The organism is Alteraurantiacibacter lauratis (assembly GCF_037154155.1).
Classification (GTDB): domain Bacteria; phylum Pseudomonadota; class Alphaproteobacteria; order Sphingomonadales; family Sphingomonadaceae; genus Alteraurantiacibacter; species Alteraurantiacibacter lauratis.
The window spans coordinates 1-56,617 of record NZ_JBANRN010000010.1; the positions used below are offsets into that span (position 1 = coordinate 1).

Here is a 56,617-nt window from a genome sequence, read left to right on the forward strand (position 1 = left end):
CTTCGTCACTACGACGAAGCCCCAACCCTCCTTAAATCACAACCTCAAATCTGTGCCATTGGTGCTGACGGGGGACACTGAGCAGGTGGTCGCTCTGTCGCTTATTGACGGTTTGAACCGTACCGGGCGGGCGATAGGCCCAGTAGTGATGGACACGCCCTTTGGGCGCCTCGACCCGAAGCATCGCGATAACGTCCTGCGGTACCTACCGACAGTCACGAGCCAGTTTGTTCTGCTCGTTCATGGGGGGGAAATCCGGCCCGACACGGATCTTGCGTCCATCAAATCGAGGATCGGGGCGGCTTACACGATCGAGGAGGTGTCAGAGACCCAGTCCCGGATCGAGAGGGCTACGCTATGAGCACAAGCGACCTCATCAACGTGGGTCTGTCGGAAGCCGCAGACGACAAACTCGAGGAGCTGAAGGAGCTTGGGGTCTTCGCCGACAAGATCGATGGCTATCGCTTCGGCGTTAGTCTCGCCATTGCTCAGGGGGTTGTTCCGGGAGAGTTGGTAAAGCGTAAGAACCTGTTCAATGTGGGGTCGCTTGACCCTGATCAATCGCTGCGCAAATCGGTGGAAGCGCTGATGCCCGAGGCGCTCGAAGAGACAACGGTTTACCGTTTGATCGAGCGCCTGGCTGATTGGGGCGTGTCCGAGCTCCATGCACAGGCCCAGGCGGGAGAGATCGATTTTCTCGCGCTCCTTGACCAGGCAAGCACTAAGGCAAACTAGCTCGTGTTGGCATCGCTTCGTGCCTTCTTGATGCTTCGCACAGTTTCCTCCCACTGGGAGATCGAAGTTCATCACGACTTGAAAGACGTGGTGCGGAGCTGGGCTGGCCGAAGCGAGGAAGTAACGAGCGCAGTCCTTCATGTGGGCTTTGAAAGGCGAGTGGCCAAGTCTTTCAACCTGATAGCTGCGGAACATGTCGGCCGGGTGCTACTTACCCCAGGTGCGAAAGGAGCGTTACCGCGCTCGTTCAAAGCGTCCGCGTTGCCGGTCGCAACCGTTGACGACGAACCAGTCTTCCTCGCGCTCGAGGGGTGGGGATATTCGGCACCGGAACCAGTAAGCGAAGACCGCGAACCGGAGGTCGCCGCATTTCTGGGCTGGCTCGGATCGTTTGCGAGCGAGAACGCCGACGACAGAGCGGCCCTGCTCGACGTCGGCATACTAGACGAAACCACTTACGCTCAATTCGAAGCAAAGCTCGACGCGGTTCTCAGGACTCGTTTAGCCCGTCACCGGTTCAAAGAGGTAGTCGGCGCGGACGCCGATGATCCGTGTGCGATTGCTCGAGCCGCGCCACCTTGGCTCGCCGAAGTTCCGCTCGAAAGCCTGGATCTTACTGTCAGGATCGCAAATGTTTTCCGCAACAGGGGCATCTTGAAAGTTGCCGACCTGGGCTCGCTGACGACCGCCGAACTTCTAAACTTTCAAAACTTTGGGCGCACTTCGATTCATCAACTCTCGACAATTCTACGCAGCGCATACCTTGCTGGTCCCCAGCAGAGTGGGACCGCATTGTTGGAGCCAATGGATGGCACGCTGCTTCAAGCGGTCCGCGTGTCCCTGGCAAACTGCTCCGAACGAGAGCGCGATATTCTCGAACGCCGAATGGGTTTGGACCGTGACCCGGAAACGCTCCAGGAGATTGGTGAAAGCTACGCGGTCACCCGCGAGCGGATCAGGCAGATTGAGGATAAAGTCGTTGCCCGCCTCGTCCGCAAGGAGGTTTGGGATGACATCCTCGCGGCCAAGCTTCGAAAAATACTGGCTGACCGAGAGTTCCCACTCCCGCTCCTTGGAGCAGAAGCTATCGAACCCTGGTTCACTGGCTTAGGTGAGCAGCGATCTGTTGCCCGTTATCTCATTACGAATATGTGCTCGACTGGGGCCGCGATAGTCGAGATCGCCGGCACGGAATACCTTGGTTTTCTGTCCCAGGATGCGTGGCAAACTGCTTTGGCATCGGCCAGACAACTCCTCGCCGGAGGTGTCGGCGCTAGATGGTCGCGGGCTGATTGCGAACATCATGTTAGGTGCCTCCTGCCTGATCAGGCCGGAGAGTTTGGGGGCCTGTTGTGGGAAACGGCATCGGCTTGGTGCCATTTCGCAGATGACGGCGGCGGAGAAATCTTGACCTCATACGGGCGAGGCGCCGAGCAGCTGGTCGAAGCTGTTTTGCAGGAGAGCGACAGGCCGCTCCATTATAGCGAGATCGCCCTAAGCGCAGCCCGGCGAGCTGGGCGCCAGATCGACGAACGCCGCGCCCACAATGCCGCCGCCGACGTTGGCTTTCTCTTCGCTCCGGGTACTTACGGTCTTCTGAAGCACCTATCGGTGACCCGGGCTGAGCGCGAAGCCCTCGCGGATGAAGCGGTGGAGATTGTGTCGGAGGGCCCAGAGGATCGCCAGTGGCACGCCAGTGAGCTTCTCGAACACTTGCACCTCCGGGGTATCGACTTGCCCGGACGGTTCGACAAGTATGAGCTGGATATCGCCCTGAAACAACATGGAGGCCTAACATCATTCGGAAGAATGGTTTGGGCCAGGTCCGATGGAACTGCCGAGACAGCTCGCGTCGAAATTCGGCAGGCAGTAACCGCCATCTTAATGCAAGCGGGTCGACCTCTCAGTTCAAGCGAGCTTCGGGAACGGCTTATTGCTGTGAGAGGGATCAATCAGGGAATGCAGTTCGCGGTGGAGGATCCAGTAATCAAGCTCGACTGGAACACATGGGCCCTCAATGATCGCGACATATCGATTAAGCGTGCTGACCAACCTGCGTTTCTGGATGAGGTTGCCGACGTTCTCCGAGAGACAGACTCGGGCCTTCATGCGGGTGAATGCTCGGCTCTGTTGGGAAACCGACTACCGCCCCGCGCTCTTCTTTGCCTGGCGGCACGCGATCGTCGTTTTCAGTCGGCGTCCGGTGGGCGCTTGTCCCTGAGGGCAACAGCAGGCTGACTCTTGGCGCCCCAGGATCCCCATTCACCCTTGGTTTCTAGAGTCCAAGTACGCGCACACACGCTCCTGCGTCCTACCCCTGAGGCGGCGTCCCGAACGCAGATCCTTTACAAAACGGGGGTCTCCCACGGCCAGCCTGCCGAACGTGCTCGGCGGCACCTTGGTGCGCGCCAGATAGCTCTCGACCTGCTCCAGAAGCTCCATTTACCCGACTCGCATCACTCTTGCGTTCCTGTTATGTTCCTACTAGGAAGACATCCTAGAGTCTAGGATCGGATTTCCTAGATGCACTCACATGGGACGTCGGCGATGGACGAAGCACGCAAAGCCCTGGACGAGCTGATTCAGCAACGGGGGTACAATTACTCCTCGGTTTCCCGCCTCCTCGGACGCAATGCAGCCTATATCCAGCAGTACATTCGGCGCGGGAGCCCCAGGAGTCTGGACGAGCAGGATCGCGCGGTGCTCGCCCGGTTCTTCGGTGTCGACGAGAAGATCCTTGGGGCTCCCGAGCGCCGCTCGGGACCGGTTGTCGAGCTGGTCCACGTGCCCGTGCTCAGCGTCGAGGCTTCCGCCGGTCATGGGGCGCTGGCCGAGATGGAATCCAAATGCTCCCAGTTCGGCTTCGATGAGAAATGGCTCCGCCGGCTGACCGCCAGCAAGGCGTCGAGCCTTTCCATCATCGGCGTGCACGGTGACTCGATGGAGCCGACCCTGCACGACGGGGACGAAGTCATGGTCGACCTCGCCGACGGACAGTCGCGGTTGCGCGACGGCATCTACGTCCTGCGCATGGATGACGCGCTCAACGTGAAGCGGATCGCGATTGAGCCGCAGGGCCGACGGATTTCCGTGCTGAGCGACAACCCGGCCTATCCGAGCTGGCGGGGCCTCGAACGCCGCAGCATCAACATTGTCGGGCGGGTGCTTTGGTTTGGGCGTGCGCTGCAGTAAGCCCGCCGTTCCATGCTGACCTTCCTTGCCGTCTCGATCGTTGCCGCCGGACAAACCTTCACATGCACGCCGACGCATGTGTGGGACGGGGATGGACCCATCTGGTGCGCGGAGGGGCCGCACGTCCGGCTCTCCGGTATCGCGGCACGCGAGATGGACGGAACCTGCCGAGCCAACCAGCCTTGTCCCGACGCCTCGCCCACCGAAGCCCGGGACGCGCTCGTTCGCCTGCTCGGCGGCGCCCGCGGACGCAATTCGACGGGTCACGTTGCCGTCGCCGGCCCGAGGATGACCTGCCGCTCCGAAGGTTCGGCCGGCGGAAACAGGACAGCGGCCTGGTGCCGGCTGCCAACAGGCACGGACCTGTCGTGCGCCATGATCCGCACGCGCACGGTCCTGCGTTGGGATCGCTACTGGAAAGGCCCGGACTGCCGATGAACGCCGACCTGCACCTGCGCGGCCGTCTCGAACGGGGAAGAGTGGGCCTGGTCCTTAGGGCCGACGGCGGCGGCACATGGGAGCTTGACGCCGGAGGGCGAGCGCACCGGCTAGTCGGCCAGGAGGTCGAGGTCGTGGGACAGCGCGCCGGGTTCAACGGGGTTGCCTGCGAGCAGGTCTGGCCCGCCGGCATACCGCGGCCGCGACAAAGCAGGGTTAGGATCGAGTATCTCCTGGCCGGGGGCCTCGTCGCCTACGGCGTCATTGCCTTCCTCGTGGGGCTGGTCGGCTATTTCCGCTGATGCTGAGCGAATGGGAGCTGTGGGCCTGCGCCAATCGGGTGCTGCAGACCCACGGCGAAGAGGCTGCGCTCCATGCCGCCGAGCAGATCGGCGCGCTCGTCCTGGAAGGCGATGCAGCGGGCGTCCGTACCTGGCAGGCGATCGCCGAGCGCATCGCGCAGCTTGCCGCAACTGGCGGGCAAGCGCCGCCCATTGAGCGAATGAACTGATCGGCCGGCAGGAAGAACCTAGGCGCGGCTAGATTCCGATTTCGAACGGCTTGGTGAGCGAGCGTTCGCGCTCGGGCGGCTCGCGTTCGGGGAGCAGCCCCCTCCCCTTTGCCTGTCCTTTCGCGGCGGCGTCGCGGAGGAGATCGACGGTTTCCAGGGCCGATCGCTTCATGCCCGGATTGCGCTCGACGGCGGCCTCGAGCTTGCCCGCATTATCGACGAAGAGCGTCAGGCCGTCCCGCAACCGCGTGATTGTCACCAGGAAGGTCTGCTGGTTCGACAGGTTGCGTTCGCGGCTGTCCATGACCGCAATTCCGCGATCCGAGGTCAATCCCTGGGCCATGTGCGCGTTGAGCGCGTAGGCGAGGTCGAGCCGTTCGAGCATCGGGTCGCCGCGCGAGAGCTGGTGCTCGGCCCCGAGCGAGGTCTTCACCGTCACGCGCCGGTCGTCGATCGCGACCACGCGGGCCTGGTCGGCATTGAGCAGCCCGCGCTTGTGGTCGGTTTCGGTCCAGCGGATGCGGTCGCCCGCGTGAATCTCCAGCGGGCGGAGCTCGAACAGCCGCAGCGGATCCTGCTCACCCTGCGGGCGGAGCTGACCGGGGCGGAACTCGAAGCGGCGGCCGCGTTCGTTCTCGAGCGTCACCCGCTCGCGGACGAGATCGGTTTCCATGACCCGGTACTGGCCCCTGAGTAATCTCTGCCCGCGCTGGCGCCGGTCAACCTCGACCACCATCCCCGGCGCGTAGGTGCGGGCATAGCGCAGCTCCTCGCGGGTGACATTGACGCGGGAGAGCGTGTCCACCCTCATGCCCATGGTCCCGAGTTCCCCGTTCGCGCGCAGGCCAGCCTGCACTGCGTCATTGACCTGGCTCCGCAATGCCCGGCCGGAGGCATAGATCGACGTACGCTCGCGATCCTGCGGCGACAGCGATAGCCAGACGGCAGCGGCCTCGACGGCGGCTCCCTGAGCCACCTCCACGACATGCTTGCCCAAGTGCCGCAGCGCCTCGTCAATCTGCCCGCCCTGGGCCGCGTACTGCGCCCGGCGAAGCGCCTGCTCCCGAGCGCGGACATTGATGTTCATGACCGCGGTCTCGACACCGGCCTGCTGCATCACGTCGAACGGTTTGCCCGCATCGACCGCGCCCAGCTGCTTGCGATCGCCGATGCTGGCGAACCGATCGAGCTCGAGCAGATTGGCGAGCCGGACGAGCTTTTCCTTGTCGGCATTGCCGACCATCGATGCCTCGTCGAGGAGCACGACGGTGCCGCGCATGGAAGACCGGGCTTCGGCAAGCCGCGCCGGATCACCGCCTTCGAGGAGGTCGCGGTGGCGCCGAAGGAAGCGCGTGACGGTCATCGACGGGATGCCGGTCTCGCGCTCGAGCATCTGCACGAGCGTGTTCTGCACGGCCAGGCCCAGCACCGCCCGACCCTCCTCGCGCAGGATGTCGGCGACGGGCTTGAGGACTGTGCTCTTGCCGGCGCCGGCGATGCCCTGGATCGCCACGATGCGGTTGTGGGAGCCGAGCAGCAGGCGCCCTGCATTCTCCTGCCCGGGATTGAGTGTCATCCCGTATTTGAGCTGGGAGAGCGCCTGCAGCCGCTCGCCGGCAACCTCGGACGGCACGATGGCGGGAGCAGTTCCCCGGCCGCTTTCGACGCTCGCGATGATGCGCTGCTCAAGGCCGATCGCATCGCGCGTCGTCACCAGCTCGCGGTCAGCCCCTTTGCCCCTGAGCAGGTGGCCCTGGCGCAGCAGTTGGTCCACGCGTTGCTCGATCTCGGGCATCGAGGTCGGCAAGGCGAATCCAATCGCCGTTCGATAGATCTCGGCGCGCGGAAATGCCGCCTCGCGCTCGCCCAGGTGTCGAACGGCCGAGGCAACGGCGTGCACTGCGGCAATCTGCTCTGGTGTCCGCTTGCCCATGTGCGAAGGGACGAGCGGGTCGCCCTCCCGCAGCCCGAGACGCTCGGCAAAGGAGGCGGCGAGGGAGCGCCCGCGCTCCACAAGCGAGCGGACCGTCTCGCCCAAGCCGGGCACGTTCCCGAGGTCCTGGACCGCCCGCGCGTTGGCCTTGGCAATCACCGCCGCAGGGTCGAATCCGAGCTTGGCCGCAGCCTCCTTCCACTGGCGCGCGAGCGCATCGCGGTCCTCGATCCTCGCCTTTTCCGCTCGCGTCATCAGTGTCGCGGCATCGAGCACGCCGGGTCCCCGATGGTCCATCTTCGCAACAGCTTCGAGTATCTCGGCACGGCGGGTGCTGAAGGCGTCTCGGATGGATTTAGGAACGCCCACGGCTTCGAAATTGCCGTGCTTGCCGAACTCCCCGACCTCGTAGCCGAGCTTTTCGACCGTCAGACGAAAGCGCGCCATGGTCATCGCATTGAGCAGCGTGTTGTGCTCCCAGAGCCTGTCGTTCCTGAGCGCCCGCCATTTGCCGTCCGGCCCTTGCGTCACGTTGGCGACGACGGCGTGGATGTGCGCGTTGGGCTCCTGGTTCCGGTTGGTGTCGTGCTGGAACAGGCCGATCACGAGGTTGCCGGTCGCGACCACCCGCTCCTTCCCGCGCACCTCCATCCGGGTCTCGGCGAGGTTCTTTTCGGCCCAGGCCAGCGTCTCCTTCACCGCGGCAGAATAGGCGTCGAGGATGCGCCGATCCCCGCCCACAAGCGCGAGCAGCGACCAGCTCTTGGGCATCGAGAAAGTGAGGTCCGTGCCGGCGCGGTGTGCCCGGTTGTCGCTCCCGACGCGGCTTCCGTCCGGCAGCAGACCCTTGAGCACGGCCTCGAACTGCCGGGCCTCGATGCGGCCCTCGAGGCCGAGGGTCTGGGCGCCCTTTCCAAGCCATTCGCCCGAGCGATCGGCATCGGCCCGCGTGTAGTAATTATCGGCGGCGAAGTAGTTCGCGGCGCCGCCGGCCGTGCGGACATTGGCTACCGAGAGCATGGTCCCGACCCCGACCGGGCAGCGCCTCCTACCATGGTCAAAGCTCCAGGTCGCCGAGATCGGGTTCCTCGCGCGGCGGGGTGTCGCGCTCGGGCATGCCGTCCTCGAGCATCAGCTTCCGGGCAGCGGCATCGGTCGGCCGCCCAACCGGCCCATCGGCATTGTGGGGCCGACTTGCGGGATCCTTCACGACAGGAGCATCGGGCCGGCCGGGCTCCCCCCGTGGGGGATCGTTCTCGGCAGACGATGTGCCCGCGCGAAGCACGGCGTCCGTAGGAAGCGTGAAGCGAGGTGGAGCGGGGTTCGCCTGGGCGGGAACATCGGCCGCATGTCTGCCGTGCGCCCCCGTCGTCGGGGGCGCCCCGGCGTCGACCCTCAGGTCCGAGGGGCGGTCCTGCCCGGGCGGCATTTCGCTCCTCGAATTCTCGGTCACGTCGCGCGGCTCGAGTGCCAGTACGCCTTGCTTGGGGACCACCGGCTTGCCCGCGCCGTCGTCGTTGGACGACGGATGTTCGGTGGTCCCCGAGACTGGAAGAGCAGCCGGCCCGAGGGGCGGCGCCTCCCGCGGGAGCGCTCCTGCCGACGGCCGATCGCTGGCCCGGCCGATGAAGGTCTCGGCGACCCGTGGGCGGCTCACCGGCTTCAGCTTGACGGGTGCGGCGGGGAAGCCGTCGGGGAACTTGAGGTACCCTGACAGCCTCGGCAGGTTCATCAGCTGGTCGGGCAGCAGCAGCGGCTCGATGTGCTTGCGCGGGGTCAGGCTGACCGCATCGCGGGCATTGTTGTAGCCGTAGGTATAGGCCTCCTCCATGTCCCGCACCTGCCGGTGACCGATGAAGTCCGAGCACCAGGTCGCCGTCTCCCTATCGGCCGTGCCGAGGATCAGCTTGGTCCGCGCGAGCGACGAGAGGGTCATCGCCATGTTCTCGCCGTAGACCTCCTTGAGCTTGGCGTAGGCATGCAGTCCGAGCACGATCGCTCCGCCAAAATTGCGCGCGGTCTGGAGCCCTTTCTCGAGCGCCGGAAGGCGATGCAGCGCGCCGAGCTCGTCGATGAAGAACCAGCATTTGAGGTCCTGCGTGCGCGCGGTCGTCATCAGCGCGTTCATCGCCGTGTCGAGCCACAACGTGAGGAGCTGCGCGCAGACGCTCATGTCGACGTAGCGCGCCGAAATGAACACCACCGAGCCTCTGTCGTCGTCTTCCTCGACCCATTGGCGCAGCGAGAAGCGGGGGCCCGAGTTGGGCAGGAGCTTGAGCGCCTTGGCGTTGACGTTGAACACGGCCCGGATCGATTCCGCCATCCGGGCGGCTTCCGGTGCGGTCAGCGGATCGGCGATCGTGCCGCGCATCATGGCATGAACCCGAGAGAGGTCGGCGGTCATGAGCTCGCGCGCGAGCGCGTCGTTCGTGGCGCGGCCCTCGGCAACGAGCTTGAGGCAGAATTCGACGAATAATGCCCTCGCGGCAATCACCCAGAACTGCGCTTCGCCGCCGCCATCGTGCGGCACCAGGGCCTCGGCGGCAGCCCATAATTCACCCTCGCTGCGGCATTCGTCGAACAGGCTCCACGCGGGGCAGCGAGCGTCGAGCGGGTTGAGGATGGTGTCGCGGCGACCGTCGTGGAAGTGCTCGATGAACGCGCCGGTGAGATCGAAGATGACGCAGCGCTGGCCCTTTGCCCGGGCCTCGGCGATCATGTCCGACATGGCCACCGTTTTGCCCATGCCGGTGGTGCCGATGAGCATCGCATGGCTCTGCTCGAGCCGCCAGGGATAGACGACGGTCGCCAGGTGCGATGGCTGGTAGGGAAAGGCGGACGCGAGCTCGCGCGGGCTGCACAGACGCCACTTCCAGCCGAGGGCTTCGGTCAGCTCCCGGGTACGCTCGCGCCGGTTGTGTATCCGCAGTTCGTCGACCAGCTCGGGAAGCGTGACGAGCAGGGCGCCGCGCTCATGTTTGCGTTCCTTCGAGCGGCTGCCGAAGCGCGCCGCGAACCAGTAGAAGAGCGCGAACGCGGGCACCAGCAGCAGCGCCGACCGGACCAGCGCGTCGCCCAGAAGGGCAAGCATATGGTCCCATGCCCGCACCACCGGCGGGAAGCTGTCGAGCATGGCGATCGGCAGCTGGATGGTCCCGCCGAACGCGGTCTCGAGCGCGATCCGCTTCTCGGGATCGAACTCCATGAAGCCGTAGATCGCGGCATAGATTCGCATGCCGACAAGGTACATCTCATGATCGGACAGCTGCCCCGAGAGGGTCCACCATGAGGTCCACGCAATCACGATGGCGGCGACGATCAGCGGGCCCCTGAGGCCGGCAGCGAACATGAAGCTGAAGTGGCCGAGGAGCTGGCTGCCGCGGGTGAAGTTGACGAGGTTGCGTTTCATGCCTCGCCTCCCTCGTCGGTGCCGGCGACAAGGCCGAGCTCACGACATTTGCGGGCGTAGGCCTGGTGCGCGCGCTCGCGCAGCGCGTGGTCCGGGTGCCCAGCCAGGAGGGCATCGACGCCGACCATCATGAAGACCGAGTGACGGGCTATGCGCTCGACCGAATGCTCGAGCCGCGAGACGTAATCGTCGTCGTCGCAGGCTTGGGCAAGCAGCGAGCGGATCCACTCGCTGACGCTGATTTCCCGTCGCCGCGCAGCGGCACGCACGCGCACGGCAAGGTCGTTCGACACATGGACTTGGAGAGAAATCGGCCGTGGCATTCACGGACTCCTCGAATGCGGAGCCCGGTGTCGCGCGGCGAAAGGCCCTTCCTCGCTAGGTCAAATCCGAGAACATGTCAAGAACACCTAAGATGCCGGATTTCCGCGACGTGGAGCGACCCTTCATTCGAATCCGATTTGAAAATTGGCCCAAATCAGATCTGATTGAGAAGCTGCCACCTGCCAGATCGGCGCATAACATGTTGACATTAAGCCATTTTTCTCTGCGACCCGTCGCGTAGGGTGTGCCCCCTGTCCCGAACTTCGAACGGCGATTCCGGGAAACGCGCCTGGCCCGAATGGAACGGATTTGAAGCTCTTACCGGCGGGCTGCCGAGTGCGCCGGCCCCGGGCGCGGATCTGGCGGTTTGAGGCTGGGCAATCCAGCCGCGAGGACATAATCTGCGTGCAAGAAACCGGACCACCGGGAGCACGCGAATGTCCAGCGTAACCTTGTCGGCAACGCCCAAGGGCAATGGCTTCCAGGCGACGATCACCTATTCAGACGGGATCGCTGTCAGCTCCGCCGAAGCCTTCCCGAGCGAGTCCGAGGCAATCTCGGCCGCGGCTCTGAAGCTGCTCGAAACCCCCGACCGGCTGGGACGCTCAAGCAACCCGACTTCCGACGACCGAACGGGGGAAAGCTCCCTTCGACCGAGCGGCCTCCAACAGCCCGGATTAGGGAACCGAGCAAAAAGAAAGGAGGAAGCCCGGGCGGGCTTCCTCCGTGCGTGACAGGATCAGAATTCGTCGCTCAGCTTGCTGGGCACGGCCTCGATGACGCGGTCCAGCAGCGCCTTGGGCAAGGCGTTGTAATCGCCTTCGTCGACCGCGACGTAGCCGGCATCCTCGTCGACCAGAACGTACTGCGTGAAGTAGCTGTGAAAGGACCGGGCATGGGCCTGATCCAGCGCGGCCAAGAGGGCCGCGCGGTCGGCGTTCAAACCTCCACGATCGCTGTTCAATGAAGCATGCATGGCTATCCTCCTGATGTTCGATGCGTCGCATCAGGAGCTCACGCGGAGGCGGACGGCGGGCCGGGTCAGGGACCGCGTGGAACACGCGGCCGCGCAGCGGCGACGGGGGCAACGATTTTGTCGGAGCAGGGATTCATCCCTGCTGCGGCAAAATGGTGGGGCCCCGTCGTCCTTGACGCGGCTTGTCGGCCGCATCACCCTCGGACTACTCGCGAGAGAGACCTCTCCAACCTCTCCGGTTCCGCGCGACGCCGCCCGCAAAAACCATTTTCCTACACGCCTTCGTGATGGCAGATTCCGGCTCGGAGGGGACCAACGGCCAGCGAAAGGAACATGCGAATGGCCAGGTCCAAACCGAGCGCTCGGGATGCGCTCAGGAAGCTGCGCGAGCAGCGCGAGGAGCTCGATGCGAGAGAAGCGAGGCTCCGCGAAGAAGCGGCAACCGAGCTCGGCAGGCTCCTCATCGAGTGCGGCGCCGAGACGCTCGAGCCGGGCGCACTCAGGCAGCTGATCCGCCAGTCGATGACCCTCGGGATCGACGAGACGCTGAAGCGTCTCGCCCCCGCCTGAACCCTGCCGCGGCGGCGCGCAGGCTCGATGCCCCGCGCCGCCGCATTTGACCCAAGCACAAAAGAAAAGGCCCCGACGGCGTGCCGCCGGGGCCTTGTCGTGGAGGGGCTGGCCTCAGTCCTCGTCGATGTCGGGCGCGCCCTCGTTGCTGCCCGAACGGGCCTTCGAGAGGAAGTCGACCTTGTCGGCGATGATCTCGCAGCCGTAGCGCTTGACCCCGTCCTTGTCCTCCCACGAGGTGTAGTGAATGCGGCCTTCGACCGTCACCAACTGGCCCTTGGTGCAGTACTTGGCGACGTTCTGGCCGAGCCCGTTGAAGCAGGTCACGCGGTGGAACTCGCTGTCCTTGGCGGTGTAGCCGTTCTCGTCCTTGTAGGTCTTGCCGTCCTTGCGGGCCGGCCGGTCGGTCACGACCGAGATCGAGGTGACGGTGGTTCCGCCCTGGGTGGTGCGGGATTCGGGATCGCGGGCGATGCGGCCGACGAGGATAACGAGATTGGTCATGGTTCTTCTCCTGATCCGCAGGTCCGGGTCCATCCCGGCTGCGAACCAAGGGAAGAAGCGGCCACCGGGCTGTCGCACCGGGAGGCGCCCATGCGCCGGACGGGGAACCTGAAACCGGTTCGGGTGGTGCGGGCAGCCGGGCACAAGCCCGGCAACACGGCCGGACCTGTTTCGGGTTGCGGCGGCCAAGAGCCGATTCAAGGGAAGGTTCGCGAAGAGCCGGAATGGTGCCCGGACGATCGGGAGGAGCCAGACCCAACCCGCTGCCATCGGGCTCGCCTTCGCCGTTCCCCTCCCCAGCGGCGGAGCCGGTTCAGATTGCGATGCGGACCGGCTGTTCGTCCCCAGCGCGGGACCGGACGAGAACTTCATCTCCAGCAGCAGCCGGGTTCCCCGCCGCGCCCCTTGCGTGCTCGTCGAGGGGGTTGCCTCGCAGCATCCAGGCCTCTGGCGCGATGAGCCGCGCCCAGTCCGCAAACGAGGGAATGAAGCCGAGGTCCTCGCGAACGTGCTGCTCGCCGACCAGACGGACTGGAACAGTACGGGCGTCGGCATTCACGATGGTCGGGCCGAACAGGGATTCGAGCATGAAAATGCCCTCGGCGTGATGCCGCAGCGCGCGGTGCCGGGGATCGGCGAGGATGGCCTTCGACTGGTCGAACCACTGGTGGAGCGGCAGGTAGTCGTCGACGGCGCCGCCCCATTTCCGAACCGAGGACAAGGCGTGATAATAGCAATGCGCCATTTGCCTTCTCCTAGAGCTCGGTCGAGTGGTCTTCGTAGCCGGTGTACCGCAGGCTGCATTCGAGCATGAAGGTTGCGGTCCCGACATCGATCATCAACGCTCCGCTGGCGCCGTCGTTGATTTCCCAGCCCGGATGGTGACGCTCGAGCGCGAGATAGCCGAGCGATTCAAGCGCGCCGTTGAGGGTTTCCTGTTTGGCCTCACCCGCCGCCGCGGCATCGCCGTCAGGAACTATGGCGACGAACATTTCGGGACACGCGAGCACCTGTCCCGCAGCGTCGCGGCACTCGATCTCCTCGATCGCACCGGTGTCCCCGTAGCCGTCGAAGCGTATCTCGACGGAGGCAATCCCCGCCTGCTGGAGCTGCGGAATGAGCGCCTGCTTGAGGTGCTGCAATCGGGTGTCCGCCTGCGCTGCGCGCTCGGCCTGGCGAGCGGCGAAGTCGACCATTGCCGCTTGGATATCGGTCATGACAATTCTCCCTGTGCTGGAAGGGGCGCCGGGGTCGGTTCCCGCGCCCGCTGCCGCAGGCGCGGTCTCCCCTCTCGGGATAGGGGCGCGGTCGCGGCTTTCGGCATGGGCTGAAGACGGTGGGGATTCCGGGCGGCGATCGTCCGACACGACGCACCTCTTTTGCCAATTTCCTGTGAGCGGTCGTCGCCCCCTCCGGAGGGGGTGATGAGGGCCAGTCAGCTAGGCATCTCGGCGGGGCGCCGGTCGGGGCCTGATCGCGGCGGATAGTGGGGTACGCCTGCATATCCCATTGGACGCACCCTGCGGCCGCTTGTGACTAGGTCCGGTCGACCGTCCCCAGCCCATGACGAGTGGCCGGACGGTGTCTCCGCCCGGCCCGCCGCACAAGGGCCATCTCCCCTCTGAGGAACGAAACGCCAGCGCCGGAAGGGCGCTGGCGCGAACGCGTGCAGCGATCATTCGCTGCCGTTTGCCGGGGCCTTGGGGCTGGTGCCAAGGGGGCCGCGCCGGTCGACGACAGTGATCCGGCGCGCCTTGGCCTCGATCACCAGGCGCTCAAGGACGCCGTTGCCGGGAAAGGCGACGACGTAGCGCGGATCGAGCGAGAGCATGCGCTCATTGCGCTTGAAACCCGCGCGAGCGCCAAGCCGCATGTCGAGCGAGAAAGTGACCTGCGGCACCTCCCGGCGCTCGGCCCAGGACGACGCCAGGCGGTCGGCGCCCTTGGTGTCGCCGCCGTGGACCAGCACCATGTCGGGCACCCGGTCGTGGACCTTGTCGAGCGTTGCCCAGATATTGTTGGCGAAGGTGAGCGCCTCCTCGTCGGTCGCATGACGTGTACGCCCGCCGGCGAAGATGACCGGAGTGCCTTCGGGCATCGCGGCGCGGCGTTTCGCCTCGGCGCGGGCGCGCAGAAAGTCGCGCCCTTCGACGAGCGCGGAGGTGAGCATCGCGCCATGGTTGAAGCGCGAACTGGAGACGGGCTTCCATGAGCTGCCGAACTCGTTGAGGTAGAGCGCCGCTGCGACCTCGCGCATCTCCTCGAGCGCCAGCATCGCGCTTTCGGCGCACTGCGCGCGTTCGATTTGGGTCTCGAGTTCGTGGGTGTGCACCTCGGACCCGTCGGCCGTGGCGAGGAGCGCGCGCACCTCGTCGGTCGCCCGGTCGAGCGCCGTCGCCTTGCGGGCTGCGGAGCGGTGGAAGAGGTTCACGAAGGCCCAGCCGAGATCCTCGGCGTCGGCTTCCAGGGCGGTGCCGGCGAACAGCGCAAAGAGGTCCGACCAGATCGCGTCGAGCGTCTGGACCACGGCCTCGCGTTCGGGAAAGTCGGTGCTCGATACGGGAGCTGGACCGATCGAGAAGCCGGCGAGATCGAGGCCGGCGAGCTGGTCGGCGAATGACGTGTGCATGAGCGTTTCCTCCTGACTGGCGTGACGCCGGCGCCGCCATCGCAGGCTGCGCCAGCGAGAGCCCGTCAGGGCCAGCGCGAAGGTGGCTCCCCGCACCGCAAGGGAAACCCGCTTCGGCGGGCTGGCGCGGGCAGGCGCTGGCCGAAGGCCGCGCCAACACGGGCCCGCCGAAGCCGGGTTGCGGGGGCCGCCGGCTGGCCCAGGGCCTCTCTCGCCAAGGCGCATGGGCCGCAAGCGGCGAGCCCGCTGGACTAGTTCAGGAGGAGGATGGAGGCGTCTGCCGCGAAGCTGTCGGGAAGCTTAGGCCGCGCGCTTGCGATAGATGCCCTCGCCGTTCGACATGTGCCCGAGGCAGTCATAGTCGCCGAACTCGGCGTCGAACCTTGGCGCGATCTGTGCAAGCCAGCGTCGCGCCCTGGGGGAGCGCGCTGTGCGGGAGTCGGCGTCCCAGTACGAGCCGTCGTTGCGCTCGACGATCCAGATTGCGACGAGGCCGCAGTAGATCGAGATGCCGAAGTCGGCGAAGGCGTTGCGAGCGAGGATCCGGTCCTCGCGGCCGCGCCAGCCGTCCTGCGGCTCCAGCGAGGGAAAGAGGCGCATCGCCCGTTCGACGACCTCATCCCGGAGCCATTCGTATTCGAAATCCCAGTCGTTCTCGTCCTCGACCTCGAGCACGGTGAAGGCGACAAGGCTCCCCGAAGGGTAACTGACCGATCGGCCCATAACACCCTCCTCAGGCCGCCATCGCGGCAGCGCTTGCATCGTCGATCGCGTCGACAAGCTCACGTCCACCGAGCTTCAGCAGCAGCGAGGAAGCTTCCTCCGCCTTAGCGGCCGCGGTCAGGATGGCGCGGTCGTCATCGCGCAGCAGCTTGAGCCAGTGGTCGATGTAGCTTGCGTGGTTGTCGAGATGGGCGACCGGCAGGCCCAGCTCGGCGCCGAGCATCGCGCTCGAGAGCTCGGCGACCAGCTCTTCGGCGGCGTAGGCCGAGGTGCCGAACCGGTTCTTGAGATCGCGGTCGAGGCGGCTGGCATGGCCGGTCCAGTGCGACAGCTCGTGGGCGAGCGTCGCATAATAGTGGTCGAAGCCGCCAAAGAGCTGCGCGGGCGGCATGGTGATGCGGTCCGCGATCGGCTCGTAATAGGCTTCGTCGCCCTGGTGGCGAAGCACGGCCGGAATGCGGGCGAAGAAAGCGTCAAGCTCCTGCTCCCTCTCGGCAGGCTCGACCAGCTCCAGCGCCGCGGCGGGATGGAATCGTTCAGGAAGGCCGTCGACCTGGTCGGCGTTGAACACCGGATAGGCCTTGAGGACGCGCCGGGATTCCTTGGCGGTTTCGCCGGGCTCGCCGGCTTCAACTTCCTTGGTGTAGCTCTTGTAGAAGATGGCGATGGTGGACTTCTCGCCCTTGCGCACCTGACCCCCGAGCTTCTGCGCCTGGTTGTAGGTCATCCAGAACGGCGAGGTGTAGCCGCAGATGTCGGCGACCATCCACAGCCAGAACACGTTCATGCCGCGATAAGGCGTGCCGCAGGCGCGCAATGGACGCCAGACGGCTACGCCGCGCCAGGGCTTGATCCACGGTCTGGTGCCGGCTTCGAGCCGCGCAACGATTTCCTGGGTGATGCGCGCGGCGGGCGACTGCCCGGCGCGCTCGGTCTTGCGAAAGGCCATGATGGGTCTCCTGATCCGGCCCGCGGCGTGATCGCCACGCGAGGCCGCATGCCGCAAAGCCCGCTCCGCTCTCTGCCCAGAAAGGAAGCGGCCCCCTGCCCGGAGCAGGGGACCGCTTCACCGAACGAGCGGCATGCCTGTCAGGAGGAGGTCAGGCAGCCAGCTCGCGCGGGTCCTCCTGCCCGTCGCTCAAACCGTCGGCGGGCGCGCCATCGGCCTCGTTCCCGGGCGAGGATGCCTGTTCGGGCTCGTCCGGCAGAGGGCTCGCGAAGCGCATGACCTCGGGCACCCAGGCGAGCGCGCGCTCGCGGACTTCGACCTCGGTGATGTAGGTTCCGGAGAAAACGCGCTCGGCGCTCATCGCGAGGTCGGCTTTCTTGACCGATGCGAAGCGGGAGGAAAGCTCCGTGCCGCCGACGTCGGCGAGCGCGTCGAGGATCACCTGCTTCGACACCCGATCGAAGTAGTTGGCCGCGGTCGGACGCCACCATTGGGCCGTGTCGATGCCGATGAGACAGCCGAGATGGTCCTGGAAGGCGATCCGCCGCTCGCCAGCCATGTTGAGGCTGGCCTCGAGCGTGCGCGCGACGACGAAGCCAAGCCAGGCGGCGCGAGCTTCGTCGGACAAGGCCCGGAAATGGTAGAACCGCGCCGACACGTCCTCGCCGGCCCGCCAACTCTCGTCGAGCCCGGCCTTGAGTTCGGCCAGAGCCGCGCTCGCCGGGGCATCCTTGGCTTCGAAGCCGACGATGGGCCCGGCCGGCACCCCGCCGCGCAAGGTGGTCGACGCCCGCGAACGCCAGTCGTGCGTGTCGGCATCGGCGAGCGAGAAGACCAGCAGGTCGAGCGCCAGGCCGGGGTCGGACGCGATGTGCAGCGACAGGATGTCGCGGCGCTGCATGGCAAGCTCGTCGACGAGCCGCTTGGAGAGCGCTGAACGGCGCCTGCCTTCGCCTGCGTCAGCCTGAACGATCTCGATGCCCTCATCCTCGGCTCCGGCGACGGCCTGGCGTTCGCCATAGAAGACCGGCTGGAGCACCGGCGTGCCGTCGCGCGAGAGCGTGAGGATCATGCCTGCCTCGGCCTTGAGCTCGGGCGCGAGCACGGGGGGGCGGTTGCGAAGCTCCTGGCACTCGCGCTCGATCGCTTCGATCGCGGCTTCGGCCGCCGCCACGGCTTCCTCGGCGCTTTCCTCGTCCTCGACCACCGCCGCGTGCTCGTCCCAGGAGGCGTCGAGCGCCTCGAGGTGGGCGAGCTCGGCCTCGGTCAGCGGCGCCGGCTCGGCGGGAAGTCGGACCAGTCCGTCGACGAGGTCGTGGCTCGCGTAGGAATCGAGCGTTGGCCGGACCCAGGCGAGGCCCCGCTCGGCAGCAATCGCCTTGGCCTGCTCTTCCATCTTCGCCTGGGCGAGACTCTCGAGCAGCGCCACATCGACCCAGGACTCGCTTTCATCGTCGTCGAACAGTTCGCGCTCGATACGGCCGCCGGCTGCGATATAGGCATCACGGCCGACGAGACGGGCACGCGGATCGCTGCCCCGCACGGTGCCCGAGAGCACCATCCGGCGGATGCTGTCGGGGCTCGGCGCGTAGTATCCCGAGGACGCCTGTTCGAAGACGCGGGCCTGGATCTCCTGGTCGGAGGTGGCGCCGAAGGCCTTGGCGATGTCGAGCGTGATCTCGCCGGCGGCGAGCGCTTCGAAGACGACCGGGGCAAGCTGGGCGAGACGCAAGCGGCCCTCGACGAAGCGCACGGTAAGCCCGAAGCGGCGAGCGACATCCTCGACGGGTACTCCGCTTTCGACGAGCGACGCGAAAGCCTGCGCCTCGTCGGCCGGGTTCATGGCCAAGCGGTGGAAATTCTCGGCGAGGCTGGTTTCGACGGCACTGTCGTCATTCTCGAGGACCAGGCAGGTGACCTCATGCCCGCGCGGCAGGACCTTGTCGTCGACAAGGGCAAGCATCGCGCGGCGGCGGCGTTCGCCGGCCTCGACTTCGAACCTGCCCTTGGCGGCGGGCCGCACGATCAGGTTCTGCAACAAACCGTGCGCGGCGATGCTGGCCTTGAGCTCGGCATCGGCGGCAGCATCGCCATGCCGGCGGACATTGCGGGGCGACTGAACGAGCTTGTTGAGGGGGATCGTCTTGATCATGGACTTGTCTCCTGAATGAGCCCGGCGCGCCGACCATCGACGTCCAGATGGCTCAGTCAGGCCACAGCCCCCTCCCCTCTGTTGCAGCCGTTCCGACCGATGCAGAGGCTCCACCAGCCACCCCGAGCAAGTCATCAATCGGCGCCGGCATCTGCTCTGACTTTGGGAGGCAAAGGCGGACTGCTTCTGCTCCCAGGGCCCGGACATGGCCTCCCTGGCTGTGTGGAAGGGAGCAACCGGTGGCGGCCAGATCACCAAGAGGCGAGAAGCTGGCCGACAATGTCGTAGGCCGTCCAGGTAAAGGCACCCAGGCTAGGCAGGGCGGTCGTCACCATGCCAAAGGCTCTGGCGCCGGCACCTCCGGGGTAGCCGCGCAGGAAAGTGATCCGACCGAGCGCGAATAACGGAAGCGACGCAAGGATGTAGGCCAGCGCCGCCTCTCCCTCGACCGTGGCCAAGGCCAGGAAAGCCGACATCGTGATAACGACCTGCTCGAGCGTGTTCTGGAGAAAGGCGGCCGGGATGGCGAGCCGTGCGCTGGGTGGGGAGAACGCTGAGCCGGCATTGTCCTCGGCTGAATAGCGCCGGATCGTCGAAACAATCCCGACGGCAACAAGGAGCCAAATCAAAATGAAGAGATTGGCTCTAAATGCAAACGCCAGCCGATCCGCGAGATCCACCGGAAACGATAGCCAACGCGGCAGCCAATGTACTCCGAAGCCGAGCAGGAGTACGCAAAGCGCCAATGCGAGCGCGCCCCGGATGCGGATGCGGCGACGCTCGACCGCGAGGTCGACCGGCTGGGCTGAACCGTCTTGCACCATGCCCAAGGTTCCTTTTCCGGCGATCTGACGAGCGGCTTGTCATGCTCCTGCGAGAGTTCAGCTCACGCTCGCTAGCGCGGCGCGGCTTGCGCCATCCGCGTCGCTGCCCTGCGGTTGTACCAGAAACCGAAACCGATGATCGCGAGCACCGCAAGTTGAGCCAGGACCGACTGAACCGTTGGCGTGAGGCCCACCCAATCGATCCGCGGAATGCCGGCGAGGGGGTTCACGTCGATGATCCCCGCTTCCTGCAGCGCTCCGACGCCCTTGCCGGCAAGCACGACCGCCAGGACGGCGATCAGCGCCGAGCTGTAGGTGAAGAACTGCGAGATGGGCAGGGTCTTGCTGAAGCGAAGCATCAGTACCGCGATGATGGTCAGCACCACGGTCGCCGCCGCAGCGCCGGCCGCGACCGCCCCGCCATTGCCCTGGCTCCAGAGCGTGGCGTAGAACAGGATGGTTTCGAACACCTCGCGGTAGACGACCACGAACGTCAGGCCGAACAGGAACCAGGCCGACCTCTTCGAGAGCGCCTTCGACAGACGCTCGGCGATGTAGCGCTGCCACGCGCCCGCCTGGGCCTTCCCGTGCATCCAGATGCCGACCGAAATCAGCACCGCCGCTGCAAACAGGGCCCCGAACCCCTCGGTCAGCTCGCGGCTCGCCCCGCTGATGCCGATCAGGTAAGTCGCCGCGGCCCAGGTCGCGACACCCGCCAGCAGGGCGGCGATCCAACCGCCATGGACGTATCCCATCACGTCCTGGCGTTCGGCCTTGCGCAGGAAGGCGATCATCGCGATGACGATCAGCAGCGCTTCGAGACCCTCGCGGAGCAGGACCGTGAAGGCACCGAGGAAGCTTGAGGTCGCGCTGGCGCTCTCCGGACTGAGCTGCGCCTCGGCGCGAGTGAACAACGATCGCAGCGCGTCGACGCGGGCCCGCACGTCCTCGGCTGGTGCGTCGCGGCCGATAGCCGCGCGCAGCTCGGCCATGGCCGTTTCGATCTCGTGCATGAGACCGGCATCACGGGCCGCAAGCAGAGGCTCCACCGGCTCGAAGCCGTCAAGATAGGCCGACAGGGCAAGATCCCTCGCCGCGCCTCGATCGCCGCGCGCATAGGCCGCGTATGCCTGTTCCAGGCGGTCCTTCGCCAGCGTAAGCGAACCGTCAGTCCGTCCAGCCAGCGCCTCGGGATGGGCGCGCAGATAGGCGACGGTCGCAGTTCCGTTCGCCTCGCCCAGGTCTTGCTCCAGCTGCGCCGGGGTCTGCCCCACCAGCGTCGTCAGGTCAGGGACACGCTCGCGTACCGTCTCCTTCGAGGACCAGAGTTGCTCGCCCCGAGCAGCTTCGGCGTCCGAGTAGGCGAAGCGGCCGATATAGAACGCGAGCGCCCAGCGGTCCTCCGCCGGCAATGCGGCAAAGGACTCCATCGACGTGCCTTCAAGGCCCTGCTCGATGACCTGATAGAGCCCGAACAGGCTGCGCTCGCGTGCCCGCGAGCGATCCGTAAAGTCGATCGGCGGCGGGTTCAGGCCCGCCGCTTGCGGCCCGCGGCCATCGCCGCGCGCGCCGTGGCAGCTCGCACAGTTTTCCTGGTAGAGCGCCGCGGCCCTGCCGAGGTCCGGCGGACCCTCGGGCGCGAGCGGCACGGGGTAGGCCTGCAGCAGCGCCTGCCCCAGGCGACGCGCGGAGTTCGCGACCAAAGCCGGATCTGCCTTGCCTGCGATAGCCGCCTGCAGCGATTTGGCATCGGTGAGGAGCTTGGGCCTGCCCGGCTTGGGCGGGAGCTGGCCGAGGCGCTGCTCGACGTTGGCCGAAAACTCGACCATCTCGTCGTACTCGAGTTGGTTGATGACCCGGCCTTGTGAAACGGCACCGGCATAGTCGACCGCGATATAGTCGAGCAGGCGCCAGATCGTCTGGGCGGGAGCGGTCTCGGACTGCGCGCTGGCCGCGGCGCCGGACAGCAGCAGCAGGGCTCCAATCGCCATTCGAAGAAAGCCGGAGATCATGCGTGCTCCCTGAGCTCCCGGCGCGCGTCGCGGATGATCTCGGCGGCCGAGTGGAGGAACAGGCCAGCGATGACTGCGGCCACGATGATGTCAGGCCAGGCGCTGTTGAGCCAGTAGACCAGAGCGGCGGCCGCTATGACCGCCACATTGTTGATCGCGTCATTGCGCGAGAAGAGCCAGATTGCCCGGGCCTGCGCGTCGCCCCCTTCGCGGAAGCGCGCCAGCACGAGCGCTGCAATCACGTTGACCGCCAGCGCGGCGATGCCAATCCCGCCCATCAGCTCCGCCTCCGGGGGAATAGCGTTGAGCGCGCGCCAGGCGGCCATCGCCAGCACGGAAACCCCAAGCGCGCCCAGGAAGAGGCCTTGCGTCAGCGCGACACGCGCGCGCGTGCTTTCGGCCCAGCGCAGCGCGAGCAGGCCCACGAAGGTGATCGAGCCGTCGCCGAGAAAATCGAGCGCATCGGCCTTGAGCGCCTGGCTGTCGGCGATGAAGCCTCCGATCAGTTCGGCAACGCCAAAGCCGACGTTGAGGATGACCACCAGCCAGAGAGCCCGTCGGTAGGCGGGATCGACTTCGGCCCTGCCCACGTCACCAGTGCAGCCGCAGCCGTCCGAATCGGTTTCGCTCATGGCGCGCGGATACAACCTCCAGCGGCTGGAGGATCAACCCTTTTTGCAAATCGGTCGCATCAAAGCGAGCCCGGCTTTTGCACCTTGAACAGGCTGATGGCGCCGGTGGGGGTCGGGATGGCCCGCGTCGGCCCGACGGGCGCGCCGGACTGATTGCTAAGTATTGCCTCAAGCGCGCCATCGGCGTTCGGCTGGGTGTCGGCAACGCCGTCGATCTGCTGCACCGTTAGCCTGAACATCGCGCGCATGAAGCTGCTCTGGGATGCATAGTCAGCGATGTGCACTTCGCCGCCTTGCCGGACCGCGGCGAACATCGCGGCGATGCCCGCGCGCTTCCCGGCCATCGGCACCTGATGGAAGACGAGGCTCGAGACGGCCTTATCTGCTGTCGCGCCGAGCGCCTCGGCGTCGGTCGCGAACCCTTGGCGCCATTCGATCGAAACGCCCGCTTCCATTCCCTTGCGCGAGGCGATCCGGAGCACATCGGAGTCGGGATCGAGCGCCACTACGCGCGCGGCCGGGCACAGGCGCTTCAGCATGATCGCAAATGTGCCGGTCCCGCATCCGACGTCGAGGATGAGTTCGCCAGCTTGTGGTGCGACTTGGCGCAATAGAGCTGCGCGCCACACCTGTTCCCGCGTGAGCAGGCGGATCGCCCGATCATAGATTCCGACGGAGCCCAGCCAGCCGAGGGCGGGCGTGAAGGATTGGTCGCTCACGGGTTCCCCGAGATTGCGTGCATTCGATGGATTTGCATCCTACATCCTCCAGTCACTGGAGGATCAAGCGATGTCGAAAACACTGATGATCGGCGACCTAGCGTCAGCGACAGGGACGAAGGTCAACACGATCCGCTTCTATGAGGAAACGGGCCTGATGCGCCGCGCGGACCGAACGGCGTCGGGTCGTCGAACGTACGATTTCGAGGACCTGAAGCGGCTGAGATTTATCCGCCGCGCCCGCAGGCTCGGGTTCGAGACCAAGGAGATTCGCTCGCTCCTCGCGCTGAGCGATCGGCCGGAGGCGCCTTGCGAGGAAGTCACCGACATCGCCCTCGGCCACCTGACCGACATCGAGGCGAAGATCGCGCAGCTGATCCGGCTGCGTGACGAGCTGAACCGCATGATCCGCTTGTGTGCGGGCGGCTCGATATCGCAGTGCCAGATCCTCGAACAACTCGCCGAGAGTTCCTGAACCGACCGCCCGCTGTCCCGAGTTCTCGGACGACCCCCGCTTAGGGCGACAGCCTGGTGCGCCCAAGGCAGCTGCTGACAGACAACGGTCAGTGTAGGAGCGATCACGGCCCCGACTAGGGCAAGACAACCGGGATCCGAGCGAGCGCAGGCGTTCTGGTTGAAATGTGTTCGTTGCTGATACGGAGGGCAATCAGACCCCAATTGGTGGCCGAACTCACACGAGCGTTGAACGCCGATGCTTTTTCAGGCAGTGCCGCCAGCAGCCATGAATGGACGTCACTCAGCTACTGCATTCCGACCGCTGGCAGCGCTGTTTCTGCTGCTTGCGGTGCTGCTTGGGGGCACTATTGAGGCCGCCGCATGTGAACCAGAAGCTGTTGCGTTCGAGCAAATCGACATCTCTTCTCACGACGGGGATGACCAGAACCCCGGCGGCAAGACGGAACAGCACGGCCTCTGCTCTCACGGCCATTGCCATCATAGCCCCCAGTTGATCGATTCGCCGAATAATGCTGCCCCGGTGCTCGCTGCCACCTCCCCGCACTTCGGGCTGATAAAGCTGGGGTTGCGCCAAGCCTCGCCGAACCTCGTCAAAGAACCTCCTCGCGCCTGACACCCGGCGTCCGCGCCAAGCGGACCGATTGGTTGTGTCAGCAGAGGATTTCTTGAAACATGCCTTCCAGACATTGGGACCGCGTCAAGGACGCGCGGTCGTACCCTCAGCCGTGCTCGGGAGCGAGCGACGGGTTCGGCGAGCGCGCATTCGGGCCTGTGGCAGTTTGTGCAGCGACCAAGGTTGGACGACTTACAGCCTGCGGGGCAATCCTCGTAGTTGCCGCCGTTGCCCTTAGTCAGTCAGCGGCGCTTGCCCAAGTCAGCACGCCGGCCATGCCGCAGGTCGGTTCACCGACCATTGGCCCCCCGCCCCCACTCCCTATGCAGGCCGACGAAACAAGCCTGCCTTTGCTGGTGCCTCCCACACAGCCGATACCCGCCAATCTCACGCTCGAGCAGGCGCTGCTAGAAGCAGAGGCGAGGTCTCCCGCCATCGCCGCCGCTCAGGCGAATGTGGCCGCAGCGCGGGGAAGGCTTCGCCAGGCGGGGTTCCGCGACAATCCCGAACTCAGCGTGGAGGTTGAGAATTTCCTCGGCAGGGGGGAGCTGAGCGGGCTGCAGGGCACCGAAGTCACGGTGGCCGTGAACCAGCGCCTCGATCTGGGTGGCCGCCGATCCGCGCGCCAGTCGGTCGGCCGCGCCGAGCTTGCCGTGAGCGAGCTGCGGCTGCTGATTACACGCGCCGAGTTGGCGCTGAATGTGCGGCAGCAATTCGCGACGGCCGTTGCCGCCCGCGAACGGCTCCGGATCGCAACCGAAAACGAGCAACGGTCACGCGAACTCGCGCGGATTGCCAACGTCCTTGTCGAAGTCGGACGGGAGCCGCCCCTGCGCGCGCTGCGGGCTCAAGCCGCCGCCAGCCAGGCCGCGGCCGATCTTCGTGCGGCGCAGGCCGGGGAGGCCGTATCGCGCCGCACCCTGGCCGCTCTGTTCGGCGTGGAAGCGCCCCCGGAATCAGTGGCTGGCAGCCTTACCGACATCCTGCCGACCGCGACCTCGCCTGTCGAATCGCTGGATGTTCGGCTGGCCAACGCTCAGCTCGCGCTGGCCGAAGCCAGTCTTCAGCAGCAGCTCACAGAACGCCGGCTCGATCCAGCGGTTGGGGTCGGGATCCGGCATGTTCAGGAGACTGGAGATCAAGCTTTGGTCGCCGGTTTCTCGATGCCCCTGCCGATCAGAAACCGCAATCAGGGCAATATCGAAGCCGCCCGCGCCGAAATACTCGCCGCGGAGGCCGAGCGGGCCAGCGCCCGGGTAAGCGCCAACGCTCGGGTCGCCAATGCTACGGCGAACCTGACCGCTGCATCAGCACGTGTTGAGGCACTCGAAGAGGGAGCTATCCCCGAGGGCCGCGAGGCGCTGCGACTGGCGCAGCTATCGTACGAGGCGGGCAAGATCGAACTCATCGAGCTGCTCGACGCACAGGCGGCCCTGACGGGCGCCGAAACCCAGTTGATCGAGGCTCGCCTGGCCCAGGCCGAGGCCGCCGGCGAGCTCGCTCGCGCCACAGCGCAATAAGGACACGACCATGGAACTTGACCTGACTGATGAGCGCAAGAAGTTCATCGCGATCGCCGGGGGCCTCGCACTGCTGGCCGGCGTCGGCGGCCTCCTGATCGGCCGCGCGATCGACGATCCGGTAGCCCCGGGTGCGGCAGCCGAGGAAGGCGAGCATGCCGAAGAGGAAGAGGAGCACGGGCCTGAAGGGTTCGTGGCCGTGGCAAGCGAGAACTTTTCCTCGATCGGCATCAAGACCGAAAAAGTGGCCGCCGGATCGCTGGGCTCGGAAATCCTTGCGCAGGCCACAGCCACCGCACCTCCAACGGGCCGGTCTTCGCTGACCGCGCGCGCGGATGGCGCCATCACCCGCATCTACAAGCGCCTCGGCGACGCTGTCGGCGCCGGCGAGACGGTGGCCCTGCTAGAGAGCCGCGAAGCTGCCGCGATCATGGCCGAGCGCGCCTCGGCCGCCGCTCGGGCGCAGGCCACCACCTCGGCGCTTAACCGCGAGCGGCGCCTCTTCGAGGAGAAGATCACGGCGCGGCAGGATCTGGAGGGAGCCCAGGCCGAGGCCGCTCAGGCCCAGGCAGAGCTGCGCCGGACCGAAGCCGCCGTAAGGGCCGCCGGGGTCACGTCCGACGGACGTCACATCGCCGTGCGCAGCCTGATCGGCGGACGCATCACCAAAATGGACGCGGAACTCGGAGCCTTTGTCTCCGCCGGCACCGAGCTGTTCGAGGTCGCCAACCCGCGCAGCGTCCAGATCGAGGCCGCGGTGCCGTGGGCCGATGCACAGCGGATCCGGCCGGGCGATGCGGCGGTAGTCGAGCTCGGCGGAGGGGAAACCCTGCAGGCGGTGGTGAGATCGACCACGCCCTCGCTCGACCCCGAGAGCCGGGCCGCGACCGTGGTGCTGTCGCCGGCCGGTATTCCGGCAGGTTTGACACAGGGTCAGGCGTTCCGGGTGCGGATCATGCCTCGTGGGGGCGACCCCGATGGCCGCATCGTCCTCCCGGAGGGAGCCGTGCAATCGGTCGAGGGCCGAGACGTGGTCTTCGTTCAGGTGCGAGGCGGATTTCAGGCGACACCGGTGACTGTGGGCGAACGCAGTGGAGGCCGCATCGAGATACTCGAAGGGCTCAAGCCGGGCGCGGTGATCGCAACGGAGGGCGCGTTCGTTCTCAAATCGCAGCTCGGCGCCAGCGAGGCAGAGCATTGACCCGCGTGCGCCAAGCCTGCCGACGCAAGGGCCGCGCGCTCGGCCCTGCCCGCGTCATCGTTGACCGCGCCGAGGTCCACGGCCTCGCCTTGCCAGGAACGAGTTCATGCTAGACCGTCTTCTCGACGCTTCCGTCCGTTTTCGCTGGGCGGTCATCGCGTTGACCCTGCTCGTCGCCGCATATGGCGCGTATCAGCTTTTCCGGCTGCCGATCGACGCGGTGCCGGACATCACCAACAAGCAGGTCCAGATCAACACCCAGGCTTCCGCCCTGGGACCGCTCGACATGGAGCGGCTGGTCACGTTCCCGGTCGAGACCGCCATGGCCGGCATTCCGGGCCTCGAGAGCACCCGCTCGATCTCGCGCAACGGCTTCAGCCAGGTGACGGTGATCTTCGAGGACGACCTCGACATCTTCTTCGCGCGCCAGCAAGTCGCTGAGCGACTCAATCAGGCCCGCGAGAGCCTGCCAGAAGGTGTCGAGCCGCAAATGGGGCCGCTTTCGACCGGCCTCGGCGAGATCCTGATGTGGACCGTGGACTACAAGCGTCCGCTTTCGACCGAATCCCGCATGATCGCCGGCCGGCCCGGGTTCCAGCCCGATGGTTCGTTCCTCACGCCCGAAGGCGAGCGGCTGACGACCGATGTGCAGAAGGCCGCTTACCTTAGGACGATCCAGGATTGGGTAGTCCGCCCTCAGCTACGAAGTGTCGCAGGCGTTGCTGGGATCGACTCGATCGGCGGTTACGAAAAGCAGCTGGTGGTCCAGCCTGATCCGAGCCGCATGGCGGCCTATGGCGTGTCGTTCGCCGAGCTCGCCGAGGCGCTGGAGCGCGCCAACATCTCCGTCGGCGCCAACTTCGTGCAGCGGGCCGGCGAGGCCTTCCTGGTGCGAGCCGACGCGCGCATTCGCACCGAGGACGAAATCGGCCGCACCGCGATCGGAACTCGTGGCGGCGTGCCTGTGCTGGTCCGCGACGTAGCGACTGTACAAAGCGGCGGCGATCTGAGGACCGGCTCGGCCTCGATGAACGGACGCGAGGTCGTCGTGGGCACGGCGCTCATGCTGCTCGGCGGGAATAGCCGGATCGTCGCGCAGGACGTGCGTGAACGCCTCGAGGAAGTGGCCAGGTCGATGCCGCCGGGTGTCGAGGTCAAGGTGGTCTACGACCGCGCGGCGCTCGTGGAAGCCACCATCGGCACCGTAGAGACGAACCTGGTCGAAGGGGCGATCCTCGTCGCCGCCGTCCTCTTCTGGCTGCTCGGCAACATCCGCGCGGCGATCATCGCCACGCTCGTGATCCCGCTGTCGTTCCTGTTCATGGCCATCGGCATGAACCGGTTCGGGGTCTCCGGAAACCTGATGAGCCTTGGCGCGCTCGACTTTGGCCTGATCGTCGACGGATCGATCATCATCATCGAGAACTGCCTGCGGAGATTGGCGGAGCGCCAGCACCATGAGGGCCGCTTGCTGAACCTGCCCGAGCGCCTGCACGAAGTTTTCGAAGCGTCGAAGGAAATGCTCCGCCCGACCATCTATGGGCAGGCGATCATCCTGCTTACCTTCGCTCCACTGCTCACTTTCACCGGCGTCGAGGGCAAGACCTTCTCGCCCATGGCCATCACGGTCATGCTCGCGCTGGTCGGCGCGTTCATCCTATCCCTGACCTTCGTCCCGGCGATGGTCGCCGTGCTGATCCGCGGCAGGGTGGCGGAGAAGGAGGTCAAGGCCGTTGCCTGGTACAAGGAGCGATACGAGCCGGTCCTTCGCCGTGTCGTGACGCGGCCCTGGCCATGGATCGGCGGCGGTCTGGCAACGCTGGCGGCTGCGTTCCTGATATTCACCAGCCTCGGGCGTGAATTCATCCCCACTCTCGACGAGGGCGATCTCGCGATGCAATCGCTGCGAGTTCCTTCCACGTCTCTGGAACAATCGACCAAGATGCAGCTGGCGGTGGAGCGGGCGGTCTCGAGCCTGCCGGAGGTTGCTTACGTCTACTCGAAGACCGGTACCGCAGAAGTGGCTTCGGACCCGATGCCGCAGAACGCGTCCGACGCGTTCATTATCCTCAAGCCCAGGGATGAATGGCCCGACGGGGTCGACAGCCGAGAGGACATTCTTGAGCGGATCGACGAGAAGCTGAGCGGCCTGGTGGGCAACGCCTACGAAACCAGCCAACCGATAGAGCTGCGCTTCAACGAGTTGATCGCCGGTGTTCGCGGCGACATCGCGGTGAAGGTATTCGGCGACGACATGGATGTGCTGAACGGGGTCGCCCGGCAGGTCGCCGCGGCGATGAGCGGCGTCGAGGGAAGCGCGGACCTCAAGGTCGAGCAGACCGAAGGCTTCCCCACGCTCGAGGTGCAGTTCGATCGTGAAGCCATCGCTCGCTACGGCCTCGCGATGGAGGACGTGACCGACACCGTGGCAGCGGCGCTCGGCGGGCGCGAAGCGGGCCTGGTGTTCGAGGGCGACCGGCGGTTCGACATCATCGTTCGGCTGGCCAACTTCAACCGCGACAATCTCGACGTGGTCGGCTCGCTCCCGGTGATGCTGCCCGAGGGAGCCTCGGGCGCGGGAACATCGGTGCCGTTGCGCGAGCTGGTGACCTTCCGAACCACCGAAGGCCTCAACCAGGTCAGTCGCGAGAACGGGCAGCGGCGCGTTGTTGTCCAGGCCAACGTGCGCGGACGCGATCTCGGCTCTTATGTTGACGAGGCTCAGGAACGGGTAGCGCAGATCGACTTGCCTCCCGGGGTGACGATCACCTGGGGTGGGCAGTTCGAGAACCTTCAGGCTGCCTCGCAGCGGATCGCGCTGATTGTGCCGGTGGTGTTCCTGCTGATCTTCGGCATCCTGTTCCTGGCGGTGCGCAACCTTCGCTCCTCGCTGGCGGTCTATTCGGCGGTGCCGCTCGGACTTGCGGGAGGTGCGTTCGGGCTGGCGCTGGCGGGCCTGCCGTTCTCGATCTCGGCGGCGGTCGGCTTCATCGTGTTGTCGGGCGTGACCGTGCTCAATGGTCTCGTGGTCATGACGAGCGTGCGCCAGCGGATCGATGCCGGCCGCCCGGTCGACGAGGCGATCATCGAAGGCACGATGGAGCGAGTGCGCGCGGTGCTGATGACCGGGATCGTCCCCGCGATCGGCTTCGTGCCGATGGCGATTGCGACCGGCCGAGGCGCCGAGGTCCAGAAGCCGCTCGCCATCGTGGTTATCGGCGGCCTGATCGTGGCCACTATCATGACGCTCTACGTGCTTCCGGCGATCAGCCATCTGATCCTCAAGAAGCGCGGGGAGGCCCATCAGCCGGGGGATTTCGAGGACGAAAACCCCGGCGCTGAGCCCCTGCCGGCATAAGCCCGGCACGCACAAGCCTCGAGGAGAAGAACCGGTGACCGAGCACATACGCCTGGACCTGCCGGTCCTGCTTCCGGAGATTCCGGATGAGGCGGATCGGTGTGTCGAGCGGCTCCTCGCCGAACTGCGAGAGCGGGATGGTGTGAGCGAGGCGCACGTCGTCGGCGCGACAATAAGCGAGCCCACCAAGCTCTGCATCCATTACGATCGGGACAAGGTCAGCCTGGCGCGGATACGCAAAGCGGCCCGCGCTGCCGGGGCCACACTTACAGCGCGGTTCGGGCACCTGGTCTGGCAAGTCGACGGGATCGAGCAACAGCGTCGCGCCCGCACCGTGACGGAAGTGCTCAGCCGGCTCGAGGGCGTGTTCGAAGCGCAGGCAACCGCCAGCGGGGCGCTCAGAGTAGAGTTCGACCGGAGCATCATCGACGAACCCCGGATCGAGGCTGCGCTCGGCCCTCTCGGCGTCCGACGCCGGGACTCGAAGGACGCCGAATCCGAATCCGCCCCCAGTGCCCCGGCGCTTCCGGGGCACCCGGCCCGTGACGAGCATCAGGGACACGATCACGGCGAGGAGGGCAGCCACGCCCACGGCGGCATCTTCGGCGCGAATACCGAGCTTTTCTTCGCGCTCCTCTCAGGGGGCTGCCTTGCGCTCGGATTTGCCCTTTCCTGGATCGAGGCCGCGCCGCCGCTCGTCTCTACGGGCCTCTATCTTGCCGCCTACTTCTTCGGCGGGTTCTTCACCCTGCGCGAGGCGATCGACTCCCTCAAGCTGCGCCGGTTCGAGATCGACACTCTGATGCTCGTCGCCGCCGCAGGTGCGGCCGCCCTCGGGGAATTCGCCGAGGGTGCCTTGCTGCTGTTTCTGTTCAGTCTCGGCCACGCGCTCGAGCACTACGCGATGGGCCGCGCCAAGCGCGCGATCGAAGCGCTTGCCGAGCTGGCGCCACAGACGGCCGTGGTACGCCGCGGCGACAAATCAGAGGAAGTGCCGGTCGAAGCGCTGTCGGTCGGTGATATCGTCATCGTCAAACCCAATGAGCGATTGCCCGCCGACGGATTCGTCATCGAGGGGACGAGCAGCGTCAATCAGGCGCCCGTGACGGGCGAAAGCGTCCCGGTCGACAAGCAACCGGTGTCCGACGCGGCGGCAGCGGCTTCAGCACCGGACAGTGTTGCAGCGGCCTCGCGCGCGTTTGCCGGCACCATCAACGGCTCGGGCGCGCTGGCAGTCCAGGTGACCCGTGTCGCCGCTGACTCGACGTTGGCGAAGGTCGTCAAGCTGGTAAGCGAGGCGGAAACGCAAAAGTCGCCCACACAGCGTTTCACGGATCGGTTCGAGCGTATCTTCGTGCCGAGCGTGCTGGCGCTGGTCGTGGTCTTATTGTTCGCAGGGGTCGTGATCGACGAGCCGTTCCGCGACACCTTCTATCGCGCGATGGCCGTTCTGGTCGCCGCGAGCCCCTGCGCGCTGGCCATTGCAACTCCGAGCGCCGTGCTCTCCGGCGTAGCTCGGGCGGCTCGGGGCGGCGTTCTGGTCAAGGGCGGCGGCCCGCTCGAGAATCTCGGCGCCCTGACCGCCATCGCGTTCGACAAGACTGGCACGCTGACCGAAGGGCGGCCGCGCGTGACAGACGTTGTCCCGGCTTCCGGCGCCACCGACGAGGAACTCTTGCGGACGGCCGTGGCCGTCGAGGCGCTGAGCGACCATCCGCTCGCTGGCGCCATTGTACGAGATGGCACCGAACGGCTTCAGGCACCGCCGCCGCCCGCGTCCGATTTACGGGCGATCACCGGGCGCGGCGTAGAAGCCGTCGTCGAAGGCGAGGTCGTCCATATCGGCCGGGACGAGCTTTTCTCAGAGGCTGGGGGCACCCCGCTGCCCCAGGAAATGCAAAGCTCGGCCGACACGCTCCGCGGGCAGGGCCGAACCATCATGATCGTGCGCCGCGGCACACGCTACCTCGGCGTGATCGGACTGATGGATACTCCCCGTAGCGCCGCCCGCGCCGCGACGGCTCGACTGCGCGAACTCGGCATAACGCGAATGATCATGCTTTCAGGCGATGCGACTCCCGTCGCCAGGGCCGTGGCCGCAAGCGTTTGCATCGAGGAAGCCTGGGGCGACCTCATGCCCGAAGACAAGGTAGACGCCATCAAGAAGCTGTTGGAGGCCGAGGGCAAGGTCGCGATGGTCGGCGACGGCGTCAATGACGCTCCCGCGATAGCCACCGCCACGGTCGGGATCGCGATGGGAGCAGCCGGATCGGACGTCGCCCTGGAAACCGCTGATGTTGCGCTCATGGCTGATGACCTGGCAAAGCTGCCGTTTGCGGTGGGCCTCAGCCGACAGACGCGGCGCATTATCCGTCAGAACGTTTTCGTCAGCATGGGCGTGGTCGCGGTGCTGCTGCCGGCGACGATCCTCGGCCTCGGCATCGGTCCGGCCGTCGTTGCCCACGAGGGCTCGACGCTTCTCGTCGTCTTCAACGCTCTGCGTCTGCTGGCTTTCCGCGAAGTTCCGTTCGCGCAGGACTCCGCCGCTGAGAGCAGCGCAGCATGAGCAAAGCAGCCTTCGATTTGGGGTCGGCCGATAACCCTGATGTCAAACACCCTTCCCTAACCCGAAATGCCTTCAGGTCGGAGGAACAGGACGCGTGATCTCGGCAAGTCAATTAATTACCGCAATCGACGCGTTACGCGGACGCTACATGCCTTTGAATCATCCTCATGACCCAGGGACGCTGCGCGTCCTTGTCCGCTCGTCCGCGCGCCCCTCATGCGCCGGGTCGAAAAGACCTTGCCGTCCGCAACCTCAATTTCCCCGGACCATATGAGCCGCCCAACTGCTGCACGAGCTATGGCGGCCGGCTCCTGTTGTCCCATCCTCCAACTTCGAGGGGCACGCACCGCCTTCGCGATCAGGTCGTCAATCGTCAGCTCCGGGAAGTCAGCGCTCGTCTGGCGGAGCCATTCTGCGAGACTTCCCACACATCGATAATCGTTGACCATGAGTCCTCGACCCTGCGCTTCACTCAGGAGACCAAATTCGAGAGGGTCTGCTTTCGAGTGCCCGCTCACAAGGGCTCGAGGTAAAGGCCAAATGACTCGAACCGCACGCGAAGCCGTCCGGTCAACTCGAAGTAGGGTGGTCGGGAAGATCCACGACGCGGAAGACCTCGCCCGACCCTGCGTTGCGGACTAGATCGACCCGCTCGCCATCCCAACGGTAGTCGAGATGCCGCCCTTGGACGAGCGCCGAAGCACAATCCGGGTAGAAGAGGCCAGCGCACTCGCCGCCCGCGTGCCGCGCGCTGGGATATACTACGCCATCGGAGGCACCGCCCTTAAGGCGCTTTCCCAGCTCTTGCGATGCGTTGTAATCGTCCCGAGCAAGGGCCGGATGACTCCGCCTGCGAGGGCCCCGCAGGTCGTGCAGATCGGCGTGCACCGACAAGATGATCTCTCGGAATTGGGACGTCCAGCCAGCCTCCTCAGCGGTGCGCGCCATGAAACGCTCGTGGTGGTGGATTGTCTCGAACAGCGCCGTCTCGAACGCGTTGCCAACGTAGAGAACGCCGAAGGTCCCATCGGTGAAACGGCTGGGCCTGTCGGGGCTGACATGCGTGAAAGGCGCCATCAGGTAGGATGCGCCATGGCCTCCGACCCTGCGCTCGATCGGAACGAGATCGAGGTTGCCGACGCTCGCTGTGACCCGTGGGTTGCTCTTCTGCTCGGCGGAGATCAGCAGCGGCCAATCGGCCGGATCGGCGATGTCTTCGAACAGATCGATTGGCGGAAAAGCGCTGCGTATGATCCTGACGGCACCTTTCCATTCAACTCGCGAAACCGGAATATCGTCGACCGTCACCAGCCGCCGCGCTCGGCGTCGAGGTAGCGGCGCACCCGAATGAGGTCGGTAAGCTCGCCGCCGAGCATCACGTCGAGCGCGCTCGCTCCGGCAAAGGCGGAATTGCCGGTTCGGATCCACGCATAGCCTCGCTGCGGCTCGGTGAAGATGATCCGTAGAGCCTTGTGGATGCCCATCAGGTTGGAGAGCCGTGCGCAGCCATCGCGCGATATCCGCCCCGCCCCTTCGGCCTTCCAGCGGCGAAAGGTGCGGACCGACATGTCGAGCAGGGTTGCTGCCTGTTCGTCGGTCAGCTCCCACTTGCCGAAAAGATTGAGCGACGCGCGGAACATGGCGGTCGCTTCGTCTTGGGTTACCGGCTCAGCACGGAATGCCTGCGGCTCGGTGTCGATGCGTTCAAGTCCGAACATGCTGCGTCTCCATATGGCAGCATCTAGCGCGTTGATGGCCATTTGGCAATCATTAGCTACCGAGCCGTGAAATGATCGGAGCGCCCTCACCAAGCGGTACGAAGAGCCGCGTCTGGTAGCGGATGATTTCGGTGAAGCAGCCTTGAGTCTTGTACCAGTCGAGCCGTGCCGCGCTCCAGCCGGTCAGCTCGAGCCGCTGCCCGCCGTTGACTAGGCTGCGCTTGAGCGTGAGGTGCTCCCTGCCCCTCACTTCCATAGGGCGGCCAGTCGCCAGGACCGCCTGGACAATGTCATCCGCTGAGAAGTTCCGGCCATGCTCCAGTCCAAGAGCGCGACAGATGTCGGGAACGCAGTGCAGCGGAACTTCGCGGCCGAGCAGCGAACGGCCATCGTTCGCGCATATGCGGCTTACCCGAACGTGATCGGCTGGAAGTTTGTCCCAGACCGGTAGCAGCAGGCCTGTCGCGAGGTGGAGCCGCTCGTGCTTGAGGCTCGATGCCGCCTCGTCGACCTCCGCCTCCCACAGGCGCCGGAATTCACGGGCGTCGACAGACTCCCAGCTGCTCTCGTCCAGCTGATCGGCGGTGAGATAGCCTCGCTTCAGCGGACGATGCAGTTCGAACCGCGCAATCCGCGCACCGTCGTCGGTCAGCAGGCTGCGCGCCGGCACCAGCAGGCCGACGCGGCCCGACCGGCCGTTGCGCAGCGTCCGGTGCCGCGGACTGTCAACGCCGTAGTGTTCGTCGAGTGTCGCCAGCGTCAGGGGCTTCAGCGCGCGGGCGATCTCCAGCTCGAGCAGATGCGTCGTCGCCCCTGACAGGGCGTCGGTGCGAAGCAAAGTATCTGACAGGATCTCGAAGCTCTCAACGGCGATGGTCTCAAGGCCGAGATCGAGCGTGCCGGCCTGCCGTGCGGCATCGACCCGCGCTTCGACCAATGCCAGGAACTCGTCGAAAATTGCGTTCTGCAACGCGATCGGCAGCGCGAGGATGCGGTTGAGCCAGCGCTGGATCGACGGCAGGTCGTCGACCATGCCGCCATCAGGCCCTTCGATCCTGAGCCCGGTCAGCTCCTGGAACCTGGCCAGGCCGACCGCCTCGAGCTTGCCGGTGAACAGCAGGCCGAACCAACGATTGAGCGCCTCCTTGGCGTAGACGCTTTCGAGATTGTCGGCCGGATCGAACAGGTTCTGCCCGCCCGTCTGGCGCTGTCCGCGCGTGAGAGCGCCGAGGCTGTCGAGGCGCCGGGCGATCGTCGAGATGAACCGCCGCTCGCCGCGCACGTCGGTGGTCACCGGACGGAACAGCGGCGCCGAGGCCTGGTTGGTGCGGTTGGTGCGCCCCAGCCCCTGGATCGCGGCATCGGCGCGCCAGCCCGGCTCGAGCAGGAAGTGGACCCGCCGGGCCTGGTTCCTCGCGGCGAGGTCGGCATGGTAACTGCGGCCGGTGCCGCCGGCGTCGGAGAAGACCAGGATGCGCTTGGCCCCATCCATGAAGGCCTGCGTCTCGACGATGTTCGCGCGCGGAGTGCGCGGCTGAAGCTTCTGTCGTCCGTCCGGGCCGATGATCAGCCGCCGGCTCCGTCCGGTCACCTCGGCGACCTGCTCGACGCCGAACCGTTCGATGATCGCATCCAGCGCGGTGGCGATCGGCGGCAGCGCGCAGAGCTGCTCGATCATCCGGTCACGCGCGGCGAGTGCCGAACGGCACAGCACCGGACGCCCTTCGTCATCGACCATCGGCTCGGAGCGAGGGTTGCCGTTCTCGTCGGTGAACACCGCCATCAGGCGAACCGGGAAGCTCTTCGCGAGATAGTCGATCACGTATTCGCGGGGGGACAGGTCGATCTCGAGCGCTTCGCGTTCCTCGTCGGACAGTTCGGCCAAGCGCCGGTCTAGCATGGCCTCGGCCGTGGAGACCAGCTGCACCACGACCGCGTTGTCATCGGCCAGCGCCGCCTCGATCGCGGGCAGCAAGCTCGGCAGCTTCATCGACAGCAGCAGCTGGGCGAAGAAGCGCAGTTTGGTGCCTTCGAAGATCGACAGCGCAGCGGCCTTGGCGCCGCTGTTGAGCGTGTCTCCGCTGTCCGCGTCGACGATCCGGGTCGCTTCGAGCGCCTCGCGGAGGTTGGCGTGAATGATCGCCCAGGCTTCCGCATAGGCATCGTAGACCGCGATCTGCTCAGGGGTGAGCTTGTGCTCGAGGATCTCGTACTCGACGCCGGCAAAGGACAGCGCGCGCGCCGTGTAGAGCCCCAGCGCCTTCAGGTCGCGCGCGACCAGTTCCATCGCTGCGATGCTGCCCTCGCGAATGTCGCTCACGAAAGCCTCGCGATTGGCGAACGCCGTCTCGGGACCCCAGAGCCCAAGCCGTGTCGCATAGGCGAGATTGTTGACGTCCGAAGCACCGGTTGCCGAGGCATAGAGCACACGCGCGCGCGGCAGCAGGTTCTGCAGCCGCACGCCGGCGATCCCCTGCTCCGAGCCCTTGACCTTCCCGCGCGACCCTTCGCCGCCTGCGGCGTTGGCCATCGCGTGGGCCTCGTCGAACACGATCACGCCCTCGAAGTCCTCGCCGGCCCACTGAAGGATCTGATCGAGGCGGCTGGCATCAGTCCTGCCCGACCGAAGTGTCGGGTAGGTGACGAACAGGATGCCTTCGCGCATCGTCACCGGCTGGCCGAGCTTCCACTGTCCGAGCGGCTGGATGTCGATGGGTAGCCCGCCGAGCGCCGACCAGTCGCGGCGCGCGTCCTCGAGCAGCGCCTCGTTCTTCGAGATCAAGATGTGGCGCCGCTCGCCGCGAAGCCACCGATCGAGGATCACGCTGGCGAGCTGGCGCCCCTTGCCCGCTCCGGTGCCGTCACCGAGGAAATAACCTATGCGGTAGACGGCGCCGTCAGCGCTCGGTGCCAGCGAGCAGCCCTTGTCCTGCGGTACAAAGCGGCCGGGCAGATCACGCGCGTGGGCACTCGCCGCATAGATCAGCGTTTCGGCCTGGGCCGCCGAGAGCAGCCCCTTGGCGATCAGGCCGGCCGGGAGCAGCGGAACCTCGGTCGGGATCGGCGCGGTGATCGAGCCCATTGCGACCGATTCCACCAGCGGCGTTGGATGCTCGGCGGCGCCTGCAATGGCGATGCGGCTCGGCCGGTAGGGCAGGTAATGCCCGACCTGCTCGGCGAGGGGAGCCGGCACATCGAGTGCATCGTACGCACAGGGTTCACTCGGAGCTGCGGGCGCCGTCTGCTTGGGCGGCACCAGTCGGGGTTGGGCCGCCAGCCTCATGAGCCGGACCGGAGCAAGGGCCGATGATCTGGCAAGCAGAAGGGGCGAGATGGCCGAGGAGCGTGCCGGGATCGCATCGATGAGCTCGCACAGTGCCCCGAAATCGCTGGTTCGACACACGACCGGCTTCCCCCGGTCTTCGATCTTGTCGAGCACCAGCAGGCACGTTGTGATAGAGGTGCCATGCCTCGCGCAAGCGCGCTCGACCGCAACGTTGAGGCGCAGCGCGGCCGGTCCTCCAAGGGCGCCGAGGAACCGATGCACGTCGAACCACTCGGGCATCACCGCGACCATCCGCCCGCCGGCGGCGAGCCGCTTCCAGGCCGAGCGCAGGTGGCGGCCTCCGGTGCGCCCATCGTGCCCGCGCTCGATCCCGTGCGAATAGGGCGGGTTGATGAGAACCGCGCTCGGCACGTGTCCAGGGTCAAGCATCTCGTCGATAAGCTCGCCGTCATGGCCGCTCACTGCGGCATCGGGGAACAGGATGCCGAGGCAGTCGCGGCGCAGCGGCGATATCTCGTTGAGGATCAGGCCCGCGTCCGCTTTTGCCGCCCAGACCGCCAGCATACCGGTCCCGGCCGACGGCTCGAGGACGGTCTCGCCCAGGCGGAGCGCGCAGGCACGCGCGACAAGCCAGGCGATGCGCGGCGGCGTTGAGAATTGCTGCAGCTCGATCTGCTCTTCGCTTCGCACGGCCTGGCTTGGCATAAGGGCCTCGAGCCGGGCGAATGCTGGGTCAGCGCTGGGGGCGGGCGATGCCGGGGCTAGCCCGGCGCTGCGGCTCAACCACAGCACCTGGGCGAGCTCGAGCGCTGCATGAGCATCGCGCACCGACCAGCGGCCATCGGCATCGCTGCCACCGAATTGACGGACGAGGACGGAATTGAGCCGCTCGCGCGAGACGGTCACGTCGGCTTCGATGAGTCCGGCAAGCTCGCGGGCTGCGGACAGGACCGGCGGCTCGCTGCAATCGGGAAAGGCAAAGGCGGGAGATGAGAGTGACATGGGAGCTCCTGACGAGGCCAATCACGATGTCCTGGCCTCGCGAAGGCCAGGGCGTCCCTCCCCTCTGACCCGATCAGCTGGCGGCCAGTGCCCTTCTCATCAGGACATCGTTCCAGTCCTCGTCGAGGGTGGTGGGCCGCATGGCAGTGATATGCCGGTCGGCCCTGGCGTGGGCTTCGCGCGCGCGCTCTTCCGCCAGGTCGCCGCCTGCATCGTTGTCGACGAAAAGGTGAAGCTCGCGCACGCTTTCCGGGATCGTGACCAGACCGAAACGCTCGTTTCCGAGCGTTGCCCAGCAGGGCACGCTGAATAGCTGCATGGCCGACAGCGCAGTCTCGATTCCCTCGGCCAGGCCCAAGCGCCCTCCTCGCGGCGCCGCGAGGCGCACCGCTCCGTGCTGCAGGCTCCCCAGCGCCCGCTTGGGCCGATCAAAGCCCGCCAAGCGGCCCGTCCCCGCATCGAAAAAGGTGCGGTGGACGGCGATGACGCCAAGATCCGTGCGCACGGCCGCCAGCATCGCCGTCAGGAATCGGACGGCGCCACGCGGACCCAGCGGTGTCTTGGGATGAAAGCGCAGTTCGGATGACAACTGCGTCAGCCCGCGCTTCAAAAGGTAGGCCTCGGCCGGGCTTCCGCTGAGCGCATCGGCGCCGCGCCAGAGCCGGCACGCGTTGCGGTCGGCTGTTTCCTTGCGGGTCGGCTCCGGCAAAGGCTCGCCCGAGCCGTCGAACAGTTCGCGTGCGCGGACGCCCCGCCGGCCGAGTTCTGCGATGATCTCCTGGTTCGAGCAGCCGGCAAAGCAGTGGAACAGAATGGCGCGCCGACCGAGGCTGACGCTCAGCGAGGGTGTCCGATCATCGTGGGCGGGGCAACGGCACATCCCGCGACTGTGGCGCCATGTTCCGCCAAGGCTGTCGACGATCTCCCGCGCGCGTCGCTCGAGACGCTCGAGTTGATGGCTTTGGGGCATGGTTTCTCCAGTTTGCATGCCTCCCCAGCGCAGCCTCCTCTCCGCACCCGCGCCAATCGTTTTCCTACAACCTTTGTTCTTTATATGTTCTCTCTCGATTCGACCAGAGAAGGAATCGGAAGATGTTCGTGCGAATTGCATTCATCGCAGGGTGTCTGGCGCTGGCTGCGCCGGTCCATGCCCAGACAGATATCGAAAGCAGCAGTCCTCCATCCCAGGAGCACAATGGCTATCGTCTGGCCCAGACGGCCGACGGCTTTCAGCTCGTCGAGCATGGCGTCTGGGACCCCCCGTATGTCAACGCGGTACCAACGTCAGCGCCGGGTCCGGCTGCCTTCGGCTCTCCGGGCGCCGAGACGCACAATGAGAGGCAGGCACAGCCGGCGGCCGGGCCCAACGGATTTCGCCGGGCAGCATATCTTCCGCATGTCTATGCTGCCGAAGCGCAATTCGACCTGCCCACCGGATTGCTCGACGCGCTGATCTGGACGGAATCCCGCTACAATCCGTTCGCCATCAGCAAGGCAGGCGCGGCTGGGCTCGGCCAGCTCATGCCGGGGACGGCAAAGGAGCTCGGGGTCGCCAATCGCTTCGACCCGCTCGCCAACCTCTCCGGGGCCGCGCGGTATTTAAGACAGATGCTCGACCGGTTCGGCGTCGTTCATCTCGCGCTCGCCGCGTACAATGCGGGGCCGGGAGCTGTGGAGCGGGCAAGGGGAATTCCTCGCAACGGCGAGACGCCGGGCTATGTCCGGAATGTCCTTGCGCGTTGGCAGCCTTGAAGGGGGCGGACGTGAGTGGTCGTCGAGACGCGTATCGGGACCGTTGGGAGGGGGACCGTGCGACTTGAGCCGTTGTATGCGAGCGTTGCGGCAATAGCGTGGCGACAACGCAAGGCGGGCGGTTGCGTTAGCGCAATTTGTTCGAATCGCCTTGGCAGTGGTCACTTCGTGACCGCCTTTGGCCGGCAGCTGCCCGTCGGCTCATGGGCAGTCCTGGCGCGAAGAGGAAGGTCCGCTTCCGACCCTGAACGGACATTTGACTCACGCGCAAACGATTGACCCAAATTGCTGGTTTGGTCAGGATCATGGAGCCAACGCAGGGTCGGTCGAGTCGTATGGGGCAAGCGCCTAGACAGCAGACATCATGACCGTGTCGGATGTGAAGCGTTGTCTTGAGCAGTGTTTGGCTACGCTCGACCGCGAAGGCCGGTGGACAGCAGGCGCCCACTTGTCCTCCGCACTTTATGCCTTGGAAAGGGACGACGGTCCGGACACCAAGGCCTACGTCCCCATCCTCGCGACCGGCATCGTTGGAGGGGCTATGATCGGCTGGGGTGCCGGGCGGTTCGCCACCTGAGGCAGACGGCTGATTGGCGTACTCTCGGAAGCGTCCATGGCAGGCGCTTATTGCACGCCTTCAGTGGGATTCCCCCAGCCCAGGCCTAGGGATTTCTGAATTGCGATGTAGCTCCCCGAAAGGGCGGCGAGAGCGGCGTTTAGTCTCGCTTCCGCGGCCAGCTTCTGCCGTTCCGACGCGTTGAGATCGCCCAGCGAGATCACGCCCGCTTCATACCGTTGTCGGTCAAGCTCGGCCGCGCGTGTCGCGGACTGCGCGATCTGGGCGAGCGCCGCGACCGTCCGGCGCTGCTGCGCGAAGCGGGCCAGGGAGGCTTCGGCGTCCTGCAGGGCGCGCAGTACGATCTCCTCGTACTGCGCCTCGGCTTCATCGCGCGCCGCTTCGGCCTGATCGATCCCGGCCGCGGTGCGTCCGAAATCGAGCAGGCCCCACTGCAACTGCGGGATCGCGATCGCGGAAATATTGCCGAGATCGAGGATGTCGTCCGGCGACGTTCCGCCAATGCCGAGGATGCCCATGAAGGAGATTTTGGGAAAACGCGCCGCCTCGGCAACGCCGATGCGGGCCGTCGCCGCTGCCAGGTTGCGTTCCGCGGCCCGGATGTCGGGACGGCGGCGGATGAGCGAAGCCGGGTCCCCGACCGCGACGCTTTCGGGCGGCAGGGGGATCGCGGCGGGGGCGGCGAGATAGGCGTCGAGAGCGCCCGGTGCCTGCCCGGTCAGCACCGCGAGGGCATCCAGATAGACTGCCGCATCTGCCTCGGCCGCTGCGAGGTCCGCGAGGATCGCCTGGAGCTCGTTGTTGGCCTGGCCGAGAGCGAACAAAGGGATCGTGCCTCGCTCGTACCGCTGCGCGGCGAGCTGCAGGGTCCGTTCCTGCAGCGCCCGCTGCCCCTCCAGCGCGGTGACCCTCAGCTGCCGCTCGCGCAAGTTGGCATAGGTCTGCGCCACCTCGGCGGTGAGCTGCACCTGCGCGTCGGCCGCGTTTTCGACCGCAGCGGCGGCGAGGGCGTTGGCCGCCTCGATCTTGCGCCGCTGCCCGCCAGCGAGATCGATCTCCCAGTTGGCGTTGAGGCCAAGGTTGTAGAAGCTAAGCGAAGTTTCGTCTTCATCTTGCTGAGGTTGGCCGGGCTGCGAGGGACCGGAGCCGAGATCGAGACCGGGCAGGTTGGCCTGGATGCTCGTCGCCTGCGCCCCCGCGGTGGGGTAGCGGTTGGCGCGCTCTTGGCGAACGGAGGCGCGCGCCTGTTCGACTCGCGCCCTTGCCGCCTCGAGCCCCGGATTGTCCGCCAGCGCCAGCTGTTCGAGGCGGGTCAGCACCGGGTCGCCGAGCGCCGTCCACCAGCTCGCGAGCGTGGGCTGCTCCAAGCTCACCCCTTCCGACCGTCGGACGAACTCCGGCTGCGGCGCGCTGGTGCCCGCCAAATCCGGCGGCCCCGCGTAGTCCGGGCCGACCGTGCAGCTCGCCAGCAGAATTGCCGCAAGGGCCATCGGCGCATGTTTCTTCATCGGCACCTCAATGCATCGAAAGCGAGACGTTCTTCGGCAAGGGCCGGAGAAACAGCACGAGCGGGACCGTGGCCAGGGTGGCCAGGCCCATGATCCAGAAGATGTCGTTATATGTCATGATGAAGGCCTGTTCCTGGATCATGCCGTTTAGCGCCCTCATGGCCGCACCGGGGCTGCCGAGAGCGTGCGACAGGCTTTCGAGGTATTCCTGGACGCCCGGGTCGTTGCGTGAGAGCGTCTCTTCCATCCGGCGGCTGTGCAGCCACATGCGATTGTCATGAAACGAAGCCAGGGCAGCCAGCGCAAACGATCCGCCAAGATTGCGGGCGGCGTTGAAAATGCCGGAGGCATCGCCGGTGTCCTGCTTCGCGACGGACTGAACCGTGGCTTGGTTGAGAAACATCATGGTCAGGACCATGCCGACGCCGCGCAGCAACTGGCTCTCGGTGAACACGTCGCCCCCAGATTCCGCCGTCAGCGATATGCTTACGAAGCAGCTCAGCGCCATCACGCCGAGGCCGACCGCCACTGCGATCCGGATGTCGATGGTGCGTATCATGAGGGGCAGGACCGGCATCAGGAAGAATGCCGGGACGCCCATCCAAAAGATTACCTGGCCGGTTTGCAGGGCGTTGTAGCCGGAGACGAGCGCCAGGAACTGCGGGATCACGTAGGTCGACCCGTACATGACCATCCCTAGCGCAAGAGCCATTATGCTCACGCTTCCGAACTGGCGATTGAACAGAAGGCTGAGCTTCAGCACCGGTTTGGGAGCGCGGAGCTGTCCGTAGATCAGAAGTAGCAAGCCTACGACCGTTACCAGGGTCAGTTGGACGATGAGCTGCGAGTCAAACCAGTCTTCACGATGGCCTTCCTCGAGCACGATTGTGAGGCCGCCCAGGAACAGGATCATTCCGAGAATCCCGGCCCAGTCGGCGTACCGAAGATAATCCCACTCTGGCTTCTCGTAGGGCAGGCCGAGCAGCAGCAATGCGATCAGCAAGGCGCAGACCGGCACGTTGACGAAGAAGGCGTAGTGCCAGCTCAAGTTCTCGGTGAGCCACCCGCCGATCAGCGGACCCATGACTGGGCCGAGCACCACGGTCATCCCGAACAGAGCCATGCCGATCGGCTGCTGGCGAGGCGGCAGTCGCTTCGCGACGATAGTCATGGCGGTGGGGATGAGCGCACCGCCCATAAGGCCCTGCCCGGTGCGGCCAATTATCATGGTCACGAGGTTAGTGGCGACGCCGCAAACGATCGAAAACCCGATGAACAGCGTCACCGCGATCAGCAACAGGCTGCGCAGCCCGAACAGGCGTTCGAGCCAGGCGCTCAACGGAATGATGATGATTTCCGCCACCAGGAACGATGTCGCGATCCAAGTGCCTTCGGTGACCGTAGCGCCGATCTCGCCCTGGATGACCGGCAGCGCGGAATTAACGATCGATATGTCGAGCGTCGCCAGTAGCGCTCCGAGCGCGCCCGCGGCCACCGCGATCCATGCGGTTGCGTCGGCCCGCTCGGCGGTAGGGTTGGTTGAGGGCGAAGCTGCGGCCATGGCTCAGTCGCGGCCGGCCTCACGCAGGCGTTCAAGCTCGCCTTTCGCGGACCGCGTATCGACCGTCACTTCCACTGACATGCCGGGAACCAGGAGGCGGCGCACCTCCGGAGAAGCCGAGATCGCGATGCGCACCGGGATGCGCTGCACGATCTTGGTGAAGTTGCCGGTGGCGTTCTCGGGCGGCAGGATCGAGAACTCCGCTCCCGTACCTGGGGCGATGCTGGCCACCCGGCCTGTCAGCTCAAGGTCCGGCAACGCGTCGATCTCGATGCGGACAGGCTGGCCAACGCGCATCAGGCCGACCTGGGTTTCCTTGAAATTGGCTTCGATGAAGAGTTGATCCACCGGCACCAGGCTCATCAGCCGGGTGCCGGGCTGCACGAACTGCCCGGCACGCACTGTCAGATCACCCACCCGTCCGGCAATGCTGGCCCGCAGCAGCGTGGACTCGACGTTGAGGCGAGTGCTTTCGAGTTGCGCCCGCGATGCTTCCGCCTGCGACAGCGCCTGCTCGACCTGGCGGCCGAGCGTGCTGATCCGGCGTTGGGCGGCAGCCAGGCCAGCTTCGGCGGCATCGACGCGGGCGCGCGCCTGCCGGGCCTGGGCCTGCAACTGGTCGAGCCGTTCGCGGGGCTCGGCGCCCGTCGCCGCCAGCGGTTCGTAGCGGCGTGCCTCCTGAGCCGCGAGGGCGGCCTCGGCGCGAGCCGCTTCGAGCTGTGCTCGCGCCTGCGACACAGCGGCTTGCTGCTCCTGGATCTGCGCGCGAATGGTGTCGGCGCTCGCAAGGGTAGCGCCGATCTGCGCCTGGGCCTGCGACTGCTGCGCGCGATAATCCCGCACGTCGAGCTGCACCAGCGGCTGGCCGAGGCGGACGTCCTGGTTCTCGCCCACGAGCACTCGGTCTACATATCCGCCCACCTTCGGCGCTACCGTGACCGCGTCGGCCTCGATGTATGCGTTGTCGGTGCTCTGGAGATATTTGCCGGTCGTCTGATAATTCAGGAACCACCAGCCGCCGGCGATCAGCACCGCGACAACTGCCACCAGCAGCGCCAGCCTCACCTTTCGGGATTTGAATGGGGAGCGGCGAGCTGCCTCGGGTGTATCCTCGCTGGGGGCGTCGTTTGCCATGTGCGGTCCGTTCGGCTTTAGTAGAGGCGCGTGCTTGCGCCGCCCAGAGCCATGATACAAGACCATATTAAATGGAACCTCAGCATCGCCCCCTACTGGAAGTCTCCAAGCAACTCGCTTGGACCTTCCTTCGCCTTCAGCGGCTGCTCGACCGGCTGCTCGCCGGAAGCGACGCGTCAGTCGCCAAGATCAGGTTGCTGGCCTACGTCGCCGACGAGCCAAGGCGGTCCACGGACATCGCGACCTTCTTCGGCCACTCGCCGCGCACGGTGACGCAAGCGATCGACGCATTGGAGGCCATCGGACACCTTCGCCGTTGCCCCATGACGGGCGATCGCCGCGCCAAGCTCATCGAGATAACGGAGGAAGGGCGGGCGCTGCTCCAGCGCGCCCAGCCGGTCTACGTCCAAATCTTAGACGAAACCGTGGGCCGCTTGCCGCCCGAGGAACTGGCCGCGATGGACGCGGCACTGGTCAAGCTCTCGGCATTTATCGAGGCGGCGGAGCAACGTGCTGACCAGAGCGAGTCGGACTAGGTTCACGAGCCAAAGGGGAGCCCTGCCGCTCCGGCGAACACGGGCTGCTCTGGCGCCGTGAGTAACTCGCTATTTTGTCGCCCAGCTGACGTTATACGGATGACCGCTTCAGGGAGCGCTGCGGACATGGTCAAATGACCGCTTAGGGCGCAAAGCTGCCCGACCGGCAGATGACTACAGTCGGTCGGCAATAGAAACCGTATCAAGACCGCTAGCGAGCCTCGCGCCCAATCAACTCTCCACCAGCTTCTATGGACGCGGTACTACAGTAGCTTAAGCTGCTCTCTTCCGGGCGCTTCTAATGTCGACTACATTGCCCCTCCCGGATATCTTGGGGCCTCCGGCGTCCCGCTCGCCGCCGAGGAAGTCGGCCCAGTCTTGCATCATGCGGCGGCGCGGGACGATATATTCGGCTGCGTTGTATGCTCCGCGCACCTCGTTCTCCTCCGAATGCGCGAGTTGCATCTCCACCCAGTCCTCGTGGTACTTCCGGATCCACATGGCCGGCTCGCCAAATTCCACCAGCTGCTCGTTAGCCCAGGTGCTCGCCAGCCCGCGAAAGCCGTGCACCGTCTGCCGGCTGTGGTAGCCGAGCCGGTACAGCGCGTAGATCATCGTGTTCTCCGACATCGGCTTTTCAGGCGTCGTCCCAGGGAACATAAAATCGTTCGGGGAACTCGCGATGGCCCGCTTGGCGATCTCAGCGGCCTGAACCGAGAGGGGCACGAGGTGCTCCCGGACCATCTTCATCCGTTCGGCTGGAATGCGCCAGAGCGGCTCCCTGCCATCAAGATCCTCGAACTCCGATTTCACGGCGAAGCGCAGTTCCTTGGTTCTAACCCACGTTAGGAGAGCGAGCATCAAAGCGTCGCGCGTGGTCGCCGATCGCCGTTCGCCCTCTTTGTCGTAGGTTCGAAGCTTTCCCAGGAGCGTCGGCAGCTCGGCAAGAGGTACGCGGCTCATATGTTTGACCCGCGGACGCGGCTTCAACGCACCGCGCAGGTGTGCTGTCGGGTCCGCGGAGGCCAAGCCGCAGGCGATCGCGAACTGGAATATCTGCCCGACGCCCTGCTTGGCCCGGCGGCTGATGTCGAGCGCTCCCCTTGCCTCGATCTTGCGAACCATCGCCAGCACGTCGGGCGGCGTGATCTCGTGCATCAACTTGCTGCCGAGGACCGGAAACACGTCCCGTTCGAGCCGCGACCAGACCCGCTGGGCGTGGGCAGGGTCGAGCGCCGAAGCCCGATTGGCGTGCCACCGCTCGGCGACCACAAGGAAGGTCTCGCCCTTCTCAGGGTTCATCTCGGCTCTGCTTTGGCCGGGGTCCTTGCCGTCGGCGAGTAGCGCCTTTGCTGTGTCGCGCTTCTCGCGAGCGGCCGCGATTCCGAGCGTGGGATAGGCTCCGAACGACAGCAGCTTCTCCTTTCCGTCGTAGCGATATTTCATGCGCCACAGCTTGCTGCCGTTGGGCTGGACCGACAGGAAAAGGCCGCCCCCATCAGCCAGCTTGTAGGGCCGGTCTCGGCGCTTGGCATACTTCGCTTCGAGTTCAGTGAGAGGCATGGGGGTATCGCTCCTTTCCGGAAGGCCGCAAAATACCCCCAGAAATACCCCCTGCCAAATTTGGCTTCATGCGGATTCAAGCGGGCACATGCGGACGCGAATCACCCACAACCCTCTGCTTTATCTGCGCTTTTTGGAAATGTCCGGAAGCTTGCGGAAGCTTCCGGACAGGGACCTGGTAGCGGAGGAGGGACTCGAACCCCCGACACGCGGATTATGATTCCGCTGCTCTAACCGGCTGAGCTACTCCGCCATCCACGATGGCAGGGGGTGGGAAACCCCCGGCAAGGCGCGGCATTTAGGGCGGTGCCTGCCCCCGGTCAATGCCCAATATGCGTTCTTTCGTTGCCCGCATTACCGACCCGTGCCGTGCCCGCGAAACGGCCATTTGCCCAGCGCCTCCCACGGCCCGCCCAGATAGCGGTGGAGTTCCAGTCCGCGAAAGGTGAAGGCCTGCGGCTCCATCCGCGCAGCCAGCCACTGTTGCAGCGCCTTGGCCTCGGCATTGGTGACCTTGTTCTGCACGGTGATGTGCAGGCGCGGGGCGTGGCTGTCCTGTTCGGTCAGCAGGCCGGTGAAACGCTCGGCAATCTCGTCGCGCAGATCGAGCAATGCCGGGCTGGAGAGGCTGAGCGCCGTGCCGCCGCCCAGATTCATCACTCTCTCCAGCCGCGCGGGAACCGGCGGGGTGTGCGCCGCCAGCCGCGCCAGCACCTCCCGCGCCTCGCTTTCCACAAAGGGCGGCAATGCGTGGAACAGCGTGACATGGGCCTTGAGGAAATTGCGCTCTGCCGGGTAATGCTCGCTGCGCAATTGCGTGGCCCAGCTGTAGAGATCGGGCGGCAGCGTTGCCGTGACGATAAGCGGCGGGCTCACATCTCTCCGCGCGCGCGGCGCAGCGCGTACCACTTTTCGACATTGGCCTGATGCTCCTCCAGCGTGCGGGCGAAGGCGTGCCCCCCGCTGCCATCGGCCACCATATAGAGCGCGTCGGTTTCGTCCGGGTTGAGCACCGCCGCGATCGATTCCCGGCCCGGATTGGTGATCGGCCCCACGGGCAGGCCGTTCATCGAATAGGTGTTGTAGCCGTTGACCGCAGCAATTTCCGAACGGCGGATACGGCGGCCCAGCGGGCGGCCCTGCGTAATGGGATAGATGATCGTCGGATCGGCCTGCAACCGCATCCCGATACGCAGGCGGTTGGAATAGAGTCCCGCCACCATGCCGCGTTCGTCAGGCACCCCGGTTTCCTTTTCCACGATGCTGGCAAGGATCACCGCTTCTTGCGGGGTGTTCACCACGCTGCGCGGCCCCTTGGTGGGCCAGAGCTCCTCGATCGTGCGCGTCATCGCCGCCTGCATCCGGTCGAGCACCGCCTGCCGGCTCTCGCCGCGTTCGAAATCATAGGAATTGGGCAGCACGCTACCTTCGGCAGGCACGTCGATTTCGCCCGTCAGCAGCGGTTCGGCCATCAGCTTCTCATGCACCAGCACCGATGGCATCCCTTCGGGAATGGTGATGAACCGGCGGATGACTTCGCCGTGCTGAAAAATGTCGAGGATGCGCGCTGCACTTGCGCCTGCGGGGAGCAGGAATTCGCCCGCCTTGATCGGATCCGAACTGCCCAGCACCTTTGCCCGCAGCAGGAAGCCGTCGGCAGAAGCGATCAGCCCCTCCTCCTCCAGCTTGCGCGCGGCCGATGTCAGCGTGGAGCCGTCGGACACGATGAAGGGCGTGTCCTCGTCAATCTGGCTGGAGCCATACCAGCCCCAGGCGAACCATGCCCCCGCCAGCAGAACCGCTGCCAGAGCGAGGCCGAAAAGGGCGACAACGGCCCGCAGCATGGCTTAATCGACCTTCTTCACCACCAGCGAGGCATTGGTGCCGCCGAAACCAAAGCTGTTGTTCAGTGCCGCGCGCACAGTGCGCTTTTTGGCGACCAGCGGCACCAGATCGACGCCTTCGGTGCCTTCGTCAGGGTCGGTGAGGTTCAGGGTTGGCGGCACGATCTGGTCGCGGATGGCGAGGATGCAGAAGATCGTTTCCACCGCGCCCGCGCCGCCCAGCAGGTGGCCGATGGCGCTTTTGGTCGAGCTCATCGAGGCGCCCGACAGATCATCGCCCAGCACGCGCTTCACCGCTGCCAGCTCGATCGTGTCCGCCATCGTGCTCGTGCCGTGGGCGTTGACATAATCGATATCGCCCGCGCCAAGACCCGCCTTCTTCAAGGCCATGCGCATCGCGTTTTCCGCGCCCATGCCATCGGGATGCGGAGCGGTGACGTGGTGCGCATCACCCGACAGGCCATAGCCGACCACTTCGGCATAGATTTTCGCGCCGCGTGCCTTGGCGTGTTCGTATTCCTCCAGCACGACAACGCCCGCGCCTTCGCCCATCACAAAACCGTCGCGCGCCTTGTCATAGGGGCGGCTGGCTTCGGTCGGGCGGTCGTTGAAGCTGGTATTGAGTGCACGCGCCTGCGCAAAACCGGCAATGCCGATGGGGCAGATCGTTGCCTCGGCCCCGCCTGCCAGCATGATATCGGCATCGTCATCGCGGATCATGCGCGCGGCATCGCCGATCGAATGCGCGCCGGTGGAACAGGCGGTGACGACCGCGTGGTTCGGCCCCATCAGGCCGTATTTGATGCTGACCTGCCCGCTGATGAGGTTGATCAAGCGGCCATGGACGAAATGCGGGCTGACGCGGCCCGGCCCGCGTTCGTGCAGATTGACCGATTCCAGTTCGATCCCCGGCAGGCCGCCAATGCCAGAGCCAATCGAGCAGCCCGCACGCCAGCGGGTCGCCTCGTCCATGTCGGTCAGGCCGGCATCCTCCAGCGCCTGCCCCGCGGCATCAATGCCGAACACGATGAAGGGATCGACCTGCCGCTGCACCTTGTGATCGACGCGCAGATCGGGATCAAAGCCCCATTCGTGATCCTTGGGCTTCACTTCGCCAGCAATGGTGCACTTCTGGTTGGAGGCGTCGAAGTGGGTGATCTGGCCGATGCCGCTGCGCCCTGCAATCAGGTTTGCCCAGGTGGTTTCCACATTGCCGCCCAGGGGGGTGACAAGGCCAAGTCCGGTTACAACCACTCGCCGCATAAGCTCTACTCTCTCCAGTCGCGTGTCGGGGCTATCGTCTGCACATTGCAGGCCTGCGCATCACGGGCCAAAATTGCGAAAGGCCCAGCCACGCATGGCTGAGCCTTCCATCCCCGTCCGCCCATCCCCGTTGGTCTGGCGCGGGCCGTGTTGCGAACAGGGTGTCGGGCAATCAGCCCGCGTTGGCTTCGATGAAGCTGATCGCGTCACCCACGGTGTTGATCTTCTCGGCCGCTTCGTCCGGGATTTCGACACCGAATTCTTCTTCGAACGCCATCACCAGTTCGACAATGTCGAGGCTGTCGGCGCCCAGATCGTCGATGAAGCTGGCATCGGGCGTGACCTTGTCTTCCTCTACCCCAAGATTCTCGACAACGATCTTCTTCACGCGGTCGGCGGTATCGCTCATGTGAAATCCCTTTTCAAAACGCTTGCAGGGTTGATTTGAATTTCGCCCTAGAGAGTGGCGCGGCGGCTTGCAAGGGGGCGCGGTGAGCGCCTGCCCCTGCAATCGCCAGTTTTGCACCGGTGCCTTGCTGCCTTACCCCTTGGGCGGCTCCACCACACGGATGTGCAGTTCGCGCAGCTGCTTCGGCTCGGCCGGCGACGGCGCGCCCATCAGCAGGTCTTCGGCGCGCTGGTTCATCGGGAACAGCGTGATCTCGCGCAGGTTCTGCGCCCCGCACAGCAGCATCACGATGCGATCGACGCCCGCGGCCATCCCGCCATGCGGCGGCGCGCCATACTGGAAGGCACGGTAAAGGCCGCCGAAACGCTCCTCCACATCGGCCTTGGTCAGCCCGGTGATTTCGAACGCCTTGACCATGGTCTCCGGATTCTCGTTCCGAATCGAACCGCTGGCGATTTCATAGCCGTTGCAGACGAGGTCATACTGGTATGCCTTGATCGTCAGCGGATCCTGGCTGGTCAGCGCCTCCATCCCGCCCTGCGGCATGGAGAAGGGGTTGTGGCTGAATTCGATCTTCTTGTTGTCCTCGTCCCATTCATAGAACGGGAAATCGACGATCCAGCACAGTTCGAACCGGTCCTTGTCGATCAGGTCAAGCTGTTCGGCAACGCGCGTGCGGGCAAGGCCTGCCAGCTTTGCGGCCTGCTCTTCCTTGCCAGCGGCGAAGAACACGCCGTCATTTTCGCCAAGGCCCAGCGCCGCAATCAGCTCTGCCGTGCGCTCCTCGCCATGGTTCTTGGCAATGGGGCCGCCGGGCACGCCGTCCTTGATGTTGATATAGCCAAGGCCCGAATAGCCCTCGCCTCGCGCCCAGTTGTTCATGTCGTCGAAGAACTTGCGGCTGCCCGCGCCTGCGCCCGGCGCCGGAATGGCGCGAATGGTGCCGCCCGCCGCCACGATCCCGGCAAAGATGCCGAAACCGCTATCGACGAAGTGCTGCGTCACATCCTTGATGATGATGGGGTTGCGCAGATCGGGCTTGTCGCTGCCGTAATCGAGCATGGCCTTGGCATAGGGGATGCGCGGGAAGCTGCCGACGGGCGTCACCGGCTTGCCCTTGGCGAACGCCTCGAACACGCCGCCGATCACCGGTTCCATCGTTTCCCAAACTTCCTCCTGCGTGACGAAGCTCATTTCCAGATCGAGCTGATAGAATTCGCCCGGCAGGCGGTCGGCGCGTGGGTCCTCGTCGCGGAAACAGGGGGCGATCTGGAAGTAGCGGTCGAACCCCGCCACCATCAGCAACTGCTTGTACTGCTGCGGCGCCTGCGGCAGGGCATAGAACTTGCCCGCATGAATGCGGCTGGGAACCAGAAAGTCGCGTGCGCCTTCGGGGCTGCTCGCAGTCAGGATCGGCGTCGAATATTCGGTAAAACCTGCCGCTTCCATCCGGCGGCGCATGTCCGAGATGATCTTGGTGCGCGTCACGATATTGGCATGCAGCGTTTCGCGGCGCAGGTCGAGAAAGCGGTAACGCAGGCGGATGTCTTCTGGATACTCCTGCTCGCCCGCCACGGGCAGCGGCAGTTCCTCGGCGCGGCTCAGCACTTTCACGCCGCGCGCGAACACTTCGATTGCGCCGGTGGAGAGGTTGGGGTTGACCGTGGCCGCATCGCGCGCCTTCACTTCGCCGTCGATGGTGACGACGCTTTCGAGGCGCAGCCCTTCCAGCACGGGCAGCGCGGCAGAATCGCTGTCGGCCACGATCTGCGTGATGCCATAGTGGTCGCGCAGATCGACAAACAGCACGCCGCCATGGTCACGCTTGCGGTGAACCCAGCCCGACAGGCGGACAGTCTCGCCGACATTGGCAGCGCCAAGGGCGGCGCAGGTGTGGGTGCGGTAAGCGTGGAGCGACTCTGGCATGGTCATGGATCAGGCTTTGCAAATGCGAGTGAACGGGTGCGGGGATACAGCCCCGGCAAGCGGCGCGCATTAGCGCCTCGCCGCGCCTGCGTCACCCCTTTTGCACGATCCGGCGGGGGCGGCGCACGAAGCCGGTGTGCAACACTCACCATGCAAAGTGCGAATTGCTGGGCAAATGGCAGCCCTGCACAGTTGGCGCGCCGCCCTCGCCGCGCTAACAGCCTGCGAAAGGCGCGCCGTCCGGTTGCTGCCTGATCCCTGCCCACACCGGGCGCAGGGCGGTGAACCGCCCACCAGATGAATGACGACCCGATGAAAATACATCCCCTGATTACCAAGACCGCCGATCTCGCCGCGCTGTGCGACCGGCTGGCCGAAGGCAATTTCGTGTGCGTTGACACCGAATTCATGCGGGAGAACACCTATTACCCCCTGCTCTGCCTCATCCAGATCGGGAACGAGGAGGAGGCCGCCGCGATCGACCCGCTGGCCGAGGGGCTGGACCTGAAACCGCTGCTCGACCTGATGTGCGAGAACGAGGATGTGCTGAAGGTCTTTCACGCGGGCGGGCAGGATGTGGAAATCATCTACAACCTCACCGGCAAGACGCCGCAGCCCATATTCGACACGCAGGTCGCCATGATGGCCATCAGCCAGAGCGAGCAGATCGGCTATGCCAATCTTGTCGAAAGCTGGCTGGGCAAGACGATCGACAAGGGCGCGCGCTTTACCGACTGGAGCCGCCGCCCGCTGACCGAACGGCAGATCGAATATGCGATTGGCGATGTCACCTACCTTGCCAAGATTTTCCCGCGCATCCTGAAAAAGCTGATCAAGACCGGGCGCGGCGCGTGGCTCGATGCCGAGATGGAAAAGCTTTCCGATCCGGCCAATTACGCCAACGAGCTGGACGAGGCGTGGCTGCGGCTGCGTGCTCCCGGCCGCAATCCGGCGGTACTGGGTCGGCTGAAGGCATTGGCCGCCTGGCGCGAGAGAGAGGCGCAATCGAAGGACATTCCGCGCGGCCGCATCATCCGCGACGAAACGCTGGCCGATATTGCCAGCCACCCGCCCAAGACGCAGGCTGATCTCGCCAAGGTGCGTGGCCTTTCGCAGGCGTGGAAGGACAATGACATCGGCAAACGGCTGATGCGCGTTCTTGCCAATGCGCAGCCGCTTTCGGAAGACGAAATGCCCGACAAGCCCAAGCGCGGCGCGCCGCTGGGCAAGGAAGGCGCACTGGTGGCGGATCTCCTCAAGCTGCTGCTGAAAATCCGCAGCCGCGAGATTGACGTGGCCGCACGCCTTCTGGCCCGGTCGGAAGAACTCGAAAGCCTAGCCGCCGGGATGCGCAAACTGCCGCTGCTCGAAGGCTGGCGTTACGAGGTGTTCGGCCGCGATGCGCTGGAACTGGTCGAGGGCAAGCTGGCTTTTGCGGTAGAGCGCGGACGGCTGAAGATGACGCATATCGACGATGTCACCAATGGCAGCGCCAGCGTGCATGCGATAGCGACGATCGAGGACGAACCGGTCGAGGAGTGGGCAGCACCGGACGGCGAGGATTACCAGCCGGAGGAAGATGCGCCCGAAACCGAAGCGGACGCTGCCGAGTGAGCATTTACCTGCCCACCATCAAGCAGCTGCAATATCTCGTCGCCCTGCACGAGCATGAACATTTTGGTCGCGCGGCGGACAGTTGCTTCGTCTCGCAATCCACGCTGTCGGCGGGGATACGCGAGCTGGAATCGCTGCTGGGGGTGGTGCTGGTCGAACGCAGCCGCCGCGTGGTGCGCTTTACCCCGTTGGGCAATCAGGTCGTCGCCAAGGCACACCGGCTGCTGCGCGAGGCTGAGGAACTCGCTGATCTGGTGCAGGCGGCGGGAAAGCCGCTGTCGGGCGAATTGCGGATGAGTGTGATCCCCACCATCGCGCCCTTCCTGCTGCCGCGCATGTTACCGCGCCTGCGCCGCGAGCGCCCGCAACTGAAGCTGTTCCTGCGCGAGGAGACAAGCGAGCACGCGGTCGAATCGCTGCATCACGGCCGTGCGGATTGCGTGCTGCTGGCGCTTCCTTTCGCAACGGGCGAGGTAGAGAAGGAAATTATCGGCGAAGACCCGCTCTATGTCGCCTTCCCCAAGGACGACCCGCGCGATCCGCCCGCCGAAATTGCCCCCAGCATGATCGACGAAGGCCGGCTGATGTTGCTGGAGGACGGGCATTGCCTCAAGGAGCACGCGCTCGCCGCCTGCAACCGCCCCGAAATGCGCGCCAGCGCCACGATGATCGGCACCAGCCTGCACACGCTGGTGCAGATGGTGGACAACGGCCTTGGCCTCACCATGCTGCCCGAAATGGCGATCACGGCGGGAATCCTGCACGAAACCAATGTGGTCGCCCGCCCGCTAAAGGGCCGCCACACCAGCCGCCAGATCGCGCTGATCTGGCGCACCAATTCGCCGCGCGCGGAGGAGTTTCGCCTGCTGGCGCAGGAATTGAAGGCGGGCTGACCTAAGCCAGCGCCACCGGAGGCGGGACATAACCGCCCGCCGCCTCGCCTGCCAGTTCGGCAAAGCGGATCGCGGTCAGGTCCTCCATCCACGGCCCGATCACCTGCATCCCCACGGGCAAGCCATCGTGGAACCGCCCGGTCGGCATCACCGTGGCGGGCAGTTTCGCCACCGTTGCCAGCCCCTGCCAGGTGAAATCGAGATAGGGCACGGGCTTGCCGTTCACCGTTATGCGGCGGGCCAGCTGTTCGGAATGTACGCCCTGCCCTTCGGCCATGTGCGGAAACGCGACCACGGGCACCGGCGCAGTCAGCAGCACATCGTATTCGGTGAAATAGCGCGCCCAGTCGCGGTAAAGATGCTCGCGCCGGTCCTGCAATTCGAACCATTCAGGCAAGGTGCAGCGCATATAGCGGGACATCTGTTCGGCAATGCCGGTGGGATCATCCGGGATGCAGGCGGCAAAGGCATCCGCCTCGCCCGGCGCGCTTGCCCCCACAATGGCGAACAGCGTGCGCATATAGGTTTCATGGGCACTGGCTGCATCCACCGGCAGCGCCACCCGTTCAATGCGCGCACCCGCCTTTGTCAGCGCCTCGGCATGGGCTTCCAGCGCCGCGCGCACCCCGTCGTCGAGCACGAAGTCCGACCCTTCCCCCAGCCACAGGCCAACACGGAAGTCGGCCAGCCTCTCGCGGCGCGCGGGGGCAAGCCCGCGTCCGGCCAAGAGCGGCAGGACCAGTGCCAGATCGGCCGCACTGCGCGCCAGTGGCCCGCCCACGCCCAGTTCGGGCTGGTACAACGCGCCCGGCATGGGCGGGATATGGCCGCGCATAGGCACGAGGCCGTAACTCGGCTTGTGCCCGTAAACGCCGCAGAAATGCGCGGGAATGCGGATAGACCCGCCAATGTCGCTGCCCAATTCGAACGCGGTGAGACCCAGCGCCACGCTGGCTGCCGATCCGCCGGAAGAACCACCGGGCGAACGCCCCTCATCCCACGGATTGCGGGTAAGGCCATAGACCGGGTTGAAGCTCTGCCAGTCGCTGGCGCCCTGCGGCAGG

General features: G+C 65.7%; 49 protein-coding genes and 1 tRNA gene (1 of these 50 cut by a window edge). 20 read left to right on the top strand and 30 right to left on the bottom strand.

The window, feature by feature from the left end:
• From WFP39_RS10000 to WFP39_RS10030, 7 genes are all read left to right on the top strand, one after another.
• Positions 1-361: hypothetical protein (locus tag WFP39_RS10000; RefSeq protein WP_336919391.1), on the top strand; the 361-nt coding region annotated here is incomplete at its 5' end.
• Positions 358-735: a hypothetical protein gene (locus tag WFP39_RS10005; protein ID WP_336919393.1), complete on the top strand. Its 378-nt coding sequence runs from the start codon at positions 358-360 to the stop codon at positions 733-735. The genes WFP39_RS10000 and WFP39_RS10005, both read left to right, overlap by 4 nt.
• Positions 736-741: 6 nt before the next feature.
• Positions 742-2,973 (top strand): DNA-directed RNA polymerase subunit alpha C-terminal domain-containing protein, encoded by a 2,232-nt coding sequence (locus tag WFP39_RS10010; protein ID WP_336919394.1) that lies wholly within the window; start codon positions 742-744, stop codon positions 2,971-2,973.
• Between the two features lie 309 nt (positions 2,974-3,282).
• Positions 3,283-3,927, top strand: coding sequence for a S24 family peptidase (locus WFP39_RS10015; RefSeq protein WP_336919396.1), 645 nt, complete (start codon positions 3,283-3,285; stop codon positions 3,925-3,927).
• 12 nt (positions 3,928-3,939) lie between these two features.
• Entirely contained in the window at positions 3,940-4,365 is a 426-nt protein-coding gene (locus WFP39_RS10020; protein ID WP_336919398.1) for a thermonuclease family protein, read from the top strand.
• Positions 4,362-4,667 (top strand): DUF5818 domain-containing protein, encoded by a 306-nt coding sequence (locus WFP39_RS10025; RefSeq protein WP_336919399.1) that lies wholly within the window; start codon positions 4,362-4,364, stop codon positions 4,665-4,667. The genes WFP39_RS10020 and WFP39_RS10025 overlap by 4 nt, the downstream gene beginning before the upstream one ends.
• Entirely contained in the window at positions 4,667-4,876 is a 210-nt protein-coding gene (locus tag WFP39_RS10030) for a DUF6961 family protein (RefSeq protein ID WP_336919400.1), read from the top strand. Before WFP39_RS10025 ends, WFP39_RS10030 begins: the two co-directional genes overlap by 1 nt.
• A gap of 28 nt (positions 4,877-4,904) precedes the next feature.
• Here the strand turns inward: WFP39_RS10030 and mobF are convergent, their stop codons facing one another.
• From mobF to WFP39_RS10045, 3 genes are read right to left on the bottom strand one after another with little or no spacing between them, the layout of a single operon-like run.
• Positions 4,905-7,829 carry a MobF family relaxase gene (gene mobF, locus WFP39_RS10035; RefSeq protein ID WP_336919401.1) on the bottom strand — a complete coding sequence of 975 codons (2,925 nt, stop codon included), beginning with the start codon at positions 7,827-7,829 and terminating at the stop codon, positions 4,905-4,907.
• Between the two features lie 37 nt (positions 7,830-7,866).
• Positions 7,867-10,218 (bottom strand): type IV secretion system DNA-binding domain-containing protein, encoded by a 2,352-nt coding sequence (locus tag WFP39_RS10040; RefSeq protein ID WP_336919402.1) that lies wholly within the window; start codon positions 10,216-10,218, stop codon positions 7,867-7,869.
• The gene (locus WFP39_RS10045; RefSeq protein ID WP_336919403.1) at positions 10,215-10,511 is read right to left on the bottom strand and encodes a hypothetical protein; all 297 of its coding nucleotides are present in this window, start codon (positions 10,509-10,511) and stop codon (positions 10,215-10,217) included. Before WFP39_RS10045 ends, WFP39_RS10040 begins: the two co-directional genes overlap by 4 nt.
• A gap of 468 nt (positions 10,512-10,979) precedes the next feature.
• On the opposite strand from WFP39_RS10045, the gene WFP39_RS10050 reads away from it, so the two are divergent.
• On the top strand, positions 10,980-11,276 hold the full coding sequence (locus tag WFP39_RS10050; RefSeq protein ID WP_336919405.1) for a hypothetical protein: 297 nt from the start codon (positions 10,980-10,982) through the stop codon (positions 11,274-11,276).
• A gap of 5 nt (positions 11,277-11,281) precedes the next feature.
• Here the strand turns inward: WFP39_RS10050 and WFP39_RS10055 are convergent, their stop codons facing one another.
• Positions 11,282-11,518: a hypothetical protein gene (locus WFP39_RS10055; RefSeq protein WP_336919406.1), complete on the bottom strand. Its 237-nt coding sequence runs from the start codon at positions 11,516-11,518 to the stop codon at positions 11,282-11,284.
• Positions 11,519-11,857: 339 nt separating this feature from the next.
• Here WFP39_RS10055 and WFP39_RS10060 point away from each other — a divergent pair, with 339 nt between their 5' ends.
• Positions 11,858-12,088, top strand: coding sequence for a DUF6437 family protein (locus WFP39_RS10060; protein WP_336919407.1), 231 nt, complete (start codon positions 11,858-11,860; stop codon positions 12,086-12,088).
• A 114-nt stretch (positions 12,089-12,202) separates the two neighbouring features.
• Here WFP39_RS10060 and WFP39_RS10065 read toward each other — a convergent pair whose 3' ends face one another.
• The 11 genes from WFP39_RS10065 to WFP39_RS10115 all read right to left on the bottom strand — a co-directional run bounded on the left by WFP39_RS10065 (position 12,203) and on the right by WFP39_RS10115 (position 23,232).
• On the bottom strand, positions 12,203-12,592 hold the full coding sequence (locus tag WFP39_RS10065) for a single-stranded DNA-binding protein (RefSeq protein WP_336919408.1): 390 nt from the start codon (positions 12,590-12,592) through the stop codon (positions 12,203-12,205).
• A gap of 313 nt (positions 12,593-12,905) precedes the next feature.
• Positions 12,906-13,337 carry a DUF6915 family protein gene (locus WFP39_RS10070; RefSeq protein ID WP_336919410.1) on the bottom strand — a complete coding sequence of 144 codons (432 nt, stop codon included), beginning with the start codon at positions 13,335-13,337 and terminating at the stop codon, positions 12,906-12,908.
• A 10-nt stretch (positions 13,338-13,347) separates the two neighbouring features.
• The gene (locus WFP39_RS10075) at positions 13,348-13,809 is read right to left on the bottom strand and encodes a DUF6878 family protein (RefSeq protein ID WP_336919412.1); all 462 of its coding nucleotides are present in this window, start codon (positions 13,807-13,809) and stop codon (positions 13,348-13,350) included.
• A gap of 458 nt (positions 13,810-14,267) precedes the next feature.
• Positions 14,268-15,221, bottom strand: a complete 954-nt coding sequence (locus WFP39_RS10080) for a DUF2493 domain-containing protein (protein ID WP_336919413.1) — start codon at positions 15,219-15,221, stop codon at positions 14,268-14,270.
• Positions 15,222-15,521: 300 nt separating this feature from the next.
• Positions 15,522-15,944, bottom strand: a complete 423-nt coding sequence (locus WFP39_RS10085) for a hypothetical protein (protein ID WP_336919414.1) — start codon at positions 15,942-15,944, stop codon at positions 15,522-15,524.
• A gap of 10 nt (positions 15,945-15,954) precedes the next feature.
• Entirely contained in the window at positions 15,955-16,893 is a 939-nt protein-coding gene (locus WFP39_RS10090; protein WP_336919415.1) for an ArdC family protein, read from the bottom strand.
• Positions 16,894-17,044: 151 nt separating this feature from the next.
• The gene (locus WFP39_RS10095; RefSeq protein WP_336919416.1) at positions 17,045-19,045 is read right to left on the bottom strand and encodes a ParB/RepB/Spo0J family partition protein; all 2,001 of its coding nucleotides are present in this window, start codon (positions 19,043-19,045) and stop codon (positions 17,045-17,047) included.
• Positions 19,046-19,296: 251 nt separating this feature from the next.
• The gene (locus WFP39_RS10100; RefSeq protein WP_336919418.1) at positions 19,297-19,869 is read right to left on the bottom strand and encodes an MAPEG family protein; all 573 of its coding nucleotides are present in this window, start codon (positions 19,867-19,869) and stop codon (positions 19,297-19,299) included.
• 71 nt (positions 19,870-19,940) lie between these two features.
• Complete coding sequence (locus WFP39_RS10105) at positions 19,941-21,881, bottom strand: FTR1 family protein (protein WP_336919420.1); 1,941 nt, start codon at positions 21,879-21,881, stop codon at positions 19,941-19,943.
• The gene (locus WFP39_RS10110) at positions 21,878-22,513 is read right to left on the bottom strand and encodes a cation efflux transmembrane domain-containing protein (RefSeq protein WP_336919421.1); all 636 of its coding nucleotides are present in this window, start codon (positions 22,511-22,513) and stop codon (positions 21,878-21,880) included. Before WFP39_RS10110 ends, WFP39_RS10105 begins: the two co-directional genes overlap by 4 nt.
• A gap of 59 nt (positions 22,514-22,572) precedes the next feature.
• The gene (locus tag WFP39_RS10115) at positions 22,573-23,232 is read right to left on the bottom strand and encodes a class I SAM-dependent methyltransferase (RefSeq protein WP_336919422.1); all 660 of its coding nucleotides are present in this window, start codon (positions 23,230-23,232) and stop codon (positions 22,573-22,575) included.
• A gap of 70 nt (positions 23,233-23,302) precedes the next feature.
• On the opposite strand from WFP39_RS10115, the gene WFP39_RS10120 reads away from it, so the two are divergent.
• The 6 genes from WFP39_RS10120 (at position 23,303) to WFP39_RS10145 (ending at position 32,967) form a co-directional block, all read left to right on the top strand.
• Complete coding sequence (locus WFP39_RS10120) at positions 23,303-23,707, top strand: MerR family DNA-binding protein (RefSeq protein WP_336919423.1); 405 nt, start codon at positions 23,303-23,305, stop codon at positions 23,705-23,707.
• 237 nt (positions 23,708-23,944) lie between these two features.
• Complete coding sequence (locus WFP39_RS10125) at positions 23,945-24,322, top strand: hypothetical protein (RefSeq protein WP_336919424.1); 378 nt, start codon at positions 23,945-23,947, stop codon at positions 24,320-24,322.
• Between the two features lie 323 nt (positions 24,323-24,645).
• Positions 24,646-25,842: a TolC family protein gene (locus WFP39_RS10130; protein ID WP_336919425.1), complete on the top strand. Its 1,197-nt coding sequence runs from the start codon at positions 24,646-24,648 to the stop codon at positions 25,840-25,842.
• Between the two features lie 10 nt (positions 25,843-25,852).
• A complete protein-coding gene (locus WFP39_RS10135) occupies positions 25,853-27,043 on the top strand; it encodes an efflux RND transporter periplasmic adaptor subunit (protein WP_336919426.1) in 1,191 nt (396 codons plus the stop codon).
• Positions 27,044-27,149: 106 nt separating this feature from the next.
• Positions 27,150-30,401 (top strand): efflux RND transporter permease subunit, encoded by a 3,252-nt coding sequence (locus WFP39_RS10140; protein WP_336919427.1) that lies wholly within the window; start codon positions 27,150-27,152, stop codon positions 30,399-30,401.
• Between the two features lie 34 nt (positions 30,402-30,435).
• The gene (locus tag WFP39_RS10145) at positions 30,436-32,967 is read left to right on the top strand and encodes a heavy metal translocating P-type ATPase (RefSeq protein ID WP_336919428.1); all 2,532 of its coding nucleotides are present in this window, start codon (positions 30,436-30,438) and stop codon (positions 32,965-32,967) included.
• A gap of 570 nt (positions 32,968-33,537) precedes the next feature.
• Here the strand turns inward: WFP39_RS10145 and WFP39_RS10150 are convergent.
• The 4 genes from WFP39_RS10150 to WFP39_RS10165 form a co-directional block, all read right to left on the bottom strand.
• Entirely contained in the window at positions 33,538-34,278 is a 741-nt protein-coding gene (locus tag WFP39_RS10150) for an RES family NAD+ phosphorylase (RefSeq protein ID WP_377923301.1), read from the bottom strand.
• Positions 34,272-34,685, bottom strand: a complete 414-nt coding sequence (locus tag WFP39_RS10155) for an MbcA/ParS/Xre antitoxin family protein (RefSeq protein WP_336919431.1) — start codon at positions 34,683-34,685, stop codon at positions 34,272-34,274. The genes WFP39_RS10150 and WFP39_RS10155 overlap by 7 nt, the downstream gene beginning before the upstream one ends.
• 52 nt (positions 34,686-34,737) lie before the next feature.
• Positions 34,738-38,973 carry a strawberry notch family protein gene (locus tag WFP39_RS10160; RefSeq protein WP_336919432.1) on the bottom strand — a complete coding sequence of 1,412 codons (4,236 nt, stop codon included), beginning with the start codon at positions 38,971-38,973 and terminating at the stop codon, positions 34,738-34,740.
• A gap of 73 nt (positions 38,974-39,046) precedes the next feature.
• Positions 39,047-39,961 (bottom strand): DUF7146 domain-containing protein, encoded by a 915-nt coding sequence (locus WFP39_RS10165; protein WP_377923280.1) that lies wholly within the window; start codon positions 39,959-39,961, stop codon positions 39,047-39,049.
• Positions 39,962-40,065: 104 nt separating this feature from the next.
• Between WFP39_RS10165 and WFP39_RS10170 the strand changes: the two genes are divergently transcribed.
• Together WFP39_RS10170 and WFP39_RS10175 are read left to right on the top strand one after the other, a co-directional pair.
• Positions 40,066-40,725, top strand: a complete 660-nt coding sequence (locus WFP39_RS10170; protein WP_336919434.1) for a lytic transglycosylase domain-containing protein — start codon at positions 40,066-40,068, stop codon at positions 40,723-40,725.
• A 364-nt stretch (positions 40,726-41,089) separates the two neighbouring features.
• Positions 41,090-41,302, top strand: coding sequence for a hypothetical protein (locus tag WFP39_RS10175; protein ID WP_336919436.1), 213 nt, complete (start codon positions 41,090-41,092; stop codon positions 41,300-41,302).
• 47 nt (positions 41,303-41,349) lie between these two features.
• On the opposite strand, the gene WFP39_RS10180 is transcribed toward WFP39_RS10175, so the two are convergent.
• Genes WFP39_RS10180 through WFP39_RS10190 form a run of 3 tightly spaced genes read right to left on the bottom strand, consistent with a single transcriptional unit; the run spans position 41,350 to position 45,505 of the window.
• Positions 41,350-42,810 carry an efflux transporter outer membrane subunit gene (locus WFP39_RS10180; protein WP_336919438.1) on the bottom strand — a complete coding sequence of 487 codons (1,461 nt, stop codon included), beginning with the start codon at positions 42,808-42,810 and terminating at the stop codon, positions 41,350-41,352.
• A 7-nt stretch (positions 42,811-42,817) separates the two neighbouring features.
• Entirely contained in the window at positions 42,818-44,371 is a 1,554-nt protein-coding gene (locus WFP39_RS10185) for an MDR family MFS transporter (RefSeq protein ID WP_336919440.1), read from the bottom strand.
• Between the two features lie 3 nt (positions 44,372-44,374).
• Positions 44,375-45,505: an HlyD family secretion protein gene (locus tag WFP39_RS10190; protein ID WP_336919441.1), complete on the bottom strand. Its 1,131-nt coding sequence runs from the start codon at positions 45,503-45,505 to the stop codon at positions 44,375-44,377.
• 71 nt (positions 45,506-45,576) lie between these two features.
• Between WFP39_RS10190 and WFP39_RS10195 the strand changes: the two genes are divergently transcribed.
• The gene (locus WFP39_RS10195; protein WP_336919443.1) at positions 45,577-46,041 is read left to right on the top strand and encodes a MarR family winged helix-turn-helix transcriptional regulator; all 465 of its coding nucleotides are present in this window, start codon (positions 45,577-45,579) and stop codon (positions 46,039-46,041) included.
• A gap of 273 nt (positions 46,042-46,314) precedes the next feature.
• On the opposite strand, the gene WFP39_RS10200 is transcribed toward WFP39_RS10195, so the two are convergent.
• The 7 genes from WFP39_RS10200 to aspS all read right to left on the bottom strand — a co-directional run bounded on the left by WFP39_RS10200 (position 46,315) and on the right by aspS (position 53,046).
• Positions 46,315-47,604 carry a tyrosine-type recombinase/integrase gene (locus WFP39_RS10200; protein WP_336919444.1) on the bottom strand — a complete coding sequence of 430 codons (1,290 nt, stop codon included), beginning with the start codon at positions 47,602-47,604 and terminating at the stop codon, positions 46,315-46,317.
• 176 nt (positions 47,605-47,780) lie between these two features.
• Positions 47,781-47,857 (bottom strand) — tRNA-Met (locus tag WFP39_RS10205).
• A gap of 101 nt (positions 47,858-47,958) precedes the next feature.
• On the bottom strand, positions 47,959-48,480 hold the full coding sequence (locus tag WFP39_RS10210) for a 2'-5' RNA ligase family protein (protein ID WP_336919446.1): 522 nt from the start codon (positions 48,478-48,480) through the stop codon (positions 47,959-47,961).
• The gene (mltG, locus tag WFP39_RS10215) at positions 48,477-49,448 is read right to left on the bottom strand and encodes an endolytic transglycosylase MltG (protein WP_336919447.1); all 972 of its coding nucleotides are present in this window, start codon (positions 49,446-49,448) and stop codon (positions 48,477-48,479) included. The genes WFP39_RS10210 and mltG overlap by 4 nt, the downstream gene beginning before the upstream one ends.
• Positions 49,449-49,451: 3 nt before the next feature.
• Entirely contained in the window at positions 49,452-50,711 is a 1,260-nt protein-coding gene (gene fabF, locus WFP39_RS10220; protein ID WP_336919448.1) for a beta-ketoacyl-ACP synthase II, read from the bottom strand.
• Positions 50,712-50,883: 172 nt separating this feature from the next.
• Entirely contained in the window at positions 50,884-51,120 is a 237-nt protein-coding gene (locus WFP39_RS10225; RefSeq protein WP_336919450.1) for an acyl carrier protein, read from the bottom strand.
• A gap of 132 nt (positions 51,121-51,252) precedes the next feature.
• A complete protein-coding gene (gene aspS / locus WFP39_RS10230) occupies positions 51,253-53,046 on the bottom strand; it encodes an aspartate--tRNA ligase (protein WP_336919541.1) in 1,794 nt (597 codons plus the stop codon).
• 312 nt (positions 53,047-53,358) lie between these two features.
• Here aspS and rnd point away from each other — a divergent pair, with 312 nt between their 5' ends.
• The gene (gene rnd, locus WFP39_RS10235) at positions 53,359-54,660 is read left to right on the top strand and encodes a ribonuclease D (protein ID WP_336919452.1); all 1,302 of its coding nucleotides are present in this window, start codon (positions 53,359-53,361) and stop codon (positions 54,658-54,660) included.
• On the top strand, positions 54,657-55,553 hold the full coding sequence (locus WFP39_RS10240; protein ID WP_336919454.1) for a hydrogen peroxide-inducible genes activator: 897 nt from the start codon (positions 54,657-54,659) through the stop codon (positions 55,551-55,553). The genes rnd and WFP39_RS10240 overlap by 4 nt, the downstream gene beginning before the upstream one ends.
• 1 nt (position 55,554) lies before the next feature.
• Here the strand turns inward: WFP39_RS10240 and WFP39_RS10245 are convergent, their stop codons facing one another.
• Positions 55,555-56,617: the 3' portion of an amidase family protein gene (locus tag WFP39_RS10245; protein ID WP_336919455.1), read on the bottom strand. 377 nt of this gene lie beyond the right edge of the window; the window shows 1,063 of its 1,440 coding nt (coding positions 378-1,440); its start codon lies off the right edge, out of view; the stop codon is at positions 55,555-55,557.

Bases quoted from the DNA above. Each gene is read 5' to 3' on its own strand.
- WFP39_RS10100 (WP_336919418.1), bottom strand. From the start codon at position 19,869: ATGGTGCAAGACGGTTCAGCCCAGCCGGTCGACCTCGCGGTCGAGCGT.
- WFP39_RS10040 (WP_336919402.1), bottom strand. From the start codon at position 10,218: ATGAAACGCAACCTCGTCAACTTCACCCGCGGCAGCCAGCTCCTCGGC.
- WFP39_RS10195 (WP_336919443.1), top strand. From the start codon at position 45,577: ATGGAACCTCAGCATCGCCCCCTACTGGAAGTCTCCAAGCAACTCGCT.
- WFP39_RS10085 (WP_336919414.1), bottom strand. From the start codon at position 15,944: ATGGGCCGATCGGTCAGTTACCCTTCGGGGAGCCTTGTCGCCTTCACC.
- WFP39_RS10175 (WP_336919436.1), top strand. From the start codon at position 41,090: ATGACCGTGTCGGATGTGAAGCGTTGTCTTGAGCAGTGTTTGGCTACG.
- WFP39_RS10225 (WP_336919450.1), bottom strand. From the start codon at position 51,120: ATGAGCGATACCGCCGACCGCGTGAAGAAGATCGTTGTCGAGAATCTT.
- fabF (WP_336919448.1), bottom strand. From the start codon at position 50,711: ATGCGGCGAGTGGTTGTAACCGGACTTGGCCTTGTCACCCCCCTGGGC.
- aspS (WP_336919541.1), bottom strand. From the start codon at position 53,046: ATGCCAGAGTCGCTCCACGCTTACCGCACCCACACCTGCGCCGCCCTT.
- WFP39_RS10190 (WP_336919441.1), bottom strand. From the start codon at position 45,505: ATGGCAAACGACGCCCCCAGCGAGGATACACCCGAGGCAGCTCGCCGC.
- WFP39_RS10170 (WP_336919434.1), top strand. From the start codon at position 40,066: ATGTTCGTGCGAATTGCATTCATCGCAGGGTGTCTGGCGCTGGCTGCG.
- WFP39_RS10125 (WP_336919424.1), top strand. From the start codon at position 23,945: ATGCTTTTTCAGGCAGTGCCGCCAGCAGCCATGAATGGACGTCACTCA.
- WFP39_RS10110 (WP_336919421.1), bottom strand. From the start codon at position 22,513: ATGAGCGAAACCGATTCGGACGGCTGCGGCTGCACTGGTGACGTGGGC.
- WFP39_RS10025 (WP_336919399.1), top strand. From the start codon at position 4,362: ATGAACGCCGACCTGCACCTGCGCGGCCGTCTCGAACGGGGAAGAGTG.
- rnd (WP_336919452.1), top strand. From the start codon at position 53,359: ATGAAAATACATCCCCTGATTACCAAGACCGCCGATCTCGCCGCGCTG.
- WFP39_RS10015 (WP_336919396.1), top strand. From the start codon at position 3,283: ATGGACGAAGCACGCAAAGCCCTGGACGAGCTGATTCAGCAACGGGGG.
- mltG (WP_336919447.1), bottom strand. From the start codon at position 49,448: ATGCTGCGGGCCGTTGTCGCCCTTTTCGGCCTCGCTCTGGCAGCGGTT.
- WFP39_RS10185 (WP_336919440.1), bottom strand. From the start codon at position 44,371: ATGGCCGCAGCTTCGCCCTCAACCAACCCTACCGCCGAGCGGGCCGAC.
- WFP39_RS10165 (WP_377923280.1), bottom strand. From the start codon at position 39,961: ATGCAAACTGGAGAAACCATGCCCCAAAGCCATCAACTCGAGCGTCTC.
- WFP39_RS10090 (WP_336919415.1), bottom strand. From the start codon at position 16,893: ATGGCCTTTCGCAAGACCGAGCGCGCCGGGCAGTCGCCCGCCGCGCGC.
- WFP39_RS10080 (WP_336919413.1), bottom strand. From the start codon at position 15,221: ATGCACACGTCATTCGCCGACCAGCTCGCCGGCCTCGATCTCGCCGGC.
- WFP39_RS10105 (WP_336919420.1), bottom strand. From the start codon at position 21,881: ATGATCTCCGGCTTTCTTCGAATGGCGATTGGAGCCCTGCTGCTGCTG.
- WFP39_RS10200 (WP_336919444.1), bottom strand. From the start codon at position 47,604: ATGCCTCTCACTGAACTCGAAGCGAAGTATGCCAAGCGCCGAGACCGG.
- WFP39_RS10130 (WP_336919425.1), top strand. From the start codon at position 24,646: ATGCAGGCCGACGAAACAAGCCTGCCTTTGCTGGTGCCTCCCACACAG.
- WFP39_RS10070 (WP_336919410.1), bottom strand. From the start codon at position 13,337: ATGGCGCATTGCTATTATCACGCCTTGTCCTCGGTTCGGAAATGGGGC.
- WFP39_RS10060 (WP_336919407.1), top strand. From the start codon at position 11,858: ATGGCCAGGTCCAAACCGAGCGCTCGGGATGCGCTCAGGAAGCTGCGC.
- WFP39_RS10095 (WP_336919416.1), bottom strand. From the start codon at position 19,045: ATGATCAAGACGATCCCCCTCAACAAGCTCGTTCAGTCGCCCCGCAAT.
- WFP39_RS10020 (WP_336919398.1), top strand. From the start codon at position 3,940: ATGCTGACCTTCCTTGCCGTCTCGATCGTTGCCGCCGGACAAACCTTC.
- WFP39_RS10135 (WP_336919426.1), top strand. From the start codon at position 25,853: ATGGAACTTGACCTGACTGATGAGCGCAAGAAGTTCATCGCGATCGCC.
- WFP39_RS10055 (WP_336919406.1), bottom strand. From the start codon at position 11,518: ATGCATGCTTCATTGAACAGCGATCGTGGAGGTTTGAACGCCGACCGC.
- WFP39_RS10160 (WP_336919432.1), bottom strand. From the start codon at position 38,973: ATGTCACTCTCATCTCCCGCCTTTGCCTTTCCCGATTGCAGCGAGCCG.
- WFP39_RS10065 (WP_336919408.1), bottom strand. From the start codon at position 12,592: ATGACCAATCTCGTTATCCTCGTCGGCCGCATCGCCCGCGATCCCGAA.
- WFP39_RS10075 (WP_336919412.1), bottom strand. From the start codon at position 13,809: ATGACCGATATCCAAGCGGCAATGGTCGACTTCGCCGCTCGCCAGGCC.
- WFP39_RS10140 (WP_336919427.1), top strand. From the start codon at position 27,150: ATGCTAGACCGTCTTCTCGACGCTTCCGTCCGTTTTCGCTGGGCGGTC.
- WFP39_RS10005 (WP_336919393.1), top strand. From the start codon at position 358: ATGAGCACAAGCGACCTCATCAACGTGGGTCTGTCGGAAGCCGCAGAC.
- WFP39_RS10050 (WP_336919405.1), top strand. From the start codon at position 10,980: ATGTCCAGCGTAACCTTGTCGGCAACGCCCAAGGGCAATGGCTTCCAG.
- WFP39_RS10180 (WP_336919438.1), bottom strand. From the start codon at position 42,810: ATGAAGAAACATGCGCCGATGGCCCTTGCGGCAATTCTGCTGGCGAGC.
- WFP39_RS10155 (WP_336919431.1), bottom strand. From the start codon at position 34,685: ATGTTCGGACTTGAACGCATCGACACCGAGCCGCAGGCATTCCGTGCT.
- WFP39_RS10030 (WP_336919400.1), top strand. From the start codon at position 4,667: ATGCTGAGCGAATGGGAGCTGTGGGCCTGCGCCAATCGGGTGCTGCAG.
- mobF (WP_336919401.1), bottom strand. From the start codon at position 7,829: ATGCTCTCGGTAGCCAATGTCCGCACGGCCGGCGGCGCCGCGAACTAC.
- WFP39_RS10120 (WP_336919423.1), top strand. From the start codon at position 23,303: ATGTCGAAAACACTGATGATCGGCGACCTAGCGTCAGCGACAGGGACG.